Genomic DNA, 57,671 nt, shown 5'->3' on the forward strand with positions numbered 1-57,671 from the left:
TGGTATTGTAAACACTAAAGGCATCCTTTGTGCAAAAAACATAGAAAGCAATACTAATACAGGAGCAACAAACATCGCAATTTGTAATGTAGAACCTACTGCAATTTCAACTGCAATATTTACTTTATTTTTATAAGCCATAATAATTGCAGATGCATGTTCCGCTGCATTTCCAACAATTGCAACGATAATAACCCCTATAAATAACTCTGACCAGCCAAACGACTTCGCAACCGTCTCAAATGTATGCACGAGAGCCTCTGACACGTAAGCTACTGCAATCGTTGCTATCGCTAAAATAAGGAGTGCTTTACCTTTCGACCACTCTGGCTCTTCTTCATGCGCTACTTCGTCACTTTTATGTTGATATACACCACGATGCGTAACTAACTTAAATAGCAATGCAGCAAGGTACATAATAATCATAATAATAGATACACCAATACTTAATTGATACGTCTTTCCCGCATCCATCTTCATTGAAAAAATTTCTGGAATAACAAAGGCTACGACAACAGCAAAAATTAATAAAGCTGAATTATGTCTTGCGTCGTAAACATTAAAGCTTTGTCTTTTATATTTTAATCCACCTATAAAAAAGGACAGCCCTCCTACTAATAGTAAATTTCCAAGTACAGAACCCGTTAACGAAGCTAACACAACTTCAATTAATCCTGCCTGAAGTGCGAAAATTGAAATGATAAGTTCAACGGCATTACCGAAAGTTGCATTTAATAATCCACCTATTCGAGGTCCAGAGACAATTGCCAAACTTTCTGTTGCTCTCCCCATAAACCCCGCTAATGCGATAATTGTAATGCAATATACAGCAAACATAATCGTTTGAGGCCAATGCATTGTTTTTCCGAGTACAGAAAGTGGTACACCTATAAGCGCTACTATAAGAAATATTTTATTAAACATGCTTTCCATCCTTCCATCGTATGTATTTCTCCTCATCATTAATATTATTCTTCTCCTAACTTGTCCGATTTCATCACAATTACGTTTAAAAAATCAGATTGAAGAAAACAGTATGAAAGATATTTAATTTATCTTGTTTAAACGGAGAAAATTATAAATTATGAAAAGAGGTTAAAAGTATGCACTTAAAAGAAAAAATTGCAACGATTATTCAAGGTCAAAGAACAGGTGTGTTATCTACTGTACGTAATGAGAAGCCACACAGCGCTTTTATGATGTTTTTCCATGAAGATTTTGTACTATACGTTGCAACAGATCGAAAATCAAAAAAGATAACAGATATCGAAAACAATCCAAATGTACATGTACTGCTCGGACGAGAAGGAAAAAAATTAGATGAAGATTATATAGAAGTTGAAGGCATAGCTTCAATCGAGGAAGACTCAACATTAAAAAACAAGTTTTGGAATAATAGCTTAAAACGCTGGTTACTGGGTCCTGAAGACCCTAATTACGTATTGATAAAAATCAATCCCGACACAATTTATTACATCGATGGTGCAGGTACGACGGAGCCCGAGTTTTTACGACTATAAAATAAAACAAGCCCCCCTTAGGTGGGCTTGTTTTGTCGAAAAGTTCTTCTAAAAAAAACAATAAAATAGGTGGAACTTTCTAAAGATTCTGTTATATAATAGCAGTAACTTAAATAAACTGTATTAAAACAGATTGAGAGGAGAAATAAAATTGATGAAAAGAGAAGAACGTAAAAACATGATTGAGTTTATTGAAAAGAAAAAAGGAATTGAGCGTGACGAATTATTGTTTATGACAGACGATGAAGTAGAACATATTTATAATGTAACGTACTTTTTATATGAGGAAATTGCAGAGTAGTATAATAATCCCCACCTTATTAAAAATATAAGGTGGGGATTATTTCGTTATTAATACATGAGAATGATTTTCATGTATAATAATGTAAGATTGGAGGAATTTTACTATGAGCTCATGGCTATTATTCGCACTATTATCAGCAATTGCTGCTGCCCTTGTATCTATTTTTGGAAAGATTGGTTTAGATGGAATCGATGCCAATGTTGCTACGACCGTTCGTTCTATTATTATGGCATTATTTATGATAGGCGTTATTATTATACAAGGTAAATTTCAAAATATCGGCGACGTACTGCTAAATAAAAAAGCACTGCTATTTATCACATTAAGTGGGGTTGCAGGTGCTTCGTCATGGCTATTTTATTTTCTTGCCTTAAAAACAGGAAAGGTCTCTCAAGTAGCCCCTATCGATAAATTAAGTGTAGTGTTTTCTATTATTCTTGCGATGATTATACTCGGTGAAAAGTTAAACTTTATGACTGGTATCGGTGTAGTCTTTATTACAGCTGGTGTACTATTTATTGCTTTCAGCTAAAAAAACCGCTATTAGCGGTTTTTCTTTTTCTTTATGTAAAACCATACAATGCATGTAACAACTGCTGAAATGATTAAAATCCATATTCCATAATGATGTAAACTATACTCGACAAATCGCCACTTCTCTCCTAACTTCCAGCCAAGTCCGATAAAAACACTTATCCAAATAAGCGCACCACCGTAAGCGTACAAGCAAAAACGCCAAAATGTTAAATTCGAAACCCCAGCAAAATATGCTGTTAAATGACGTACTCCTGGTATAAAGTAACCAATCATTAAAAGAAATGGACCGTATTTTTCAAATAAAATATGTGTTTTTTCAATGTGATGTTCTTTAATTCTAACTTTCGGCCCATATTTTTTTAAAACAGGAAGACCGAGTTTTAAACCTAATATGTAGCTTAATGTAATACCTAACATCGCACCCGCCATCCCACTTGAAAAAGCAGCAGTTCCTGACATAACGCCTTTTGAAACATTATAACCAACAAAGGTCAATAAAAACTCGTCTGGTATCGGTAATCCGACAATCCCACCAGCCAATGCTATAATAATTCCAAAATACCCATAATGCGCGATTAACTCGCCAATATGTTGTTCCATTCGGAAGACACATCCTATGCACGATCGTTATTCCACATTTTGCCCGTTCTCTCTTTAAGACAAACATGGTATACATATTCACTATACATTGTTTTTATAATGAACTCTACTTCTATCCATTCCTTTAACAGCGATAAAGTGAAACTTTAATCAGTGGGTATTTTGTCTATCTCCACTGATTATTAGCTCACACCAATCAGGATTAAAAAATAAAAATTCATATGCTTGTTTTTTTGTTACAATAAAGGAAAGCTACTTTTCGCAACGGTTTAACTCTCAAGAAAAATGATACATCTAGCAAAAACATAGTTTGGTCTATATAATACAACTTCTATCTATTAAAAAACATGTACCCTTTTACATACAACATCATTTTTCTAAATTATACAGGGGGGAACGAACATGACCATTGAAAATCAATTTATCCAAAAAGTTTACTATAAAACATTTTTAACAGAAGAAATTTCTACTCCAGTATCAGAAGTACTCGGTGAAGCATACATAAATGAATCTAAAAATGAATTCTCCAACATTTCTAATATTCGCTTTGCTCAAGGTGAATTTTATTATCAAAATAAAGATTTTGAAGCAGCCATATTTAAGTGGGAGAAAGTAAATAACGACCTTGAACTTTGGGCAACCAAAAATATTGCTGATGCCTATTTTGAACTCGGATTCTTACCAAAAGCAGAAGAAATTTATCAATCTATTCAAACTGAAGGTACAACTCTTACGATGGAAGTTTCCTTGCAACTTCTTTCTCTTTATATCGAGCAAGATCGTTTAGGATTAGCTTTTAAGACGATTAGTGAAGCTGTGGCATTTCAACCAGACTATCCGAATATTACTGCAATCGCACGTTCTTTCTATGAAAAACAAGAAGATTGGAACAACGCTATCGAACTTGCAGTTCAAGAGGGAATTCGAACAAAGTCATTACATTGGTTCGATACTTTAATCCATTACGTAAACCAAGGATTTACTAAACAAATCAAACCAGAATATTTCTATGATTCTTTAAAAGCTTTATATGCAATTGACCAAGTCCAATTTAAAGAGTTTGTTAGTGCCCTTTGGAACAGCTATCAAAATGAACCATTATACCTTTCTTGGATTCAAAGCATGAATCATTTATTTTTACATATTGAAACAGATAACAATGACAATTGGAATGAAATTTCTATCCGCTACCAAGAAACATACTTTGCATTAATTACTGGCGATCATTTTATGCATGAATTAAACGGTCTTGTTCCTGATTTATTAACAAATTGGTTTAGTTTAACAAAAGCAAAGGATTCCTTACTTGTTTCTGCCGCAGTATTAGCATGGAATGAAGTTGCACCTACAACTTTAGAATCATTACTCGTAAAAAGTGCTGGAGCCTTACTTTCTAATTCATCAGCTGAAACAAATGTAGATATGGAAACCGTTTCTCATCTATTCGAAACAATTGCTGAATGGGCCGAGAAAAATGATGTAGATTTAAGTCATCAATTTACGCTACTCGTCCATGAACTATGTGATTTACATGTTAATAAACTACTAATAGCTGGAACAAGTGACCATGATAAAGCGTCATTCGTTAATTCAATATTAGGAGAGAACATCTTAACTGAGACTTTAACAGCTCCTATTCTATTTAAAGACGATAGTCAAACTGCAATAACGGAATTCAATGATCTAGATGTAAAAAACATCTCGAACTTTGATGAAGTCCATCAAATAATGGATACATCTTCCCAGTCAGAACTTGAGAAAAAATGTATAGAAATTAAGTTACCAAGTAGATTTTTAAGAAAAAATAAGTTTGCATTTCTTGTTACACCATCTGTTCAAGGACAATTGGATAAAAACAGCTCATACTTTGAATACTTACAGGCAGCAGAGAGCCTTATTTACATATTAAATTCTGCCTCACCATTACATGGCGAAGAACTTGATACATTACTTTATTTACGTGAACAAGTGCCAAACTTACAAATTCATTTCGTATTACACACAAATAATACGACTACCAATGAAAATCTAATTAGTAAACTTACAGTCCATTTCCCAAATGCAAAATTCTTCCCGTACTCTCCTTCCCAAGAGAGTAGCCAGCAACTTGGGGATGTAACAGAGTCCATTCTCTCTAATCTTGCAGAACGTGACATAGAGAAAGAACGTATAGAAAAGCTAATATGGTTTACTCAAAAGACAATCGCTTACCTTGTAAATGAACGTGTAGAATTAGAACATACATTAGTGAAATCAGTACGCTGGAATAAACATATATCTGTAAAACTTAATGGATTTATTAACAATCTTACTGCTCTTGAAAAAGACAAAATCCGTTCTATTACAGAATCTTATCTTTTAACGAAAGAAGAAATTACACAAGATATACATTCTCAAATTCCTGAATTATTACAGAGCTGTTCTGACCTTGTTCAAGAAGATAGTGATTTCAAATTAGTTCATGAAGAATTAAATGCTGCGATGAACGAACGAATTGACAAACATGTACAACAAGTGCTTCTTCCTAAATTTACTGGGTCTATTCAAGAATGGATTGAAACAGCACATAATGAATTTATTCAAGCTCAAGCTTATTTAGATGAAATGAGTGAAACGTTCAATAAATTATATAAAGAAGAACGTATGAAACTTCCTTGCGATTTCAAATTACTAGATGATTGGCATCGAGATGTCGTACGAATGACAAATAGAATTACAGTAACGAACATCAACATTTTATTACGCTTCACACCGACACAATTTTTCTTAAAGAGTGCCGGAAAATTATTTGGTAATATGCAAAAAAACCAATCTATGCTCGCAAACAAATATAAACAATATATTGAAACGGAAGACTATACAGAAATTGCCCAAACAATTTCAAAACAATTCTTCCTTCAATTTGAAGTATTTGAAGGTGCACTAGAGCGTGATATCATGATGTTCTTTAAAGATCCACTTAGCGTATTGAAACAAAATGTAGAAGCCGCTCAACTTGAAATACAAGAAGACGAACAAACATTAGCAACGCTAAGAAGCAACCCAGAAACTTATCATGATCCTTTAGCACTATTTAAACTACAACTATTGCAACACAAATTTGTTATAAGTACTAACCAAAACAATGAAGACGTCTTTGTATCTAACGAGTCTCCTACTGTTTAACATAAAAAACCAAGCAAACTGAAATTTGCTTGGTTTTTTACTTTAATTTATTATTTTCACATGTTCAAATGGATAATAAATTGCTGCTAACTTTCCTAATACATCTGCTCTATCAATAAGTCCTAAACCATTTCTACTATCCCTACTTATTAAGCGATTATCTCCCATAACAAAAATCTTATTTTTAGGAATTGTAATAGGTCCAAAATCCTCTGTTAAATTCATCAGTTTTTTTTCAGCTTGTTCTTTATTACTATGCAAATACTCCTCATTTTTCACCTCATGATTCACATATAATTGGTCATTTCTCATCTCAATTACATCACCCGGTAACCCAATCACTCTTTTCACATAAAAATTATCCGTCTTCACAACAATAATGTCTTCTCTACCATAACTTTCAAATTGCTTTGCCAACTTATTAACAATTATCTTATCCCCATCTTGTAACGTTGGCTTCATAGATGCTCCTTTTACAGTTGTAGGGAAAAACAAAAAGATTTTTGCCAAAAACGCTAATAAACATGCACTTGCAATTATTCCAAAGAACTCACGCAAACGTTTTTTCTTTTGCATCATTCCACCATCTCATTGTCTTTTTATTTATATTATAAATACTTCAGATAGTTGTTTTCCATAAAATTCTAAATTATATAATTATAATATTAAAAATTTTAAAACACTATTCCTTACAAGTTTATTATTTTGATATATCATATTTTATATTTATTAAGCAGAAATTTTCCTATGAATTTTACACTTAACAAATACTAAAACTAATTAAACAAATATATTAGAATATCAAAGAAAAAGATACTCTCAAAATAGTCTATCTACTATTTTTGAGAGCATCTTTTTATAGTCCTACATATACAATACACATCTGAGCAGCGACATATGTAAACCAAATCCAAAGTGGTTCATACTTCAGCTTGCGGCCACCAATATCTGTCACACCAATAATAAAATCAGAAATCACAAACAGCAAACCACCAAGCGCTGGTATCCACCATATTCCTGTATTCTCATAGTATAAGGCGAATGCAAAGCAAGCCATTCCCCCAACCCACAAGCCGTAAATTAGGGCTCCTATCGTAAACAGTTTGTCCTGTTTTTCATTTCGGATAAAAAAGAACCACCCTATAATTAGAAAGAGTCCGTATATGAGTAAACCAATCCAAAAACCATTCCATGAAATACCTGTTTGCAAAAATGCTTTTACATAAAAACAATGGGCAAGAGCAAAAGTAACCATCCCTCCAATTAATCGATGGCCAAAGGGAATCAGACCTGCCATAAATAAATCTCCTAAAGTCGATAAAGTCATTCCTAGTGCAACCCAGCTGCTATACTCTATCGATGGATCTTGTAGCCATATCCAAATCGCACTACCTGTTAAAGAAAAACTAAGAATAAGACGAACTGCTAAAGGTAACGGCATATTTTCTCTTGTTCTTTTTGTCTGTCCTATTGCATAAATTGCTCCTGTTAAAAAAATAATTATTTGTCCAATTAACACAATGTAAAGTACATTCATAATATGTTCTCCTCAATAAATGCTTTAATGTATCTTTTTTCGTTATATATAGTCTGTTCTCCTTTTTCTACATAAAAAAAGAAGAACAATACTGTTCTTCCATTTTAATCGCTTTTTTGTTCTCTACGCTACTTGTTTTTTTTGCTCCATTTTCTGCTTAGCCGGGGTACGATTTACGACAATGATTCCCGCTGCTACACATGCTAGACCGAATAATACAAATGAATGAATTGCTTCTCCTAAAATCATGCTCGATAATAACACACCAAAGACAGGTATGAAGAACATATACATCGAGACTTTTCCTACTTTGTTATACTTCATAATTGTATTCCATATACAAAATCCCGCTGCCGATAAGAACGATAAATATATGAGCATAAATATCGTATATAGGTTAAAAGTAAATGGCATCGCTCCAACTTGTAATGCACCTATACATAGTAACCCAACTGATCCAAAAATCATTTGGTATGCTGTCATATACCCAACATCTAACGTTTTACTACCCTCTTTTGCTAGTATATTTCCATACGAATACATCATCGCTGCCCCAAGAAGTAATAAGCTACCTATTCCAAAATGGAATGATAAACTTCCATCACTCGGTACATTCACTAAAATGACACCACAAAATCCGATTGATACGCCCATTATTTTTCTCATATTGAGAGCATCATCTTTATATAAAAAGTGTGCGAGTAAAATTTGAAAGAATGATGATGTTCCTGAAATAATCGCTCCTTCAATTCCTGAGCTATAACTCATTCCAATATAAAAACATATATATTGAAGAAAAGTTTGGAACAAACCAATTTGAACTAACTGCTTCCCTGTTCCTTTTTTGAACTGCATATCTTTTCCTAGCGCTTTAAAAAATAATAAGAGCATTACACCAGATAAGAAAAAGCGATAACCAGCAAATAATATTTGTTCTCCGACTTCTTGTGGCCGAATCCCAAGTTCAGCATAGCTTAATTTAATAAAGGGAAATGCGCTTCCCCATAAAAAGGTTGCTACTATCGCAGCAATAAATACACCAATCGGATGAGTAAAAAATTTCTCTGTCTTCACTTGTTGTCTTCCTTTCCGATCTTTTTATGAACAATATTCATATATACCAAAGGAACTGTAAAAACACAAGTTTTCGGTTTATACTTGAAACAAAAACATATCATCTCTCAAAAACATATGCTATACTATAGAATAATTACAACATAATAACTATTAAAATCAGATTTAACAGAAATGCTGCTATCCGTTACGGATGGCAGCTTTCGTCGTTTTATAGGGGTTTCGATTTTGATTCTTTTTCTCAATAAGAATTTGAAAGGGGCGAGTAATAATGAACTCGGAAGTAAAAACATTACCATCAAAACAGAATGTACCTAATCCATCTTGGATTCAAACACTAAAAAAGCACTATGAACTTATATTTGCAATCTTATCTGGTATTTTCATTTTAGCTGGCTGGTTATTCACAAAAAATGAGGCGATAAGTGTAGGCATTACTTTCTATATCCTCGCTTATGTAATTGGAGGATTTGCAAAAGCGAAAGAAGGCATTACAGACACAATTGAAGAGAAAGAGCTAAATGTTGAAATGCTCATGCTCTTTGCTGCTATCGGTGCTGCCATGATTGGCTATTGGGCAGAGGGTGCTATTTTAATCTTCATCTTTGCGCTAAGTGGTGCAATGGAATCTTATACGTTAAGTAAAAGTCAAAAAGAAATTTCAGCACTTCTTGATTTACAGCCTGAAGAAGCATTACGTATTTCAAATGGAACCGAGGAACGTGTTCCTGTTGGAGAATTACAAATTAACGACATTATTTTAATTAAACCCGGTGAACGTGTTCCTGCTGATGGCACAATTCATAATGGTGAAACAAATATTGATGAAGCTGCTATTACAGGAGAACCTATTCCGAATGAGAAAAAATTCGGCGATGAAGTGTTTGCTGGAACTGTGAATTTACGTGGTGCTATTGAAATTACAATTACAAAGCCGAGCGATCAAACATTATTCCAAAAGATTATTCGTCTCGTTCAAAGTGCACAAAGTGAAAAATCACCATCACAACTATTCATCGAAAAATTTGAAGGAACATACGTAAAAGGTGTACTACTCGTTGTTGCGCTTATGATGTTCGTTCCTCACTTCTTACTGGATTGGAGTTGGAATGAAACATTTTATCGCGCTATGATTTTACTTGTAGTCGCTTCTCCTTGTGCACTAGTTGCAGCTATTACACCCGCAACTTTATCTGCAATTTCTAACGGAGCGAGAAACGGTATTCTCTTTAAAGGCGGCATTCATTTAGAACGTCTAGCTTCAGTAAAGGCGATTGCCTTTGATAAAACAGGAACATTAACACAAGGAAGACCTACTGTAACAGATGTATATGTTCGAGAAGGTATAGCAGAAAGTGAAGTACTTTCTATTACAGCATCAATTGAAAGTCACTCTACACATCCTTTAGCTGAATCCATTGTTAAATATGCAAAACATGCTTATGATATTTCGATAAAAAAACCCGAAAACGTTGAAGATGTAACTGGTTTTGGATTAAAAGGAACATTAGAAAATAAAGCTTATAAAATTGGTAAAGCTGATTTTATCGGGGAAGAAACAAAGACATTTCATAATGGTATTTCTACCTCCCTTGAAAAAGAAGGGAAAACTGTCGTTTATATAAGTGATGAAGATGGTATTCTTGGACTTATCGCTTTAAAAGATACACTCCGCCAAGAAACCATTGCTGCTATTTGCGATTTACAAAGCATTGGTGTGGAAGCAATCATGATTACTGGCGATAATGAAGAAACCGCAAAAGCCATTGCTGCTGAAAGCAATATAAAAGAATATTATGCATCCTGTTTACCAGAAACAAAAGTTGAAACGATTAAAAAGTTAAAAGAAAAATACGGTACAGTAGCAATGGTCGGAGATGGTATAAATGATGCACCCGCGCTCGCTACTGCTAGCATTGGTGTTGCAATGGGTGAAGGAACAGACGTAGCTTTAGAAACTGCAGACGTTGTACTTATGAAGAACGAATTGTCTCGACTTTCCCAAGCCATCCGTTTATCAAAACGAATGAACCGTATTGTAAAGCAAAATGTAGTATTTTCTCTAGCTGTAATTGCACTGCTAATCTGTTCAAACTTCTTGCAATTTTTAGCTCTTCCATTTGGTGTTATTGGGCATGAGGGAAGTACAATTCTTGTCATTTTAAACGGGTTACGATTATTAAAAGGAAACAAATAAAAACGGGTCCCTCATAGAGGACCCGCTTTTTTTAATGGTAGCTATTATGCCCGTTCGCACTACTACTTGTTTTATGCTTCGGATGCGAACTGCTCTTTTGTTTATTGTTGTTTTTATTATTGTGATTCTTTTTATTATTACTCATGAAATATCCCCCCTGTTCCTTTTTATTATGGAACAAGAGCTCATTATTCATTACGGGAATTATTGTCACCCGTTCTATAGTGATGGAGTAGACCATTAATTTCACCGCCAAGTAAAATTACCCATCCAGTTAAGTAAAACCATAACATTAAAATAATAATTCCACCGAGACCACCATATGTATTGGCGTAATTCGCAAACTTATCTACATAATAAGCAAATGAGTACGATACCACAATCCACCCTACAGTAGCAAATATTGCTCCTGAAATGACTTCTCTTCTTTTTAACTTTCGATCTGGTGCAAATGTATATAAAAAACTAAACAAGGCAAATAGTACGAAGAAACTCGCTACTAATCGTGTAATACTCCATACGTAAGAAAAACTATCCGATAAACCAATTGCTTTAAATACCGCTGCCCCAATCACTTGTCCGAACACTGGGACAATTAGAGCAAACACAATCATAAAAATGATGGCTAATGTAAACACAATTGATAAAGCTCTTGTTTTAATAAAGGAACGTGTTTCGGTTACATCATACGCACGGTTAAAAGCATTCATAACCGCATTCACTCCATTTGAAGCAAACCATAGCATCGACAGTAAACCAAATGATAATAAACCACCATTTTGCTCATTTACAACTTTATCTACGTTTACTTCAATTAAGTACATTGCATCTTCAGGTACGTACGGTTCTAATAAATTGAGCACACTTTCTGTTTGAAGGTCAATAAATCCAAGAAGCGTAATTAAGAAAACAAGCCCAGGAAAAATAGCAAGTAAGAAGAAATAAGCGAGCTGTGCTGCCAAGCCCGCTACATCATCACGCATCGTCCGATCGTATAAATCTTTACCGAACGAATAAGTGCGATTTCTTCTTACCTTTTCTAAAATTTTTCTCATATATGTTTAAACGCTTTTCTTCTCTTCTTTATCTTGCTTTAACTCAATGTACGCTTCAGTTTTTTTTTCCTCTGCATGTGAGTCTTTCATAAATAATTCACGTGCTTCTTTCATACCACCATCTTCAGCAACTACTGGCTCTTCTTCTGCTTTAAGCTCATCTACCTTTGGAGATACAGCTTGAATTTCAATCGTTTCTGGCTTTTCTTCTCGCTCAATTTTTTTCTTACTAAAAATTTCTTTCGTTTCTTTTAACGTCTCTACAACTGACGGCGTCAATTTTTTAATTTCTGCTACTTTCGCTTTCACTACATTGAAATCAGCAAGTTCGCGTCCTTTATCTGTAACAGTTTGCACTTTTTCTTTAATCTTTGCATTTTCACCAATTTCAATCATCTTTGTTTTTGCTTTTTCAGCAGTGTTTTTTACCTTTTCACGGTTTTCTTTCTTTAACATGGATACAGCTACACCTGCCGCTACACCAAGCGCAATGTTTCGAGCAATATTATTTTTCTTTGCCATATTCCTTCACCCTTTCATTTCTTATGTTAGAAAGTATTTCTTTCTAAGCTTCCTCATATTCCTTGTTCATTTCGAATGAAAGCTAATAGCTTTACACACCCTTCTGTTACAAGGTCATACACTTCTTGAAAGTTCCCTGTATAGTAAGGGTCAGGAACGTCTGTCCAGCCACCGTCTGGAACAAAGTCGGACAGCCTACCAATATAGCCTCCAGTTTTACCTAAACTTTTTAAATCTGCTATATTCTTGTTGTCCATGGCAATAATATAATCAAACTTTGTTAAGTCTTCTTTTTCTACTTGCCTTGCTTTAATTCCTTCAAAAACGACTTCATTTTCTTTTAAAATTTTTTGTGTTCCTTTATGTGGCGGATGACCAATGTGCCAATCTCCAGTTCCTGCAGAATCAATGACAATTTTCTCTTCAAGTCCCTCTTTTACGACAAGATCTCGAAAAATCGCTTCTGCCATTGGAGAACGGCAAATGTTCCCAAGACAAACAAATAATACTTGAACCATATTTTTGTTTCTTCCTTTCTTGGTGCATTTCTTAATATATACTTATAGTATAAACAACCAATTATTAAATATAAAGGAAATCCCTACTAATTTAATAGGATTGAAAAGATTCATTAACGAAAATGATAAAAAAATGTTAAGATAGCCTTATGTTATTTTAAAGGGGGACACTTCGGTGGATTTATCCGTAAAGTCAGAAGAAAACGTTGAATATATGGTCGAAGCTATTAAAGAAAAATTACGTATGGTTAATGCTGGAGCGATGAGAGCTGCTAGCTTTAACGAAGAAATGTACGAGGACTTACGTGACATCTATGAGCATGTTATGAAACGTGAAACATTCAGCATTAGTGAAATGCAAGCTATTACAGAAGAATTAGGTACATTAATTAAAAAGTAAAAAAGCCTCTCTTATATGAGGCTCTTTTTTATTTCCAACAAATTCATGACAACTCTTCTCTTTCCCTCAACCAACTGTAAAATATTGTACAATAGAAGTAGAAGCTCATCTTAGATTTTTTCTCCGTACATACTACTCACAAATAATAGCAACACTACCATTGCTAACTGTTTTTACTGGAGGTGCTTACTTATGAGCAAATGGTACAGTAAGACGAAAGATCAAATATTAACGGATCTTAAAACAAATGAACAAAGTGGTTTAACCGCTGACGGTGTAAATGAACGCTTAAAACAATTTGGTTCAAATGAATTAATAGTAAAACAAAAACGTACTTTATGGCAGCGGATTTTTTCCCAAATTAATGACGTCCTCGTATATGTTCTTCTTATAGCTGCCCTTATTTCTGCCTTTGTAGGTGAATGGGCAGATGCAAGCATTATCGCGCTCGTTGTCATATTAAATGCAGTTATTGGTGTCATCCAAGAGTCAAAGGCTGAGCAAGCTTTGGAAGCACTAAAAAAAATGGCAACACCTAAAGCTATCGTAAAACGAGACGGCGAACTAAAAGAAATTCCATCTGAACAAGTCGTTCCAGGTGATATCGTCATGCTCGATGCTGGACGTTATATACCATGTGATTTACGACTTATCGAAACAGCAAATTTAAAAGTTGAAGAATCTGCTCTAACTGGTGAGTCCGTCCCTGTTGATAAGGATGCACTTTATCATCCTTCTATGCAAACTGATGAACAAGTGCCACTGGGCGATCAAAAAAACATGGCCTTTATGTCGACGCTAGTAACATACGGACGTGGCGTTGGTGTTGCTGTTGAAACTGGTATGAACTCACAAATTGGTAAGATTGCTACCCTTTTACATGAATCAGATGATGATATGACACCACTTCAAAAAAGCTTAGCACAAGTAGGAAAATATTTAGGCTTTGTCGCTGTAACCATTTGCGCTATTATGTTTCTCATCGGTTTTTTACAAGGACGCGATACGTTAGAAATGTTTATGACTGCAATTAGTTTAGCTGTAGCGGCTATTCCTGAAGGACTACCAGCTATCGTTTCCATCGTTCTTGCAATTGGCGTGCAGCGTATGATTAAACAAAACGTTATCATTCGTAAACTACCAGCTGTTGAAGCTCTCGGGTCTGTCACAATTATTTGTTCAGATAAAACAGGTACATTAACGCAAAATAAAATGACCGTTACTCACTTTTATAGTGATAACACATACGCTCAGTTAGAAAATTTGAATGTAAATAATGATGTACACCGTCTATTGTTAGAAAATATGGTGTTATGTAATGATGCGTCTTATAGTAGTGAATCCCAAACTGGGGACCCTACTGAAATTGCCCTTCTCGTTGCTGGAAGCACTTTTAACATGCAAAAAGATCATTTAGAAAATAAACATGAACGTGTTAACGAGCTACCTTTTGATTCTGATCGTAAAATGATGTCAACAGTGCATACATACGATGGAAGCTACTATAGTATGACGAAAGGTGCTATTGATAAACTTTTACCTCACTGCACCCATATCTTTATAAATGACAAAGTTGAGGTCTTCACAAATTCTGATAAAAATCAAATATTAGAAGCTGCCGGGGCAATGTCTCAAGAAGCTTTAAGAGTACTTTCATTCGCATTTAAACAATATAATCCGAACGATGTGGATATAAATCATCTCGAAGAAAATCTCATCTTTATCGGTCTTGTCGGTATGATTGATCCACCACGCACAGAAGTAAAAGATTCCATTACAGAGTGTAAAAAAGCTGGTATTCGTACAGTTATGATTACTGGTGATCATAAGGATACCGCCTTTGCAATTGCTAAAGAACTTGGTATTGCTGAAGAAAAATCTGAAATTATGATTGGAACTGAACTAGATAACATTTCAGATACAGAACTAGCAAACAAAATTAATCACTTACATGTATTCGCTAGGGTCTCTCCAGAACATAAAGTGAAGATTGTAAAAGCATTACGTGCGAAAGGAAATATCGTTTCTATGACTGGTGATGGCGTCAATGATGCTCCATCTTTAAAACAAGCAGATGTTGGCGTAGCAATGGGCATTACAGGGACAGATGTTGCAAAAGGCGCAGCAGATGTCGTTTTAACAGACGATAACTTCTCATCTATCGTTAAAGCCGTTGAAGAAGGCAGAAATATTTACCGTAACATAAAAAAATCGATTCTCTTCCTACTCTCTTGTAACTTCGGAGAAATTATCGCTTTATTTTTAGCTATTTTACTTGGCTGGGCGACACCATTACGCCCAATCCACATTTTGTGGGTTAATTTAATTACCGACACACTTCCTGCATTGTCACTCGGTGTTGATCCTGAAGATTCAGATGTGATGAAAGAAAAACCACGACGTGCGAAAGAAAGTCTATTTAGCGGGAGCGTCCCTTTTCTTATTTTCAATGGTGTTGTAATTGGATTTTTAACGTTAGCAGCCTTTATCGTTGGGGCGAAACTCTATGCTGGAGATACAAACTTATTTCCACTTTTCCCAGAGCAAATTGATGAAGATGCTCTATTACATGCTCAAACGATGGCATTTGTCGTTCTTAGTTTTTCTCAGCTCGTTCATTCATTTAACTTGCGTTCAAGAACGAAATCGATTTTCTCAATTGGGATATTTACAAATAAATACTTAGTCTTCTCACTTCTTATTGGTGTTCTTATGCAAGTATGTATCATCTCCATCCCTCCTCTAGCGAATATATTCGGTGTACATGCATTAACATTACGCGATTGGGGATTTGTTCTCTTGTTAAGTATCATTCCGCTCGTTGTGAATGAAATCATTAAATTAGTTAAGAGAAACTAAAAGGCAATGAGGACTGTTCCTCATTGCCTTTTCTTTATCCCACTATTTTCCGGGTAGTAAAACTCCCACCTCAAAATTCAGCTTGAGGTGGGAGATCAACTGCCCATAAACGCCCAATTGGTGAAGGTTAATAATCAGTGAGGATGAACAAAAACCCACTGATTAAAGTTTCACTTTATCCTTGTAATTCTTTTTTGATGTTTTCTGTTAGTGTAGCCATGCGCTTACGACTTTCTTCACGCTCACGTTTATTTTGCTCTTCAATTTGTTGTGTTTCTTGCATACCTCTTGAAATAATGTTCCAAGTTTCTTCAAGTGTTTCCATCTTAATACTAGAAGAACCTGATAATCTCGCTACTTCCACACTTTGCGTTGCGATATTTTGTGCATTTTTCTTCAGTAACTCATTTGTACGACGATCAAGTTCAGCCATAGAATCTGCAACAAGCTTTTGACGTTTCGCATTTACCGCTTGAATAATACCATTTTTAAAGATAGGAATCGTTGTAATAAATGCTGTATTAATCTTACCGATTAATTTATTGTTACCACGTTGAATCATACGAATTTGTGGTGCTGTAAGTAGAGCAACCATACGTGCCTTTTCTAAATCATCAATACGTTGCTCTAAAATTTCAACAGAGTTTTTAAGTGATTCTAATTCAATACCTGCTAGTTGATCATTATTACGTACGCGCTCTTCATACATCGGAACTAACTCTGTATTTAAACGCTCTAATAACATTTCTCCTGCCACTACGTACTTTTCTAAATCTAAATAATACTTTAAGTTTTGCTCATACAAGCCATCTAACGTACCAATTGATTTTTTCATTTCATCTTGATACTTCGTAATTTCTACGTATACTTTATCCATTTCGCGACCCATTGTCTGATACTTACTAAAGATTTGTTCAATCATTTTATCTGCTTTTTTGAACATGCGTGAGAAGAAACCACTTTTCTCTTCCGCAAAATCTTTACTATCAAACCTGTCCATAATTTTACCAAGCTGTTTTAATAATTCACCAGAGTCTTCTATTTTTGATAAAGACATTGTATGTAAAATTTGATCAGCGAAACGTGAAATTTCCATAGACGGTTCTTTTCCAAGCTCGATTAATTCTAACTGATCTTTAATATCTACCGCATTATAAATACGTTGTACTTCCGCATCTTGTCTAAGTTGTAAACGGACATCTTGTGCGGTTTGCTCATTTAATTCTGTTTTTGAATCTAGTACGACTGGGTTATTCATATTGTATTCTCCCTTTCCTTATAAAAATGGACGAAATAGTCCTTTTATTGTTTGTGATAAATTTTTATAGGCTGATGAACCATGAAACTCAAGATCAAAATTAACTTCCTCAAGCCAATGTGAATCAAATGCGCCTGCTTCAATATACGGTTCAATATCGTTTCTCCCCGTTGGATTGAAATGGAATACATCTACTCCAATTTGATTTAAAAATAGTAGTAAAACAGCATCGGAACGAGTTAATTCTCCACTCTTCTCATTATTAAATATAACGATTTTCGGTACATCTTGTGAATAATCAAATTTCTCAAGCTGTTCTAAAATATTCGGTGGTATTTGAGAGAGCTGCGCGAAAACATATAGTGCTACCTCTTGTTTCGTCTCTTTCCCAACTGGTTTACACATTTCACTTTCACACGTATGGATGATTGCCTCTGCAATACCATGCTGTAAACCTTCCGGTAAACGCTTATGCGGCCACCAATGGCTATTCATAATTAAATCCGGGTGTAACTTTCCTCCGCGGTCCAATGCATCTCGGTAATGATATTGGAAATTCGCTTTTTGTTCTTTCGTAAACGGGAATGCATTAATTAATAAACTGTTATCGAATGATGTAACTGCCTTTAATCGTTGAAAATATTCTTTATCATTCTTTGAAACGCCTGATATTTTTGCAAATAAAGAAGGGATATAAATGTGTTTATTTTCAACAAAGAATGTTGGGCGTACAAACGACTTTTCTTTCGTAATTAAAAAGAGTTCATCATATGTCGTTTTTAATGTACGTGCTACAGGTGTATACGAACGGAATTGCCACGGCTTATACAGTAGTGAATTATCATGGTGAAGTACTTGCTCAATTTCCTTTGAAGCTTGGTACGCTACTGTTGCGACGCGTTCGCGACGACGATCGGGAAATGGTTCAAGAGAAATACGGCTTGAATGAGACACAACAAAAGTTCTTCCCGCTTCATCGATATTCTCAAAGCCATCTTTTCCTTCCGGGTGATAATAAAGTACATCACAGCCGAGCATAATAAGAAAGTATAAGAAATATATACGACTTTCCTGTGCATCACCATACCAAATGATACGCGGCATTTGTTTCTTATAATTAATCGTAGAAAACCACTTCGTTACATAATTCTCACTTAACTTAATCATATCGATTAAGAAACGACGGAATCCTTCTGTCTTTAAAGATTGATTATGTTGTTTCTCATACAATTTCAATACAGAAATAAACGTCGTATGTATATAATGTTGCAAATCAGGATTGTCTACTTGCGGTAATAGTTGCTTTCCAGACAAATGGGCTACAAGCCTATTTACTGTAAGTCCATTTGGTGCTTCTTGATGTAACGCAAAAACTTCTTGAATATGACGCAGTTTTTCGGAATCAATCACCTTATTTAAATTTTGTTCATGCAAAACCTCAATCCCTTTTGCTTCACTATAATCAAATAAATCATTGAAATATTCATCTACATCATTAGGAACACCAAGAATACGCGTTGCTATATAACTAAATTTCATTTCATTCTCTGTCAGTTCATATTGTGGGCGTTTTTCTAAAAGCGCTTCAAATTGTTTTAAATCTGATTCTTCTTTTAATGCACATGGTTGAAGTGTAAAACGTGAAAACACAACAGTTCACCTCCAAAAACATTTACGTTTTTATAAAGTCTCTCTTCTATTATAAACTATTTTTAGTTATAAAAAATGGGCGCTCGCATAACGAGCAAACCCATTTCAACTATTTATGATTATTTTTAGTAGCTGCAACTTCTTCTTTAGCCTGTCCAGAATTCTTCATGTAGTGAATTATAAATGTTGCTCCAAATGCTACAAGTAAAATAATAAAGAACAGTGTATGACTAATGTGAATATCAATTAGAGACAATAACATTTTCGCTGCAATAATTAGAATTAAAATATACGCTGTTGTTTCTAATTCTGGAATACGCTCTAACAATTTTAAAAATACGCCAGCAATACCACGCATCATTAAAATACCGAGCATTCCGCCTAATAGTAAAATCCAAACTTCATTTGATACACCAAATGCAGCAAGTACGCTATCTACAGAGAACGCGATATCCATTAATTCAACCATCGCAACCGTTCCCCAGAAGACACCGAACATTCTAAAGAGAATACTATTTTGATTCATACCATGAGCTTCCTCTTCTTCACTTGCACCTTTACGCTTATCAATAAAGTATTTCACTGATAACCAAGCAAGGTAAAGCGCACCAAGAAGTTTTACCCACCATAATTTAATTAAGAACATTCCAATTCCAATCGCAATAAAGCGGAACACATAAGCTCCAATAAGTCCGTAGAATAATGCTTTTTTACGTTTCTCTTCCGGAAGATGTTTTACCATTACCGCTAACACAAGTGCGTTATCAGCAGATAGTAACCCTTCAAGTACAACAAGTGTACCAATTAATCCCCAAGATACTGGATCTTGCAACACTTTAATCCACATATCTAAGTCGAAAAACTGAGCATACGTATTAATGATTTCTTGCAAAATGCTCATCTTACCTTTATCCCCTATTCTTTGCTAGATTTATAGAAAGGTCAAAAAAAGGAAACGAATGTCGTTTCCCTTCTTATGCATCCAAGCCATACGCTCTTACAAGCGCACCTAATCCACCTTGGAAACCGCTTCCTACTGCATTAAACTTCCACTGTCCATTATGACGGTATAATTCACAAAAGACAACTGCTGTTTCAATGGAGAAATCTTCCCCTAAATCAAAACGAAGAACTTCTTCGTTTGTTTCCTCATTCGCTAAACGAACGAATGCGTTTCCGACTTGTCCAAAGTTTTGATTACGGCCTTCACCATCATAAATTGTAACTGTGATTGCAATTTTATGTACATCTGCTGGAACTTTCTTCAAATCGACAACAAGTTGCTCATCATCGCCTTCACCTTCACCTGTACGGTTATCTCCTGTATGCAGAACAGATTCACAAGGAGACTGTAAATTGTTATAGAAAATAAAATCAGTTTCCTTCGTACATTTTCCGTTCGCATCTAATAGAAATGCCGATGCATCTAAATCGAAATCAGATCCACCATCATAAGATTTAATATCCCACCCAAGACCAATTACCGCTTTTGTTAAACCAGGGCTTGTCTTACCTAAATCGATCTTCTGTCCTTTTTGTAACTGAATAACCATTTATATTCACCTCTATATTTTAATCTTTAAAAATATATCCATCAGTAAACATGCGTTTCACCGATGGATATATAAATCTATTACTCTACATCTAAACCAAAGTTATTACATAGAGAACCTAATCCACCTTGGAATCCACTTCCAATTGCATTAAACTTCCATTCACCTGCATGACGGTATAATTCACCCACTACTACCGCTGTTTCAATAGAGAAGTCTTCTCCTAAATCGTAACGAATTAATTCTGCATTTTTCTCTTCATCTAGAATACGTACGAAAGCGTTAGAAACTTGTCCAAAGTTTTGGCTACGGCCTTCTCCATCATAAATTGTAATTGTGAAACAAATACGTTCGATGTGAGCAGGAACATTTTTCAAATCTACTTTAATTGATTCGTCATCGCCTTCACCTTCGCCTGTGCGGTTATCTCCTAAATGCTCTACAGCACCATTCGCACCTTTTGGATTATTGTAGAAGACGAAATCCTCTGCGCCTGAAACTTTACCATTCGCACCTACTAAGAAAATACTAACATCTAAATCGAAATCGTTTTGTCCGTCATAACGATTCGTATCCCAACCAAGTCCTACAAGAACTTTTGAAAGACCTGGATTCGTTTTTGTTAAATCTACCTTTTGTCCCTTTTTCAATGAAATTGATGCCATATACAATTCCTCCTCGGTTTATTTTATTGATAACGTGATACAATTTCACTTAAATTTTTATCTTGTGTTCCTTCTCCAACCGCTGAAAACTTCCACTCACTTCCGTGTCGGTACATTTCTCCTGCAATTAGAGTCGTTTTGCCAGCATAGTTATCTGACAAGTTATAACGTGCTAATTCTTCACCTGTTTGCGGGTTTTGAATACGAATATATGCATTACGAATCATCCCAAAATCTTGACGACGATTTACACAGTCATAAATATTTACAACGAATACTAAACGATTAATACGGCTCGGAACTTTATGTAATTCTACGAAAATTGTTTCGTCGTCACCAGCGCCTTCACCTGTTAAATTATCTCCTGAATGAATAATACTACCACAAGTAGAAAGTTTGTTTCCAAAGTAAACTAAATCATTTTTATTTAAAAAACGCTCTCCTTCTAACATAACAACTGATGCATCACAATCTACATTTGGTTTACTTCCAAATAATGAAGACAGAAACCCACCTGATTGCCCAATTGGATCCCAGCCTAAGCCAACCTGTAGTTTTGCTACTCTCGGTTGTCCTTTCGTTAAATCGATCTTTTGTCCTTTTTCTAAAATAATAGGCATGAAGTTTCTTCCTTTCTACAAAGCATTTCCCTAATCGGAAAATATTGTATTCTTCTCTTATATTGTAGCATTATTTATCTATTGAGAAAAAGAATAAATTCTCAATTATATGAAAACACCTATATCATTTATTTATATTGATGTAAGAAGTGGTAAATCGAACCAATCATTCCTGCGTGATTACGATTTTGTGCGATTTTAATCTCGCAATTACTATAAATCTCAGGATTTAAATATTTTCGTACCTCTTCCTTTACTTCTTCTAAAAATCGATTACCTCTATTAGTAATCCCTCCACCAATAATAATTACTTTTGGATTGAAGATATAAGCAAGATTACTAATTCCAATGGCTAAATGTTTAAAGAATATTTGAACGGCATGTATAACTTCTTTATCCTTCTGATCATATAATTCAAAAATTTTTTCACCGTTCCAATTCCCGCTACCTTTATACTTCCGCACAAGAGAAATTAACCCTGAAATCGAGGCAACCTCTTCAAATTGTTTCCCTTCGATCAACATATTGCCCCATTCACCAGCACTAAATGAATGACCTCTGTACAGTTTTTTATTAATAACAATAGCTCCCCCTATTCCCGTTCCAAGGGTAAGCATAATGCAATTATTTTCATTTCTTCCAACACCTTGCCACATCTCTCCAAACAAAGCACAATTGACATCATTTTCAATGGATATAGGAACTTTTAATACAGCTTGTAATCTATCAATAATAGGAATACCAGCATAGCGTGGAATATGATCCACGCCGCCAGTTATGATTCCTCTATGAATATCTATAATTCCGGCTGTACTAATACCGATTCCAGAAACAACATGTTCATTCATTAATTGCTCCGCCAAGCTAATAATCTTTTGAACGATTTGTTCCCCACCTAAATGGGCCTCTGTTAATGTAGTTTCGTGATTTAGTAATATCCCAGATTTTGAAATAATCCCATATTTAATCTGTGTACCACCAATATCAAATGCGATATATTTTTTCACACTGTCACTTCCTCTAACATTATGAACTTCACTTTTCTGCATTGAAATGATGATGTTTTCCTTTAATAAGAGTTCACAAGATTTACAGATCCAGCTTTTACGTAGACACTGTTGTATTCTTTATTATCTGAAACAATTTCATAATACGATCCTTGTGGTGTATTAACTGTTTTCTTAATGGCTACCATAATGTTGCGAGATGTCATTCCAGTCTGAGCTTCAGCCATACTTTTGAATATCGGAGAACCTGCCGTTAACGTTCCAAGTCGATATTTATTTAAATCTTTACTTCCATTCATTGCATCAATTCTATACATAAGCGAGGCAATTTGCTGTCCCCAATTTTCATCACTTGCATACATGACGTTCATTCCTTGTGCCTTATCTCCTAAGTTTCCACCATTATATGTATTTCCACTTGGATTTAAGTAATGCTTATCTATATATGCCGCACAAAAATCAATACCCTCTTCCCATGTTTTGAATCCAGTTGCACCATTATATGGATCTGAATCTACCGCTCTAAAGCCAAATAAATTTTTCTTATCTTGCGCGATACGACTTGTTCCCCATCCTGATTCTAAAATTGCATGTGACACTAAGTAACCGGCATTCATCTTATATTTCTCTGCTGCACTTACAAAATATTTACCTAATCCAATAAGTGGACTCTTTGCATTCGATTTACGTAAGAAATTATCAATTTCATCTCCTGTATAAGTAGATGTTGCACGAAGTGGCATATACTCAAAGTATTGATAACTATCTTGTCCTCCAATTTGCTTCTTATCAAAAGCCTCGTAACGCTCTCCTTCTTTTAAATGTTTCGGAGCATTACCAATTTGATACGTTGCATGTTTACCATTTTCCGGATTGTATACATAATGATATAACTTGCCATTTTTAGTTGCATAATACGACGTTTTCTCACCAGTCATTGTCGGATGTAATGTAACATCATTTATATTCACATAACCTGTCATACCATCAATTTGGACATGAATACGATCATCAACAGCTTTTACAAATTTCAGGTCAGCTCCACCCTTTACATATGTGAGCTTTTTACCCGTCGTAATATCATAAATATTAATAACACCATTTGCACGAACGAAACCTTGCTTCATATTTACAACTTTACCGTCACTTTTAATATAAGCATCTTCTTTCATATTCTGCATAATTTGTGTTGCTTCCGCTTCATTTGGTTTTTGAACCTTTTGTGATGAGGTAACAATTTCATAAGAAGACGAACCTTGTTTAACTTTTAAGAACTGTAACGAAACATAACCCTCTCCGCCATTAAAACGGACTTTTGCCCAGCCATTTTCTTTTCCTATGATCGTAACAGTCTCTCCATTTTTCAAATGACCGACAGCTGCCGCACCTGTTGATGGACCTTTACGTACATTTAATAAAGACGCATTTACAACGGCTCGTTCTTCTGTTACCTGTCCAGGGTTTGTTGGGTTTGTTGGATCTATGGAATCTTTACCAATCGTTATAAACTCTAACGACACATAACCTTCTTTTCCTTGGTAATTGATTTTCGCCCAGCCATTTGCTTTTCCTAGTACTGTTACTTTTTCACCATTTTTTAGGGTTCCTAAAATGGTGCTGCTCGTATTTGCCGCACTTCTTACTCGTAAGCTTGTCGCATTAATCGTTCCTACTTCTTGCGTTCCATTCGTAATGTTTTCCGCTGGCTTCTCTTCTTGTTTTCCTGCTTCTAACTTCACAAACTCTAACGACACATACCCTTCTTTTCCTTGGTAATTGATTTTCGCCCAGCCGTTTGCTTTTCCTAGTACTGTTACTTTTTCACCATTTTTTAGGGTTCCTAAAATGGTGCTGCTCGTATTTGCCGCACTTCTTACTCGTAAGCTTGTCGCATTAATCGTTCCTACTTCTTGCGTTCCATTCGTAATGTTTTCCGCTGGCTTTTCTTCTTGTTTTCCTGCTTCTAACTTCACATACTCTAACGACACATACCCTTCTTTTCCTTGGTAATTGATTTTCGCCCAGCCATTTGCTTTTCCTAGTACTGTTACTTTTTCACCATTTTTTAAGTTTCCTAGAACTGAGCTACTTGTATTCGCCGCGCTTCTTACTCGGAGACTTGTCGCATTAATCGTTCCTACTTCTTGCGTTCCATTCGTAATGTTTTCCGCTGGCTTTTCTTCTTGTTTTCCTGCTTCTAACTTCACAAACTCTAACGACACATACCCTTCTTTTCCTTGATAGCTGATTTTCGCCCAGCCATTTGCTTTTCCTAGTACTGTTACTTTTTCACCATTTTTTAAGTTTCCTAGAACCGAGCTACTTGTATTCGCCGCGCTTCTTACTCGGAGACTTGTCGCATTGATCGTTCCTACTTCTTGCGTTCCATTCGTAATGTTTTCCGCTGGCTTTTCTTCTTGTTTTCCTGCTTCTAACTTCACAAACTCTAACGACACATACCCTTCTTTTCCTTGGTAATTGATTTTCGCCCAGCCATTTGCTTTTCCTAGTACTGTTACTTTTTCACCATTTTTTAGGGTTCCTAAAATGGTGCTGCTCGTATTTGCCGCACTTCTTACTCGTAAGCTTGTCGCATTAATCGTTCCTACTTCTTGCGTTCCATTCGTAATGTTTTCCGCTGGCTTTTCTTCTTGTTTTCCTGCTTCTAACTTCACAAACTCTAACGACACATACCCTTCTTTTCCTTGGTAATTGATTTTCGCCCAGCCGTTTGCTTTTCCTAGTACTGTTACTTTTTCACCATTTTTTAAGTTTCCTAGAACCGAGCAACTTGTATTCGCCGCACTTCTTACTCGGAGACTTGTCGCATTGATCGTTCCTACTTCTTGCGTTCCATTCGTAATGTTTTCCGCTGGCTTTTCTTCTTGTTTTCCTGCTTCTAACTTCACAAACTCTAACGACACATACCCTTCTTTTCCTTGGTAATTGATTTTCGCCCAGCCGTTTGCTTTTCCTAGTACTGTTACTTTTTCACCATTTTTTAAGTTTCCTAGAACTGAGCTACTTGTATTTGCTGCACTTCTTACTCGGAGACTTGTCGCATTGATCGTTCCTACTTCTTGCGTTCCATTTTTAATCGTTGCATCTGATGTTTTCGGTTGTTCCGGCTTTTTTATCTCTTCTGTGTTGCCATCAATTTTCACAAACTCTAACGATACATAACCTTCTTTTCCTTGATAGCTTATTTTTGCCCAACCATTCGCTTTTCCTAGTACTGTTACTTTTTCACCATTTTTTAGGTTCCCTAAAACCGAGCTACTTGTATTCGCTGCGCTTCTTACTCGTAAGCTTGTTGCATTGATTGTTCCTACTTCTTGTGCTCCATTTTTGATTGTTGGTTGCAGTTGCTTTTGGCCAGAAGTGTCAGGTGTTTGAATTGCATCTCCAAATTTTAAAAACTCTAAAGATACATATCCCTCTTTTCCTTTATATTCAATCTTTGCCCAGCCGTTCGCTTTTCCTAATACCGTTACTTTTTCATTTTTTTGAACATAGCCAATCATTGAACTACCTAGAGCTGGACTATTACGTACATTTAAACGAGTTGCCGTAACAATTCCCTCTTCTTTTTGTCCATTATTAATCGTTAATTGTTGTTTTTGTTCAACGTTTGGATTTCCATTCGAAAATCCTAAAAATTGTAATGTGACATACCCCTCTTTTCCATCATGAGAAATTTTAGCCCATTCTTTTTCCTTACTTAAAACTTGTACATTTGTTCCCTTTTTTACTGTTCCTATAACTTTCCCTTGAGTTGTAGGTTGTTCACGTATATTTAAATTTGTTGCATTTACTGTCGCTAAATTATCACTTTCTGCAAAGGCATGCGTCGAAATAAAAGATGTTGCTGTCGCTAGGAATGTACCTGTTATTATTTGTTTTGTTGTTTGTTTCATAATTTTTTATAAGAATATAAGAAATCCTATATTCTTCAGCCCTCCCTTTTTATTCTTCTTACTATTAATCTTAACATATCATTCCGAAATATTTATTTTGAATATCTAAATATAACCATAAAAATTTGTGAACATCTTATCTATATAGTTTTTTTGCATAAAACTATATCTCCTATGAAATATTACAAAGGGATGTATTTTAGATGGAATATTAATTTTTCAGGAGGAAAACAATGACGAAAATCTTCATTTTAGCATCAACACTTTCTTTATCTTTTTTTAGCGGCTTGAATATCGGTAATGCAGCCACGGAAAACTTCTCTCCAACAAACGCTATTGTACAAAACAGTGATCATCTAGCAGAAGGAAACTCAAAAGATAATAATAAACCTCCAGGAAGCAACGGTTCTGATGGCAACGGTTCTGGTGGCAACGGTTCTGATGGCAATGGTTCCGGTGGTAACGGTTCTGGTGGCAACGGTTCTGATGGCAATGGTTCCGGTGGTAACGGTTCTGATGGCAGTGGTTCTGGTGGCAACGGTTCTGGTGGCAACGGTTCTGATGGCAATGGTTCCGGTGGTAACGGTTCTGATGGCAGTGGTTCTGGTGGCAACGGTTCTGGTGGTAACGGTTCCGGTGGTAACGGTTCTGGTGGTAACGGTTCTGGTGGCAGCGGCTCTGATGGCAGCGGTTCTGGTGGTAACGGTTCTGGTGGCAGTGGCTCTGGCGGTAGCGGTTCTGATGGCAATGGTTCCGGTGGTAACGGTTCTGGTGGCAGCGGCTCTGATGGCAGCGGCTCTGGTAGCAACGGTTCTGGTGGCAGCGGCTCTGATGGCAGCGGTTCTGGTGGTAACGATTCTGGTGGCAGCGGCTCTGGTAGCAACGGTTCTGGTGGCAGCGGCTCTGATAGCAACGGTTCTGGCGGTAGCGGTTCTGGTGGCAGCGGCTCTGGTAGCAACGGTTCTGGTGGCAGCGGTTCTGGTGGCAACGGTTCTGGCGGTAGCGGTTCTGGTGGCAGCGGCTCTGGTGGCAACGGTTCTGGCGGTAGCGGTTCTGGTGACAGCGGTTCTGGTGGCAATCGAGTTAAGGGCGATAGTAGTTTGCAAGATGGAAAAGGCTCCCAAGATGGCAATCGAGTTAAAGGGGATAGCAGTTCACAAGGTGGTAACGTAAAAGATAATGCGACAAAACAAGGTGATAAGTTACCTAATACTGCAGCACATTATCCTGCATCTATTTTAATAGGACTTTCAACATTCCTAATTGGTATGTTATTGTTTATTCGCCGTAAAAATGCAAAATAAAGACCAACATCCTTCCATCTAAAAAATACATGAAACCAATATAAAACTAAAAAGGGCTTTGGATTGCAGTTTATTATGCAACCCAAAGTCCTTTTGGCATCTATCAGAAAGCGTATTAATATGCTTTTCCCCAATAGACCATGTGCTTTGCTTCTTTACTACAGCAAATACATTCGTCAGCTAAATGTTCTTGCTCAAAAGGCATACAACGTGAAGATACTCCAACTTCTTCTTTTAATTTCTCTTCACAAGCTAGTTCTCCACACCACATCGCCTTAATAAACCCTTGCTTTTCATCAGCTGCTTTTTTCATCTCTTCGAAATTCGTCACACTATACGTATTCTCATCGCGAAATACTTTTGCTTTATTAAATAAAGAATGATGAATTTCCTCCAGTAATGATGGAATGCGTTCTTCTAATTGATCCATTGATATACATTCTTTTTCTTTCGTATCTCTTCTTACAAGTACAACTTGATTCTTTTCAATATCCTTTGGACCCACTTCTAATCGAATTGGAATTCCCTTCATTTCATACTCATTAAATTTCCAGCCCGGTGTTTTATTGCTAGCATCTATTTTTACACGCGCAACCTTCTGAATCCGTCCTTGTAACTCTGTTGCTTTTTCTAACACGCCTTCTTTATGCTGAGCAATAGGTACAATAACAACTTGTAATGGAGCGACTTTTGGCGGCATTACAAGTCCGTTATTATCACTATGGACCATAATAAGTCCACCTATCATTCTCGTTGATACACCCCACGAAGTTTGGTGTACATATTGCCACTTACCGTTACGATCTAAAAACTTAATATCAAATACTTCAGAGAAATTCGTTCCAAAGTTATGAGATGTTCCTGTTTGAAGTGCTTTTCCATCATGCATTAAACTTTCAATTGTATAAGTTGCCTTCGCTCCCGCAAACTTTTCTTTTTCTGTTTTTTGTCCTTTAATGACTGGTATCGCTAAGTATTCCTCACAGAAAGAGGCATACAGATTTAAAATATTTAACGTTTCAGCTTGCGATTCTTCTGCCGTTTCATGAATCGTATGGCCTTCTTGCCATAAAAATTCAGTTGTACGAAGGAATGGTCTCGTTGTCTTTTCCCAACGAACTACTGAACACCACTGATTATATAACTTTGGTAAATCATTATATGATTGAACAATCTTTGAGAAATGCTCACAGAATAAAGTTTCAGATGTAGGACGTACACAAAGTCTTTCCGCTAACTTTTCATCCCCGCCATGCGTAACCCATGCTACTTCAGGAGCAAATCCTTCAACATGATCCTTCTCTTTTTGCAATAAACTCTCTGGAATAAACATTGGCATATACACATTCTCATGACCAGTTTCTTTTAACTTTTCATCCATCACTTTCTGCATATTCTCCCATAAGGCATAACCGTACGGACGCAGAATCATACACCCTTTTACACTTGAATAGTCAACAAGTTCAGCTTTTTTTACAATATCGGTATACCACTGTGCAAAGTCCTCTTCCATCTTCGTAATGGCTTGCACTTGTTCTTTTGCCATAGTCAGTCTTCCTCCTTTTAGAAAATACAAAAAAGCCCGCGCCCCTAAATAGGGACCGAGCTTTGCCGGCGTTACCACCCTGATTCATACACAAAAATTGTATATGCTCTCTTTTTGATAACGGGAATTTCCCGCTGCATATGCAGAACTCAAAGGTAGGTTCCATATCGCCCTTTAAGAATCTTTCAGCCAAACGGATTCTCTCTCTGCAAAAAAGGTTGGACATGTACTAGTCCTTTTTCAGCGTTATAACGAAATAAATTTGTTGATTATCATAATACAAATTCTTTTTTAAAACAATAGCTAATTTTCTTATTTTTATATATTCTTTTCATTTTTTGTAGTTTTATACGTAGCTCTTTCGAACGATTTTCACAAGTTGATGTGCAACCATACCGATAAGTGTACCAAGTAGAACGAAGAAACAAATAAATCCATATCCCATTCCTTCCCACCCACCAATAGCTATCATTGTTACAGGAAAGAAAGCTAAACAAAGAAGTACTAAACTAAGTGAAAATATAATATCAAACTGTTTGTCTGGAAAACGTTTCTTTAGTAAATATGAAATAGCAAATACTAGGAGAATCGTGATTCCACCAATGATGTAAAAAATACCAAATCCATCTAGCCAGTCCATAGTATTCCCTCCTTTCATTCAATCCCTTATACTTATTATATGTTTAATTTTTCTGAAAATAAATAATAAATTTTATTCAGAAACATATTTTTATTACTAGGTATTAATAGTAATATATAAGAATAGGTTTTATATAATTAGGAGGATTACTTTATGGATAAAGCATTAACTAATCGTGTCATTATTTTATCATTCGACTGTTTATCAGCTTTAGATTTTCCTATACTACAAAAATTACCTAACTTCCAATCTCTAATAAAAAAGGGCGCGGTTGTAGAAAAAGTAGAACCAATTTATCCTTCTGTAACATATCCAAGCCACTCAACAATCGTTACTGGAAACTACCCTAATAAACATGGTGTTGTTAGCAATACTTTACTTCAACCAGGACGTGAATCACCAGATTGGCATTGGTACCGAAAATCGATAAAAGGAACAACATTATATGATGAAGCACGCAAAGCAAATTTAACGACAGCAGCCCTTCTTTGGCCTGTTACTGGAAGAGCAAACATTGATTACAATTTACCGGAAATCTTTCCAAATAGACCGTGGCAAAATCAAATTTTAGTTTCATTATTTAGCGGTAGCCCGCTATACCAATTAGATTTAAATCGACGGTTCGGTCATATACGAAATGGATTATCACAACCTGAACTCGATGATTTCGTTCTTGCTTCTGCTGTACATACAATCCTTACAAAAAGGCCTAATGTCATGTTTGTGCATTTCACTGATTTAGACACACAAAGACACTATCATGGCTTTGAATCTAACGAAACAATAGCAGCTATCCATAGGCACGACGAACGTCTAGGAAAAATTATTCATGCATTAAAAGAAAGTGGAATATACGAAGAAAGTACAATTATTGCCCTTGGTGATCATAGCGCTTTAAGTGAAAACAAATCAATTCAATTAAATGTGCTATTCCATCAAAAAGAGCTTATATCTCTAAATAAAGAAGGTAAATTAGTAGACTGGAAGGCCTACTGTCAAAGTTGCGACGGTTCTGCCTATGTATATGTGAAAGACAAAAACGATACGGATACCATTCGGGAAGTACAACTACTTCTTGAAGAACTGCTTCAAAATAAACAAAATGGCATTGAATTTATACTTCATGATGAAGCGGTGAAAGAATCCGGTGCAGATGGTAATTGTTTATTTATGTTGGAAGCACAAGAGGGGTATTATTTCACTGAAAATTATACCGGTGATTTTATAAAAGAAATTACTAAAAAAGATGTTACTTCTAGTAAAAAATATACATTTGGAACTCATGGTTACTCCCCAACAAAGCCTAACTATGAAACAATTTTTATCGCTGCTGGAAAAGGTATTCAAAGTGGCGTTACAATCCCGTATATGAGACTTATTGATGAAGGTCCGACTATCGCAAGATTACTCGGTTTGCACTTAGGCGAAACAGACGGATCCATTATAGAGGATTTACTACAATTGTAAAGAACTGTGTATATATGTAAAAGTTATGTAAAAATCATCACTGTTTCTCTTTTTATAATTTTTATTTTTGTACACTGTTAGTAGAACAATTTAAGGGGGAACATTATATGAAAAAAATGTCCAGACAAGAAAAAAGCTGGATATTATATGATTGGGCGAATTCGGTATATTCGCTCGTCATTACAACTGCACTATTCCCAATTTACTTTAAAGCAGCTGCAAAAGAAGCTGGACTATCTGGTGCAACTTCAACAGCATATTGGGGATATGCAAACTCATTCGCTACACTTTTAATTTCTATACTTGCTCCTATTCTCGGCACAGTTGCTGATTATAAAGGGTTTAAAAAACGATTTTTCACATTCTTCTTTGGACTCGGCATCGTATTTACAAGTATGCTAGCAGTCGTCCCAACATCCCAGTGGTACTTATTACTAGGTTGCTATATGCTAGCACTAGTTGGTTTTGCTGGAGCAAACATTTTTTATGATGCATTTTTAGTAGATGTCACCTCTGAAGATAGAATGGACAAAATTTCTACGAGAGGTTTCGCTTTAGGCTATATTGGGAGTACAATTCCTTTTATCGGTTGTATCGCTCTTATTATTCTTGCTCAAAAAGGAACTATCCCTTTATCAGTCGGCATTGCTAGTCAAATTTCCTTTGCGACAACAGCTCTTTGGTGGGGGTTATTTACAATTCCAATGCTAAAAAACGTAGAGCAAACACACTATATTGAACGTCATCCAAGGCCAATTGCAATGAGCTTCAAGCGCCTTGCTAGTACTTTTAAAAATATTAAAGAATATAAAACAGTATTTATGTTCCTAATCGCTTACTTTTTCTATATTGATGGGGTCGATACAATTATTACTATGTCTACCGCTTACGGAACAGATCTCGGTATCAGTGCAACTAATCTATTAATCATCTTATTTGTCACACAAATTGTAGCTTGTCCATTCGCTTTATTGTATGGAAAACTATCCGAAACATTTACCGGTAAAAAAATGCTATATGTAGGTATCATTATTTATATCATTATTTGCACATATGCCTATTTCTTAAAAACGACACTTGATTTTTGGATTTTAGCAATGTTAGTTGCCACTTCTCAAGGTGGTATTCAAGCACTTAGTCGTTCCTATTTTGCAAAACTAGTACCTAAAGAATCGGCAAATGAATTCTTCGGATTTTATAATATATTTGGCAAGTTTGCCGCGATCATGGGTCCAGTATTAGTCGGTGTTACAACGCAATTAACGGGAAAAACAAACGCTGGTGTCCTTAGTATTATCGTATTGTTTATTATCGGTGGATTCTTATTAACTAGAGTTCCTGAAAATGATACACCCGTTACACCACCTAATCCGAAAACTAAAACGCTATAAAAAAAGATCCCCTTCACACAAGAAGAGGATCTTTCTTTATTATTAACGATAACGCTTTACAAGTAAAAACTCTACAGCTGGCTTTACAACTCTAGCGGCACATAACGTAAGTAAAAGCGGTACATCATGAAAATCTATCCATTTATTAAAACCTACCGATGCGAAAAAAAACCAAAAAATAAATACAATGCGTACATAATATGTAACATTTGCACTTGTTTTTCATGCATGTTTTTCTAAATCTTTCTTCTCCTCATTTGCCCCTTCAACATTATGCGATGCTACAAATAAATAGTGCATACCAGTTTACTTGAAGTTCAATTAACCAATAGTAAAGTGCAAATGCTAGCATACTTATAACTACTAATGCCGTAACTAAAAGACTTATTTTCTCTTTCCCCTACAGCTTATACAAAAATAGTTTATCAACAGTTGTTCCCAATACTTCCGCTAAACGAAAAGCTAACGCTAAGCTTGGATCATATTTATTATTCTCAATTGCATTTATCGTCTGTCTTGATACGCTACACTTATCAGCTAATGCACCTTGTGAAATATTATTTTCAGTGCGCAATTCATAGATTTGATTTTTCACATCGTTTCTCCTAACCTGTAAAATTATTTTTACAACATCAGTATATAGTTGGTACATTTCATTGTCAAAAGATTCCCATAGGAAAAGGGAGCAGTTCTGCTCCCTTACAATAGCTATTTCGAAGCGAATGAATTCGTTAGTCCCTCTTTATTAGCAACATCTTCTTTATCTAGTTGCATACGTAAAACCGGCCCTATCGCTAATAAAATAAGTGACATCGCTATACAAAATACAATAACTAATGAAGTCATTTCCTTCAATCCTCCAGCTAGTGATGTTCCAATTAACATTGCCCCCATAAACATTGGTAAAATGGTTCCATTCACTCTTCCAATCATATTTTCTGGTACAAGTTGAATCATAAGCGTACCGACAACGATATTAACACAAGCTAAACAAATACCTGTTCCAAATCGCATCAAACTAGTAATCCAAAATGATGTGGACAACCCTTCGACTAAAAATGAGATTGCTAATATACTCATACCAAATACAAACATCTTTTTCGGATTTACTTTTGAAGCGAAAACCGCAGCAACAATACCACCGATTAGCATACCTATTCCATCCGCTGCTGCTAAATATTGAACTGCTTCCTTTTCCATTCCAAGACGTTCTATTACAAGAAACACCTCTAATGGATTCGTTAATCCAACAGCTAAGCCCATAATTGTGAAAGTGATCGTAATCATACGTAAATTTTTCGTATGAAGAACGTATTTCCATCCTTCTTTTATATCATTTTTTAATGATTCCTTCACTGCTTGCTCTTGTTCAATCCATTTCGGTAAAAATGAAAGGGCGATAGCAGATAATAAAAATAAAATGATTAAACTATATAGTGACGTAAATAAACCAAGTTGTGTATACACAAGCGATCCTACAACTGGTCCGAAAATCATAAACAATGACTGTAATGTTTGGTTAAATGCAATCGCATTTGCTACCTGTTCTTCCTTTACATAGCGCTTAAATATGCGTGAAGATGAAGGCTGAGAAAACTGACCTACAATTGCGGAAACGAGTGTCGCAAAAAATATTGCCTGCCAGTAATCAATCTTTAACAATAAAACAATCCCTATAATAGACAGTACACTTAACACATCCCCAGCAACCATTGTTCTTTTCGGGTTCCAGCGATCTGCTAACGCGCCACCAATGAAAGAAAAAATAAAAATAGGTGCATATTCCATGACCGATAATAGTGACACTGAAACTGGATCATTATTCGTCCGCTCCATTATGAAATACAATAGGGCCATATTTCTGATCCAAATCGCAAATTGTTGTAAAATATCGGATGCCATAACGAGCATAAATGCTCGATTTTTAAATAAAGCTTTCATTTCCGCTCCTCCTTTTATAAACCGACCATTCGGTCTAATTCGTTTTAAAAGAAAAGCCGCTGACTTATTATTCAGCTGCCATCCCTTTTAACAATACATCTATTGCCTTTTTATAAACTCGCTTTAACTCGTTATAATCTAGCTCATAGTAAAGCACTCCAAGCCCTGATAATAAGCCATGTACAATATACATCAAATCGCGCGCATTTTCTTCACGAAACTCTCCAGACTGTATACCTGTTTCGATTAATCTCTCAAACATAACATATGATTCTCTAGTTAAAGCTAATAATTCATCTAGAACCTCTTTGCTCACAACTTGGCTCATAGAAAATTCCTCTATTGCACTCGAAATAGGTTGTTGTATATCCTCTACATAATATTCTGCGAGACCATATAATTTTTCAATACTAGTACTATACAACTTCTCTTTTTCATTCCATTTTTCAAGCCAATCATACGTATGCTGTTTTACTACAAATAAAAATAATTCTTCTTTACTTTTAAAATGGTAATAAATACTCCCTTTACTTCGCTCTGTAATTTCACAAATATCTTCCATAGATGTGGCTGCATAGCCTTTTTGTGAAAACAGATTTTCTGCTTTGTATGCAATTTCCTTCTTTATCTCTTCTGCGCTTTTTCTCATACTCACACCTCTTTAAACCGACCGTTCAGTCTAATGATAACAAATGAAAAACCTCTTTCGCAAGAGGCTATATTCCTTATTTACGAAAACGTACTTTCAAACCAAGTTCGGATCATATGTATTGTTCCAAATTTAAATCCAAGTTTAACAAGAAATACACCTCCAGCAACTAATAAAAACAATGCTACTTTCCCTTTATTTTTCACTTTCGGTTCCCTTCCCATTTCCATTCTCCTTATCATGTTAAAAATATTAAACAAACGTTTATTTAACTGTTAGTTTGCGTATGTAAGCCAACTAATCAAACGTTTGTTTAAAAAAGAAATACGCCTATATAAGGCGTATTCTTATCAATCACCGCCACCACCGCAACTACCTCCACTATCTCCTCCAAAAGACCCTCCACAGTCATGTGAACTGCTATCATGTGAGCTGTCATTATTATCAGATCCAGCAAAGAAAAAAAGCGGTGATGAGTTATTAGACGAATTATGTATGTTATTTTGTTTCGTAAGGTTTACTTTCTTTTTGTTTGATCGAACAGCTATTACAATTATTCCAATGACAACAAATAATAGTATGACAATAATAAATTCCATATAAAAACCTCCCTAATTCTCGAATAATTGAATGGTTCTCTCTAAATTTTCAAGTGAAATAAAGCGCGATTCACGAAGGATCTCTTTTCCATTATGAAATAACAAAATTGTCGGCCCTGTAAATACTGCATATCGCCCCGCAACTTCTTGCATGTCTTGTAGTAATATCTCTATTTTCTCTACGTAATCATAATTCTCTAATACGTAATTTACTTTCCTTAACATGACATCACAAACACCACAATTTTCTGTTTTAATAAATAGAAGTACTAATTGCTGTTCTACAATATATGTTGCTAATTCTTCTATCGTTTCAAATGTATTCATCTTATCCCTCTTAACTTAATTTAAGAAATGCTGAACTATCTTTCTCTTTTCCATTACCTGCTGAAAACACAACGTTTTTGCTGTTAACCCTTCTTGTAATTTTTTCCTCTCTACTTCATCATAACAGCAAGCAATTAAATCTTCTATTTTTAATATATCTTTTGTAATTCCATTTTTGCTGGAATCATTCCCGCATTTTTTCAATTTTATAGCTCATCCTTAACTCTAGAGGTACCATTAAAAGATCTTCTAATTGTAGTGGTTTTCCTTTTCTCGAAATATAATCCAGATCACCATTCCAGATTGCTTGTCGAACCTTTTCTTCAGCAATGTTCAAAAACACATCCACACTATCCTCTCACTTACATATTTTTACTATTATTTTATATGAAATTTCACCATCTTACCACACCATTACAAGTTGACTTCATACAATTTTTTCTCAAATTTATTTATAATAAGCTATTTTCTTCCTCACCGGTCTTTCATTTTCATATGCAGTTTGTATTAAAGCCTTTTTGTATTGAGAAAGTCTTTCTTCATACAATAAAGCGTTTACACTAAATCTTACATTTGTTACGATTTAATCACCCCAGCTCCCTTGTATAGACTTCGTGATGTCTGATCATTTTTATCTAGACGTTTCATACGTCTAGATTCACTTTGATTTATCGGCAAATGCCTTTAAATATATCTTTTACCTTGAAAGGGGAAATGACTATGAGGTCAAAAAAACTCACATTACTATTGCTATCTCTACTACTCTTCTTACCTCTTTTTCTCGCAAATTTTATTACTCCAAATCTCGCATCAGCAAATTCACCAACTCAAAACCAAAAAATTATTGGGTACTTTCCTTCGTGGGGCATCTACGGACGTAATTATCAAGTTGCAGACATCGATGCATCAAAGCTCACTCATTTAAACTATGCGTTTGCTGATATTTGCTGGAATGGAAAACATGGAAATCCTTCTACACATCCCGATAATCCAAATAAACAAACATGGAACTGTAAAGAATCTGGTGTACCGTTGCAAAATAAAGAAGTTCCTAATGGTACTCTCGTATTAGGTGAGCCCTGGGCTGATGTCACAAAATCTTATCCAGGATCAGGTACCACTTGGGAAGATTGTGATAAATATGCCCGTTGTGGCAACTTCGGAGAATTAAAACGACTAAAAGCTAAATACCCTCATTTAAAAACCATTATTTCCGTCGGAGGCTGGACTTGGTCTAATCGATTTTCTGATATGGCAGCTGATGAAAAAACTAGAAAAGTATTCGCAGAATCAACAGTCGATTTCCTACGTGTATACGGATTTGACGGTGTCGATTTAGACTGGGAATATCCAGGTGTTGAAACGATTCCTGGTGGTAGTTACCGTCCTGAAGATAAACAGAATTTCACGCTCCTTCTTCAAGATGTCCGAAATGCTTTAAATAAAGCCGGTACTGAAGATGGAAAACAATATTTATTAACAATTGCTTCAGGGGCAAGTCAACGTTATGCCGATCATACAGAGTTAAAGAAAATCTCTCAAATACTCGATTGGATTAATATTATGACATATGATTTCCACGGCGGTTGGGAAGCAACTTCTAACCATAATGCCGCATTATATAAAGATCCGAATGATCCAGCAGCTGATACGAAATTTTACGTAGATGGAGCTATTGACGTTTATAAAAATGAAGGTGTACCAGCTGATAAACTCGTATTAGGCGTACCATTTTACGGACGTGGTTGGAAAAGTTGTGGAAAAGATAATAATGGGCAATATCAACCATGTAAACCAGGTAGTGATGGCAAACTAGCATCTAAAGGTACTTGGGATGATTATTCTACTGGTGATACGGGTGTTTATGATTACGGTGATTTAGCAGCGAATTACGTAAACAAAAATGGTTTTGTACGCTATTGGAATGATACAGCTAAAGTACCTTATTTATACAATGCTACTACAGGCACATTTATTAGCTACGATGACAATGAATCTATGAAATATAAAACAGATTATATAAAAACGAAAGGTTTAAGTGGGGCAATGTTTTGGGAACTTAGTGGTGACTGTCGCACAAGTCCAAAATATAGCTGTAGTGGTCCAAAATTGCTTGATACGTTAGTAACCGAATTACTTGGTGGACCTATCAGTCAAAAAGATACTGAATCACCAACGAACGTAAAAAACATTGTGGTTACTAATAAAACCTCAAGCTTGGTCCAATTAAGCTGGACTGCATCTACTGATAATGTAGGAGTTACTGAGTATGAAGTTACTGCTGGGGAAGAAAAATGGAGTACAACATCAAATAGCATTACAATTAAAAGTTTGAAACCTAATACGGAATACACTTTTTCAATACTAGCAAAGGACGCTGCCGGGAATAAATCACAACCTAATTCTATTATTGTAAAAACTGATGATGCTAACACAACACCTCCTGATGGTAATGGTAAGGCTACATTTTCAGTTACTTCAAATTGGGGAAGTGGCTATAACTTCTCAATTGTAATTAAAAATAACGGCACAAGCCCTATTAAAAACTGGAAGTTAGAATTTGATTATAACGGCAATTTAACACAAGTTTGGGATTCTAAAATTAGCAGTAAAACAAATAATCATTATATAATTACAAATGCCGGATGGAACGGTGAAATTCCTCCTGGTGGATCCATTACAATAGGAGGTGCAGGAACAGGTAACCCTGCCGAACTTTTAAATGCCGTTATTAGCGAAAACTAGACGTAACATTCTTTAATTGTTTCACTCAAGTTTGAATTTAGGTTTGAATAATCTTTCCTAAATTCAAACTTTTAATTTTTCGAAAAATCACAAATTAAAATTACTATAACCGATTATAATTATATTTAGTTTTCAATATGAAGTTTGCGTGAAGTTCATCTGAATTTTACATGAATTTCCTTTAATTTCTATTGTCTTCCCATACTAATCACCTTATTCTTTATATATAGAAATAATTTTCATTCCATTTCAAACTATCTATATATACAAAAAAAGATAGTTGCCTATTAGGGAAAGGCGTCTAATATTATTATAAATATAAACATAATCGCAGAAAAAGCACGCTTATAAGCGCACCATAAGAGTGCTTCTTCATACAATTCTCATGTAAGAGTTCTCGAAAATCATGTTAATCACAAAGAAAAGGCCGTAGCTTATATAAGCTACGGCCTTTTCTTTGTGATTATTTTTAAACGTTCCATTCTTCGATATTCCATACTTTCGTTATCCACGTTTCATAGAAAGAAGCTCATGTGAAACGTTTAAAACTGTTAAAAGACTTTTTCTATTTTTTCATATAAGGAGCTAATACACTTAAAATTTCTTCCTTATCCTTCTTTAACTCCAATGATGTTAACATATCCATCGTTCGAGGACGAGGTAATTTCACTTGCACTTCACCAACTATTGATGCTGGTCTTTGAGATAAAATAAATACGCGATCAGAAAGTAAAATTGCTTCATCTAAGTCGTGTGTAACCATAACAATTGTTTGCTTTTCTTGATGCCAAGAATTTAAAAGCCAACTGTGTACTTCCATTTTTGTAAATGCATCTAATTTTCCAAAAGGCTCATCAAGTAGCATAATTGGCTTCTCACATAAGTATGTACGAAGAAAGCTAATTCTTTGGCGCATACCACCAGATAATGCATCAGGATAATGATCCGCATATTCATCTAACTCAAACTGCTTTAATGCTTCCATTCCTTCTGTTAACCTTTGTTTTTTAGATTTCCCCTCAATTTCTAATGGAAGAACAATATTTTGTAAAGCCGATCGCCACGGTAATAATAAATCTTGTTGTGGCATATAGCTTACAACATCTTGTTTTCTCACATGTTCCTCATTATAAAATACCTCTCCACTCGTTGGCTCTTCAACACTCGCAATCATATTTAACAATGTGCTTTTCCCACAACCACTTGGACCGACAAAAGAGACAAACTCTCCCTCCTGTATAGAGGCACTAATATTTGCTAATACATTCTTTCCATCGAAAGATTTCACAATATCTTTTATTTGTAATCCGCTCATTTTTCACTTGGAAGGAATTCATTTGTAAAAGCATTTTTTACATCAATTTTCTTTTTAATAACTTTGTTGTCGTATAAGAAATTCATGTAATTCGTCCAAACTTCTTCCTTCTGTACTCCCCACGCTTTTGCATCATCTTGATACTTCGTACTTAACCACTTTTGACTTTCTTGTACTAATTCCTTATTCACATCTGGAACAGCTTTAATTAAAATATCAGCAGCTTCTTTCGGCTCTTTAATTGCAAAATTATAACCTTCTGTCGTTGCAGTCATAAACTTTTTCACGAAGTCTTTATCTTGCTTCGTATGTTTTTCACTCGTAATAATAACAGGACTATAGAAATCAAGCGCTGGATCTAAGTCTTTCACCATAATCGTATTTAACTCTTTTCCTTGACGCTTCGCTTCAATGCCATCCCATCCATAATAAATCCATTCAAAGTCCGCATCACGACCGATTGATTTGAAGAAGTCTGTTTGTCCTAAGATGATTTTTTCGACTTTATTAAAATCAGCTTGATGTTTCTCCATAATTGTTTTTAACGTCGCTTCTTCTGCTGGTCCTCCCCAGCCACCATAACGTTTACCTTCAAAGTCTTTCGGTGACGTCATATTATCTTTTTTTAGTGATGCAAAAGCAGAGGTATTATGCTGAATAATTGCACCAACAGAAACAACTGGGATTCCTTCAACACGAGCTAATGTTACATTTTCCTGTGCGCTTATCGCAAAATCTGCTTTCCCAGAAGCAATCATCTGCTCTGCTGTGACATTATCACCAGGCTGGATAATTTCTACATCAAGCCCTTGTTTTTTGTAATAGTCTTTCGTTTTCGCTACATATAAGCCAGTATGATTCGTATTTGGAAACCAATCTAAAACAACTTTTACTTTTTTATCTTTACTTGCACTTTCTTCTTTCTTCGCCGGATTACACCCAGCCACACTTACTGCTAATAAAGCAGCTAACATAATTTTTAAACCTTTTTTCATTTTCTGCCGTCCTTTCTATATATCCATGGTGCTGTTATTCTTGCCATAAACTCCACGATAAAATACAGGCATAATGTCACCATGACGATAATTGCTGCAACACCAAATACTCGAGCAGTTAAAAAGGATTTTGTAGCTCTCGTAAGCATAACCCCTAACCCTTCACTTGCACCGAGCCATTCTCCGATAATTGCCCCCATCACGCTATATGTAACTGCAATTTTTAAACCCGAGAAAAAGTATGGGAGCACTGCCGGAAACTTTACTTTCTGGTAAACTTGCCATTTCGTTGCTTTCATTGTTTGCAACAATTTCAACATATTTTTATCTACAGTTTGAAAACCTTCTAAAATACTAAGCGCAATTGGGAAGAAACAAACGAGTATGACGACCATTACTTTCGGCAACATCCCATATCCAAACCAAATAATAAATAACGGTGCAAGTACAACGATTGGAATCGTTTGCGAAATAACGAGCAACGGATTTATTAAAATACGAAATAAAGGTATCACGTCCATAATAATTGCAATACTCGTCCCAAGTAAAATCGCAAAAAATAGTCCGATTATAACTTCCTGCAGTGTTTGCATCGTATTTGGTAATAGTAAATCCTTCATTCCAATTAATTCTTGAACAATGGCAGAAGGCTTTGGTAAAATCCACGGTTCGATTTTAAATAATGAAACAGATCCTTCCCATATCGCAATGAGAAGGATAAGCCAAATTGTTGTAATAAGTTTAGATTGCTTCTGGTTTTGCATATTCATCACGGTACTTCCAAACCTTTTCATCTATCGTTACACCAGTGCTTGGACGATAATGGATTTTAATAGAAGTAATCACTTCTTCAGCTCCAGCATCGACGCAAGCTTGCTGCGCACGTTTCACGACATCAAGAAGTACATCTAATTCTCCTTCCAACGTTGTTTCCATTGCTCCTACTTCATAACGAACTCCCGATTGTTGTACAACTTCAATTGCTTTATCAACAACAGAATATACATCTTTTGTTTTTGCTTGCGGTACTACTGAAAATGACATTGTAACTTGTTGTGACATAATAAAATCCCCCTTATAAAATATGTTTCCAAAAAAAGAAAAGGCTTTCCTACCATGTAGGAAAGCCTTGTATACAAGTTATTCTATAATAACTTATGCTACATCACTTTAAAGTAACTCCCTACGCTGGCATTATCCAGATCAGGTTGAGGGTCGATGTATACTTACATCCTCTCAGCCAATTGGCTCCCCGGTTCTTAATTCGTTCTCATTGTAGCATGATTTATTTTATTGAACAAACAAAAGCGTACATAATCATTTCATTACTTTTGGAAAATATCCAAATTTTTCACCATGAGCTAATAACAACTGAATAAATTCTTTATTAATCGCTGGCACTATCAGCTCTTTTTTCTTAATCCATTCATTTGTTCTACGAGTACCCATGACAATTTCAGATTGCTGTGCTCCATCTCCTGCAACTTGAGAAGCAATTAACTCTGATATTTCTTCATTTCCTTTTGCTAATTCAAGCCCGATATTTACATATTCCGAAAGTGGAACCATTTCAAGATTGTATCCACATCCCTCAATTAGCTTTATAAAATGTTCAAATTCAACTTGATGTGGATGACAAATATGTAACGTCTCTCCTACAATTTTTGGATCTTGTAAATACGATACAATCGACTTACTGGCAAAGTCAATTGGTGTAAAATCAACTTTCCACTTCACATTTGGTGCCTTTCCAATTAGAAGCATCGTTTTAATAAGACGATAAAATGCATTTCCTTCAATGTTTTGTTGGAACGAACCCGTTTCTGAATGACATGCTAGGTTACCTGCACGATAAATATTCCCTCGTATGCCGCTCTTCAAAGCTTCACGAACAAGATTTTCCGCCTGTAGTTTACTATCGGAATACACATTCTCTAACTCTACATTATAATTGAAATCACCTGTTTCCATATATGTATCCCATTGCTCTACCGCTAATTCTATCGGAATACCAATTGTAGAGATAAAGTGGAATGTAGCACCATTCCCGGCTAACGCTAGCATACGGCTCGTGCCTTGGACGTTCACATTTTTAAATTGTTTTACATCTCCAAAATGTCTTACATCTGCACCGCAATGAATTACCGTATCGACCTTAGAACTAATTAAAATAAATTCCTCTTCGCTCATCCCAAGATACTCTTCTCCCAAATCACCAGGTACAGCCTGTATACGCTGTAACCACTCTTCACATATATCATTAAAGTAGCTTGTTAATGTATCGATAATTCTTTGTTGCACATCTTTCGTCGGTCTTACTAAACAATAAATGGTAGCAGATGTATCTCTCAATAATTCATATAATATGTGCGACCCCAAATAACCAGTAGCTCCAGTTAAAAAGACATTTGAGATGTTAGTGTCTTCTAAAACATTCGAATAAGTAATAGTATTCGGTTCGTGAATCACCTTATATTCACGAAATACTTCTTCTGTCTCTACTTTTACTTCTCTCTCAATTCTAGCTAATCCATATATCGTTCTTTCTTTAAAGAAATCTTGAATTGTTAAATGTGAAAAATCTTCTTTTAACAATGTTAAGACTCTCAATACTTTCAACGAATGTCCACCAATTGTAAAGAAATCATCATGCACTCCAATTTTTGAAATTCCTAATACCTCTGCCCAAGCTTTCGCTATCTGTTTCTCCGCTTTAATAGAAGGCGCGACATATTCCTGTAGACGAACCGGCTCGTACTTTTCTTCTAATTGAGCTAACTTTTTAACATCAACCTTTTTATTTGGTGTAAGTGGTAGTTCATTAATATAAATTAATTTAGATGGTACCATATAATCCGGTAACTGCTCTTGTAACTGATAAACTAATTCTGGTATTTCCTTTTTGTTCAAAGTTGTATAGAATGCGATTAAATATTGGCTACCTTCCTTGCTCTTCTTAGCAAAAACAGCATTTTCTTTTATATTATGATTTTGAGAAATTTTACTTTGGATTTCTCCTAGTTCAATACGATGTCCTCTAATTTTTACTTGATCATCTTTCCGATGTAAAAACTCTATATTTCCATCCTCTAGCAACTTAACGATATCACCCGTTTTATATATATTAACTATAGGATTAAAGGGGTTCGGAATAAAAGCTTCAATTGTTTTATTAGGCTTATTAAAATACCCTTTTGCTAATCCTACTGAATCTATATATAATTCACCAGGTACACCAATTGGACAAAGATTCATATTCTCATCCAAAATCATAACTTGATAATTAGCACATGGTTTACCAATGGGAATACTCGCAACATCCTCATTTAACTGATTAGGTATTTTATAGGTTGTCGTCACTACAGTACATTCTGTCGGTCCGTATACATTATGAATTTCAACATTTGTACTTATTCTTTCTCTCCACAATCTAATAACCTCTACAGGCAACATTTCACCGCCAATCGCAATTCTTTTCAGGGAAGCTAGCTTATATATATTTTCTTCTGCTAAATAAGTTGCTACTTGTCGAACAAAAATTGTCGCTAATGCCAAGATCGAAGTTGCTTTCACTTTATAGATTGCATTTGCAAATGCTTCTACAGACAATCGCTCTTCCTCTAATAATACATACAAGTTTCCTCCGCAGAATAAAGAAGCAAATGACTCCCATACAGAAGCATCGAAACTAAAGGAAGGAAATTGGGCAAATACATCCTCTTCTGTCAATTCATATTGCTTTTGCATCCAAGTGTACAGATTAACAACGCCTCTATGTGCTAACATCGTTCCCTTTGGATTCCCTGTTGAACCAGATGTATAAATCATATAAGCTACATCATCACAATGAATAGACAACTTTACATCTATATCTTCATAAGTTTCACTATCATACATTGAAACTGTTTGAACCCCATCACATGTTATAGGCGTCTCTTTCATCAATATAACTTTCGCTTGGCTATCTTGAATAATGTACTGTATTCTACTTTCCGGATAATCTGGATCAATCGGAACATACGCTGCACCAGCTTTTAATATAGCTACCATACTTACTACTGTGTCTATGCTACGTTTCATAAATATTCCAACATAGTCTCCTAATTGGACGCCGTTTTTCATTAACATATGAGCTATTTGATTACTTTTTTTATTTAGCTCCTCATAAGTTAAAGTACCTTCCCTTGAAGATAAAGCTATACGATTTGGAAATTGAGTAACAGTATTATAGAACATATCGACGATACTTTTCTCAGGATATACTGCTGTCGTATCATTCACTTGACTATAAAGTGCCATCTCGGCCTCTGTAACAACATTAAAATGTTTTATACATTTATTAGCATTTTGTGATGTATAAATTAAAACACCTTGTATTTGTTGTGCATAACGAGTAATCGTTGTCTCTTTCCAATTAACACTATTAAATATCATTTCTACACTTTGCATATTTTTATTGAATACAAATTGTAACGTATTCTTGTCTTGTAGCTCATAATACGTTTCACCAATAATAATAGGTGACATTTCAGATGAATCATTACTATTTTGAAACGCTACTATTTCTCCCTCGTTCATTTTTTGGATCTGTTCCACTTGCTCTACAATCTGAAAGTTCAAACTTTCATAGGAAAGATAATTAGAAACTTGAATAGTAATAGGAAATAAACTTCCTCTTGTATGGTAAAGCACGATAATGTGCTGTTCTTTAGAAATATGATACAACCACGTTGCAGTTGCTCCTATTAAATCTACAATATGAGTCAATTTTGGAAATGGTATAGTTTTTCTTTTTATTCCAAACTCTATCTTTTGCGCATCTTTAGGTATTTGAATACTCCCTTCTACTTTCCCTAAAAATTCTTTTACCATCTCATTATAAGAAATCGCTAATTTCATATTTATGTAAATTCCTCTCCTAAATATAATAAAGGTGTGAAAATTCACACCTTTATTATCCCGTATTAACGGGCAGATTTGTTCAACTCAAAATCAAAGGGGGCTGCCCCCCTGATTAAAGTTTCACTTTTCCTTATTCGCTTTTAAACTCACCAATTAGCTCTTGTAATTCCTGAGAAAGCCAACTTAAAGAAGTCGCTAATTCTGCAATATCTTGTACTGATATTTCTTGCTCCTTCATGCTTTCTTCAACATTACTACTACTATTCGCATAAGTATTTGCAATATGTGATAATTCATTTACGACTTGAACGATATTCTGGCTATTTTGTAAAATATCACTCGAATTGCCAGAAACAGCTTTCACTTGATTTTTAACAGATTGTGCTGATTTCGAGATTTTTTCAAAGAAAGCACCACTACTTTGAACAAGTGAAATTCCAGATTCTACTTCTTTTGAACCTTTTTGCATTGAAACTACAGCCTCTTCTGTTTCAGCTTGTGTTTCACTAATTAATTTTGCTATATCTTTCGCTGACGTTTCAGTTTGTTCTGCTAATTTACGTACTTCATCAGCAACAACTGCAAATCCTCTTCCAGCTGCTCCAGCACGAGAAGCTTCAATAGAAGCATTTAAAGCTAATAAATTTGTTTGATTTGAAATACCTGTAATTACAGTTACAATATCACTAATTTCTTTTGATCTTGTTTCTAATGAATAAATAATAGAAGATAAATCTTTCACTGCATTTTGGATTAAACTCATTTGATTAATAATTTGTCCAATCACTTCATTACCTTCAATTGAATGTTGCTCCATACCTTCTGAGGCAACCGCAACTTGTTTCGCAGCTCCAGTTATCTCTTCTACCTTATCTTCCATTCCATGCACAATTCCTAAGCATTGTTGGACTGAAGTTTCTTGAGACTGTGCCCCCACTCTTAAACCTTCAATAGAACTTGCAATCTCTTGAACTGCCATGCTATTTTCCTCGGTGCTTGCCGACAATTCATGTGAAGAAGAAGAAACTTGCTCAGCGGTCTGCCTAACTTTATCTATAATCCCTTTAAATTTCTCAATCGTATCATTGAAATAAACATTAATAATTCCAATATCATCTGGTCTTTCTTTTAATTTAATACTTAAGTCACCTTCACCAATCTTACGTAATCCCTCTCGTAAATCTTTTAATGGAGCTAACGAGTTACGTACGATAAAGAATTGAGCAATAGTCGCGATTGCTAATGAAATAATAATAAAGAGTAAACCCTGTATCAAAAAATTCTTCTTTGTACTAGGAACGATAGAAGCATCTAAATCAGCCGCAACAATTGCAACAATATTGTTTTCTCCATCTTTAATTGGTTCTAATATTGTCACCCACGAACCTAATTCATCTTCATATACTTCTGTCATTTGGGCCTTTTTCGTATCCATCACTTTATCATATGCATTCATCCAATGAGTCGGTTGTTCATAATAATCTCCCGACTTTACAGGCACCGCATTTGCTAACTCTGTAGTCAAACCAACGATTTGTAATTCTCGTTTTTCATTCGGCTTTGCTCCTGTAACATACGTTTGTCCCACACTTTTTAAACCTTTTGTCACTTCATCTAATTGCTCTGTTAACTTTTCTTTTTTTACTCTTTCGGTTGTAGGATCTTTCGCCATATCTTTAACTAATTCTGTATCCAAGTCATGTACTACTATCTCTCCTGTTTCAATAGACTGCCTTTCAAATAAAGACATCATACTATTTTGAAACAAATTGAAACTTAACGCGCCCATACTTCCAACAAGCGTCAAAATAACTAATACAGTTAATAAGACGTTCTTTTGAAGAAACGATAACTTATGCCAATACTTTTTCATCAATATTCACCTTCCTTAATTATTTAAAACAAAAAAACAAAATATATGAATATTTTGTTTGAAATGATTCTCAATATGTTCGAGAATAAAAAAAGACCAATGTAAAAAGCATTGGTCAAGACCAACCCTATCCGTCCGGTAACTGGCTAGCATAGCCTCTCGACCTTAGCCCCTATAGTTTTGCGCCCTCATGTTTCCATCAGTTTGCCTTTCTCGCTGAACGAGTTGAACGATATGGGAGTTCTATGAGAATTAAATTATTCTCTTTCCAAGGTTACAACATTTAAATTAAAATGTCTACTTATTTAGAGATATAAATATAAAATTCTAATGTATTATTTTTTCGAAATAATTTAACAAAATACGTGAATGTTACTTTTTTTATGTTATATAATAAAAAACGTATATAAATCAAAGATCCCTTCGGATATTTCACTAATTTTCATTTAAATTAAATTATTCGAATATATCTTAACTTATGAATTTCGGAGGTAATTTATCATGTTTTGGCTACAATTTCTTACCTTATTACTCTGCATTTTTATTGGTGCACGCCTAGGCGGAGTTGGCTTAGGAGTAATGGGCGGAGTTGGTATGGCAATACTCGTTTTTGTCTTCCACTTGCAACCAACCGCTCCTCCTATCGATGTAATGCTTATGATTTTAGCAGTAATTACTGCTGCTGGTGCTTTACAAGCCGCTGGAGGAATGGACTATCTTGTGCATCTAGCTGAGAAAGCTTTACGAAAAAATCCAAAGCGCATTACATTTTTCGCTCCAATTGTTACTTATTTATTCACACTATGTGCTGGCACTGGTCACGTTGCCTATTCTGTACTTCCTGTTATCGCAGAAGTCTCTCGTGAATCAGGAATTAGACCAGAACGACCAATGTCAATTGCCGTAATTGCTTCTCAACAAGCAATTACAGCTAGTCCCATTTCAGCTGCTACAGTTGCCCTTTTAGCAATGTTAGCTGACTATAAAATTACTTTATTAGATATTTTAAAAGTAAGTATCCCTTCTACTTTCATCGCTTGTATGGTAGCTGCATTCGTTGCTAGTAAAATGGGGAAAGAACTAAATGAAGACCCTGAATACTTAAAACGATTAAAAGAAGGTATGATTCCTAAGCTTGAAGAGAAAAAAGAATTTGTAGGTGTAAAAGGCGCTAAATTATCAGTTATTCTTTTCCTAGTAGGAACTTTCCTTGTCGTACTTCTTGGTTCATTTGAAGCACTTCGTCCAGGATGGATGGTTGACGGGAAGCTAGTTCGTCTTTCCATGCCAAACACAATTGAAATGGTTATGTTAACCATCGCAGCTCTTATTATTATTTTCTGTAAACCAAATGTAGAAAGCATTGTGTCTGGTAACGTCTTTAAAGCTGGAGCAACAGCGGTTGTTGCTATTTTCGGTATCGCTTGGATGGGAGATACTTTCTTTAACGGAAACTTAAATATGATTCAAGGATCAATTCAGCACTTAGTTACAAGTGCACCATGGCTATTTGCTATTGCATTATTCATTCTATCTATTTTACTGTACAGCCAAGCAGCAACAGTTCGTGCCTTAATGCCACTTGGACTGTCTCTTGGTATTCCGCCAGCATTACTGATTGCTATGTTCCCTGCAGTAAACGGATACTTCTTCATTCCAAACTATGGAACAATCGTTGCTGCCATTAACTTCGACCGCACTGGTACAACAGGTATCGGTAAATACGTTTTAAATCATAGCTTCATGATTCCCGGCTTAATCGCAACCTTTACTTCTATCGGAATTGGAATGCTCTTAATTTCAATTATGTTTTAAATAAAAAGCACAAACCTATAATTTAAAAGGGTTTGTGCTTTTTTAATTAAACGTTTGTTTAATTTTTTCAATCAATAACTTCTACAACATACCCTTTCTTTTTTAAACCACTCAATATTTCTTCAATATGATTTCTATCTTTCGTTTCTAATGACAAGTGCAATTGCGCATATCCTGGAAATACCTTTGTACCAATCCGTTCTAAATGTATATTTAATACATTCGCTTCAAAATTTGTTACAATCTGGAGCAAATGATGCAAATAGCCTGGCTTATCTTTAATCATTGTCGCGATGTGAATGAAGCGTCCTGCTTCAACCATTCCATGCTCAATAATACGCGAAATAAAGTTTACATCGACATTTCCACCACTTATTACGGATACGACCTTTTTTTCTTTTATTGGGATTTTGCGATAAAGCAAAGAAGCTAATGAGCTCGCACCAGACCCTTCAACCAACAATTTGTTCCGTTCAAGAAGCATTAACATCGTTCGGGCAATTTCCATTTCATCTACACAAAACACATCGTCCACATAACGTTGTACAAGTTCAAAAGTCAAATCACCTGGCCTTTTAACCGCGATTCCATCCGCCATAGTTGGCGTCGACTCTACTGTTATTACCTTCTTTTCCTCAAGTGACTGTTTCATTCCCGGACAAGCAAGTGTCTGCACCCCGTATATTTTTACTGATGGCTTTTGTTCTTTAATTGCCATCGCAACTCCTGCAATTAATCCTCCACCTCCAATAGGACAAATAACAGCCTCTACATCTTCCAGCTGTTGTAATATTTCCAGACCGACTGTACCTTGACCAGCAATTACTGCTTCATCATCAAATGGATGTACAAATTTCGCTCCTGTCTTCTCTTTTAAATCTAGTGCATAAGCTAACGCATCATCAAATACATCACCTTGTAATTCTACATGTGCACCGTACTTTTTTGTCGCAAGCACCTTACTTAACGGAGCACCTTTTGGCATCACAATCGTACAAGGAATACTAAGCATATTACTAGAATAAGCGACTCCTTGCGCATGATTTCCAGCAGATGCCGCAACAACACCATTTTCTAAATCACCTTTCTCAAGAGAAACCATTTTATTATAAGAACCACGTACTTTAAAAGAGCCTGTCTTTTGTAAATTCTCCAGCTTTAAATACACTTCATTCTGTGATAACTCACTAAATGTACTTGAATAATCTAATGGGGTCATATGTACAATGCCCTTCATTTTCTCATAAGCAGCTATAATATCCTGAAATACAATCATGCCTTCGCCTCCGAAACAATATATGTTTATACATACTAGTTTAGGCGGCATATCTTGTTTTATACGACAAAAGACCACGTAGTATTTTCATACTACGTGGTCTTTTATCTACAAACACTTATTTACTTCCCCAGCTAATCGCTTCGTACTTTCATACGCAGAATCCGCTAGACTAATTGCAGAAATAACTGAAACACCATCAGCACCCGCTTCTATAACGGCAGCAGTATTTTCAATTGTAATCCCACCGATACCAACAATCGGCACTGTAATTCCTTGTTCTCTAAAATGAGCTAAACCTTTCGTTCCTTGAACAGCTTTCGTATCTTTTTTCGTACTCGTTGGGAAAATAGGGCCAACTCCTAAATAATCAGCTCCGTTTTCAATCGCCCATTTTGCTTCTTCAATTGTATGTGTAGATACACCGATAATTTTATCTCCCATCTTTTCACGAACAGATGTAATCCCTTCATCATCTTGTCCTACATGAACACCATCTGCATCTAATTCAACGGCCAATTCTACATCATCATTTACAATGAAAGGAACACCATATTCCTTGCAAAGCGCCTGCAATTTCTTTGCAAAACGCACTCTATCCTCTCCAGTTAAAGTCCCTTCTCCCTTTTCACGAAATTGAAAAAGTGTCACTCCACCGTCTAACGCTTCTTTCAATATAGCTAACGGATCCTTCATGCAATTATTGCTTCCCATAATAAAATACACTTGTAATAGGTTAGACATTTTCTTGGTTTCAATACGCATCATGTGTTTCATCCCCCTTACTCTAACTCCTCAATTTCCCCATACTTCTCAATATCACTGGAAGTTGTATTCGCTAATTGATTTAAAAATTCAATTTGGAAACTACCAGGCCCTTTTTCTACCGTCTTAGCAGCTGCTAGTTCCGCAGCTACACCATAAAATGTTACTGCGGCTACTGCTGCCTTTACATAATCTTTTTCTACCGCAACAAATGCTCCTATTACAGAAGTTAGTAAACAACCCGTTCCAGTAACCTTTGTTAAAATAGAGTGACCGTTTCGAATAAGAATCGTTCGCTCTCCATCTGTAACGACATCTTCTTTTCCAGTAATGACCGCAACTGTATTCAATTCCTCTGCTGCCTGTTTTGCAATATTGACAACATTGCCATTTCCAGTACCAGCGTCTACCCCTTTAATTTCCCATCTCTCATTAATAACGTTAGCTACTTCAGCTGCATTCCCACGAATTATCGCTAGATCTATTTCAGCTGGAATATGTCTCGCAACTTCTGTTCGATACGATGTTGCTCCTGCGCCAACAGGATCAAACAATACTGGTACATCATTCGTATTAGCCGACTTACCAGCAAGTAACATCGCTTCTACTTCCTCGGGACGAAGTGTTCCCATATTTAATACTAACGCTCCCGCAATGCTAGCCATTTCTGCTACTTCTTCTTTTGCATACGCCATTACAGGTGATGCCCCTAGTGCTAACAAACCGTTCGCTGTAAAGTTTGTTACAACAACATTTGTAATATTATGAACGAGCGGATTAGATTCCCTCACTAAATCCACTACTTTACTAATTTCTTTCATATTCATCCTTTTCATCTCCTAACTATAATGATGGGAGATACACAAAAAGGCACTTTGCGCGTATGCAAAGTGCCTGAACATGTGCTTTTACACTCTCCCTACGCTGGCATTATCCAACAGGTTCAAATGGTCAATGACGGATTAGTCATACTCTCAGTTTGCATCCACAAACTCCCATGTGTTTCTTATTCATCTACTTCAAAGTCTACTCTTATTCTAGTAAAATAACAAGTTCTTTACTTTTCCGTATAAAGTGAAACTTTAATCAGTGGGAGTTTTGTTCATTCCACTAAAACAGCTCAAACCTCAAGCGAAACTGAATCTGAAGAAAATGTATGCTATATTTAACTTATGGAAATTTGAAAGGATGTTTTTAATATGTCAAAAAGCGTTGTAATCGCTGAAAAACCTTCCGTTGCGCGAGATATTGCTCGTGTACTGAAGTGTGATAAAAAAGGAAACGGCTATCTTGAAGGTAGTAAATATATTGTAACTTGGGCTTTAGGTCATCTCGTTACATTAGCAGATCCAGAAAGCTATGATGTGAAATATAAAAAGTGGAATTTAGAAGACTTACCGATGCTACCGGAGCGTTTGAAATTAACGGTTATTAAACAAACTGGTAAACAGTTTAATGCTGTGAAAAGCCAGCTACTTAGAAAAGATGTAAATGAAATTATTGTCGCTACAGACGCAGGTCGTGAAGGCGAATTAGTCGCACGCTGGATTATCGATAAAGTTAAGTTGAATAAACCAATTAAACGTTTATGGATTTCTTCTGTAACCGATAAAGCAATTAAAGATGGTTTTGCAAATTTAAAACCAGGTAAGGCATATGACAATTTATACGCTTCAGCAGTTGCACGTTCAGAAGCTGACTGGTATATCGGCCTTAACGCGACTCGAGCTTTAACAACTCGCTTTAACGCTCAACTAAATTGCGGTCGTGTACAAACGCCTACTGTCGCTATGATCGCTAGTCGTGAAGATGAAATAAAGAACTTCAAAGCTCAAACTTACTACGGTATCGAAGCGCAAACAACTGATAAGTTAAAACTAACTTGGCAAGATGCAAACGGTAATAGCCGTAGCTTTAATAAAGAAAAAATTGATGGTATTGTAAAAAATCTAGATAAACAAAATGCCACTGTTGTGGAAATTGATAAAAAACAGAAGAAGTCATTCTCCCCTGGCCTTTACGATTTAACTGAATTACAACGTGATGCAAATAAAAAGTTTGGTTACTCTGCTAAAGAAACATTAAACATTATGCAGAAATTATATGAACAACATAAAGTGTTAACGTATCCTCGTACAGATTCACGCTACATTTCATCTGATATCGTCGGAACACTTCCAGAACGTCTAAAAGCGTGCGGTGTCGGGGAATATCGTCCTTTAGCACATAAAGTACTACAAAAGCCAATTAAGCCTAATAAATCATTTGTTGATGATAGTAAAGTAAGCGATCATCACGCAATTATTCCAACAGAAGGATACGTTAACTTCTCATCCTTTACAGATAAAGAGCGTAAAATTTATGATTTAGTTGTGAAACGTTTCTTAGCTGTTTTATTCCCAGCATTCGAATACGAGCAACTAACGTTACGCACAAAAGTTGGTAATGAAACGTTCATTGCACGCGGAAAAACGGTTTTACACGCTGGTTGGAAAGAAGTATACGAAAATCGCTTTGAAGACGATGATGTAACTGATGACGTAAAAGAGCAGCTTCTACCTCACATTGAAAAAGGTGATACATTAGCTGTAAAGTTAATTATGCAAACATCAGGTCAAACAAAGCCACCTGCACGATTTAATGAAGCGACTTTACTTTCAGCAATGGAGAATCCTACAAAATATATGGATACGCAAAATAAACAACTTGCTGATACGTTAAAATCGACTGGTGGATTAGGCACTGTAGCGACACGTGCAGATATTATCGACAAACTCTTCAATTCATTTTTACTTGAAAAGCGTGGTAAAGATATTCACATTACATCAAAAGGCCGTCAGTTACTTGATTTAGTACCAGAAGAGTTAAAATCTCCTACACTAACTGGTGAATGGGAACAAAAACTTGAGGCTATCGCAAAAGGTAAACTGAAAAAAGAAGTCTTCATTTCTGAAATGAAGAACTATACGAAAGAAATTGTTTCTGAAATTAAATCGAGCGATAAAAAATATAAACATGACAACATTTCAACGAAGTCTTGTCCAGACTGTGGTAAACCGATGCTAGAAGTAAACGGCAAAAAAGGAAAAATGCTCGTATGCCAAGACCGTGAATGTGGTCATCGTAAAAATGTATCTCGCACAACAAACGCTCGTTGTCCACAATGTAAGAAGAAACTAGAACTACGTGGTGAAGGTGAAGGTCAAATCTTTGCATGTAAATGTGGCTATCGCGAAAAATTATCGACATTCCAGGAGCGACGTAAAAAAGAATCTGGAAACAAAGCTGATAAGCGTGACGTTCAAAAATATTTGAAACAACAGAACAAAGAAGAAGAACCATTAAATAACCCGTTCGCAGAAGCATTAAAGAAATTAAAATTTGATTAAACAAAAAAGGTTCCTACCTCTATCGGTAGGAACCTTTTATTTTAGTGAATGATTTTACTTCCTTTTGCATTCTCAACGAATTTTTCACTTGATTTATTAATTGGTGTTTTCAGTAATAACGCAGCAACAATCATAACTACTACGAAAACACTTAATACAAGTAAATCTCTTGTTACGATATCCCAAAGCATTCCACCCACTGTTTCACGAATTGCACTAATTGCGTATGTGAATGGTAAGAACGGATAAAGTGCTTGGAAGAACGCCGGTGTCATTTGAATTGGGAATGTTCCGCCCGATCCTGCTACTTGCAGTACAAGTAAAATAATCGCCATCGATTTCCCAACGTTTCCGAAAATAGAAACGAGTGAGTATACGATACAAACGAAGACTCCACCAATAAATAAACTAAATAACACAAACCAGAATTTATCGACTACGTACGTACCGAGTAAGAATATATCTCCCATTGATACGATAAACGCTTGTGAAAGACCTATCGTTAAGAATGTTAATAAACGTCCGAAGTAAACTTCATGGCTCTTATAATTTGCGCCCTCTTCATGTACTTCTACTGTTAATAATGAAACCATTAATAATGCGCCTACCCATAATGCAAGCACTGTATAGAATGGTGACATCGCCGAACCGTAGTTCGGCATCGCAAATAATTTATTCTCTTTTAAATTTACTGGATTCGCAAAGTAATCACTTTGCTTTTCAACATCATTTTTCAATAGGCGTATGATGTCTTTTAAATCTTCTTCAGATTCAAAATCACGAATTTTATCTGCTAATTCTTTAATCTTTTTCTCAGTCTCCGGCATTTCAGCTTTAATGTCTGCTAATTTCTTTCTACCGTCTACTAAGCCTTTTGATGAATCTTCTAGTAATTTTTTAACATCTGGAAGCTTTTTGTCTGCTTCGCTTAAAATTTGAGTTGTGTTTTTAGACATACGTTTCGTACGCTCAATTGCTGTGTTAAAGTTTGGAACGATTTCTGAATCATATGTTGCTAAGAAATCTCCTAATTGAGCTGAAGCATTTTTAGTTGCTTCATTAATACTTTCTACAACCTCTTTTGTAGGCTTCTGTCCATTGTTAATTAATGTAGTTGCCTTATTTGTTGCATCTATACCTTTTTGAACAGCATTTTGTGCCTTATTCAATTTTGCAATTCCATTATTAAGGTTTTTGTCACTATTTACATCTGCTAATACCTTATTTGTGCTTTCTAGAACCGGAATCGCATCACCAATTAGATTCTTAGTAGCTTGTAATTGACCATTTAAATCGTTTAAAGATACTTTTGCCCACTCTAAATCAGTAACACCTTTATTTGATATGTTTGCTTTAGCATCTTCAACACCATTTTTGAACTTATCATATTCATTTTTCACACTATCATACGCTTCATTTGCATCAGCTTTAGCTTGATCAACTGTGCTAACTGCTTTTTTATAATCTGCTACAAACGTTTCATTATAATCTTTTTCTGCTTGATCAATTAATCCGTTTGCTACATCTAATTTTTGATTCGCTACATCTGTTACATCTTTCTTTACTTCTTGACCTGTGCCAATAACATTTACAATATCTTTAATACCGTTGTTTGCATTTTCCATACCGCTTTTCAGCTTAGTTAAGCGATCCACTCGCCCTTGGAAAAAGCTTTGACCAAAATCAGTCGTCGCCGATTTTTGTAGTTCAGTAAATACATTAATAAGATATGTGATACTATCTGTACGGCCTTGAAGATTTTCAGAAACCGCAT

The 57,671-nt window shown here is 35.5% G+C and carries 47 protein-coding genes, 2 pseudogenes, 3 riboswitches and 1 other annotated feature (2 of these 53 cut by a window edge); of the genes and pseudogenes, 13 read left to right on the top strand and 36 right to left on the bottom strand.

Annotated elements, in window-relative coordinates; genetic code table 11:
* A protein-coding gene (gene cax / locus ACS2MN_RS23080) for a calcium/proton exchanger (protein WP_033661220.1) crosses the window boundary here: on the bottom strand, nt 1-924 show its 5' portion. 132 nt of this gene lie to the left of the window's left edge; only the first 924 of its 1,056 coding nucleotides appear in the window; it begins with the start codon at nt 922-924; the stop codon falls past the left edge of the window.
* Nucleotides 925-1,103: 179 nt separating this feature from the next.
* Here cax and ACS2MN_RS23085 point away from each other — a divergent pair, with 179 nt between their 5' ends.
* The 3 genes from ACS2MN_RS23085 (at nt 1,104) to ACS2MN_RS23095 (ending at nt 2,356) form a co-directional block, all read left to right on the top strand.
* Nucleotides 1,104-1,520: a pyridoxamine 5'-phosphate oxidase family protein gene (locus tag ACS2MN_RS23085; RefSeq protein ID WP_000550212.1), complete on the top strand. Its 417-nt coding sequence runs from the start codon at nt 1,104-1,106 to the stop codon at nt 1,518-1,520.
* A 154-nt stretch (nt 1,521-1,674) separates the two neighbouring features.
* A complete protein-coding gene (locus tag ACS2MN_RS23090; RefSeq protein ID WP_000817786.1) occupies nt 1,675-1,821 on the top strand; it encodes a BH0509 family protein in 147 nt (48 codons plus the stop codon).
* Between the two features lie 106 nt (nt 1,822-1,927).
* Entirely contained in the window at nt 1,928-2,356 is a 429-nt protein-coding gene (locus ACS2MN_RS23095; RefSeq protein ID WP_000100302.1) for an EamA family transporter, read from the top strand.
* An 11-nt stretch (nt 2,357-2,367) separates the two neighbouring features.
* Here the strand turns inward: ACS2MN_RS23095 and ACS2MN_RS23100 are convergent, their stop codons facing one another.
* Nucleotides 2,368-2,961: a DedA family protein gene (locus ACS2MN_RS23100; protein WP_000434867.1), complete on the bottom strand. Its 594-nt coding sequence runs from the start codon at nt 2,959-2,961 to the stop codon at nt 2,368-2,370.
* Nucleotides 2,962-3,363: 402 nt separating this feature from the next.
* On the opposite strand from ACS2MN_RS23100, the gene ACS2MN_RS23105 reads away from it, so the two are divergent.
* Entirely contained in the window at nt 3,364-6,126 is a 2,763-nt protein-coding gene (locus ACS2MN_RS23105) for a tetratricopeptide repeat protein (RefSeq protein ID WP_000151403.1), read from the top strand.
* A 42-nt stretch (nt 6,127-6,168) separates the two neighbouring features.
* Here ACS2MN_RS23105 and lepB read toward each other — a convergent pair whose 3' ends face one another.
* From lepB to ACS2MN_RS23120, 3 genes are all read right to left on the bottom strand, one after another.
* Nucleotides 6,169-6,705 (bottom strand): signal peptidase I, encoded by a 537-nt coding sequence (gene lepB, locus ACS2MN_RS23110; RefSeq protein ID WP_088055817.1) that lies wholly within the window; start codon nt 6,703-6,705, stop codon nt 6,169-6,171.
* Between the two features lie 277 nt (nt 6,706-6,982).
* Nucleotides 6,983-7,663 (bottom strand): lysoplasmalogenase, encoded by a 681-nt coding sequence (locus ACS2MN_RS23115; RefSeq protein ID WP_001102000.1) that lies wholly within the window; start codon nt 7,661-7,663, stop codon nt 6,983-6,985.
* 123 nt (nt 7,664-7,786) lie between these two features.
* The gene (locus tag ACS2MN_RS23120; protein ID WP_087948840.1) at nt 7,787-8,737 is read right to left on the bottom strand and encodes a DMT family transporter; all 951 of its coding nucleotides are present in this window, start codon (nt 8,735-8,737) and stop codon (nt 7,787-7,789) included.
* A gap of 271 nt (nt 8,738-9,008) precedes the next feature.
* On the opposite strand from ACS2MN_RS23120, the gene ACS2MN_RS23125 reads away from it, so the two are divergent.
* On the top strand, nt 9,009-10,934 hold the full coding sequence (locus ACS2MN_RS23125; protein WP_001083764.1) for a heavy metal translocating P-type ATPase: 1,926 nt from the start codon (nt 9,009-9,011) through the stop codon (nt 10,932-10,934).
* A gap of 188 nt (nt 10,935-11,122) precedes the next feature.
* On the opposite strand, the gene ACS2MN_RS23130 is transcribed toward ACS2MN_RS23125, so the two are convergent.
* The 3 genes from ACS2MN_RS23130 to ACS2MN_RS23140 are packed head-to-tail and all read right to left on the bottom strand — an operon-like array spanning nt 11,123 to nt 13,029.
* Complete coding sequence (locus ACS2MN_RS23130) at nt 11,123-11,989, bottom strand: YihY/virulence factor BrkB family protein (RefSeq protein WP_001226534.1); 867 nt, start codon at nt 11,987-11,989, stop codon at nt 11,123-11,125.
* A gap of 6 nt (nt 11,990-11,995) precedes the next feature.
* Nucleotides 11,996-12,511, bottom strand: coding sequence for a DUF4075 domain-containing protein (locus ACS2MN_RS23135; RefSeq protein ID WP_001085404.1), 516 nt, complete (start codon nt 12,509-12,511; stop codon nt 11,996-11,998).
* Between the two features lie 53 nt (nt 12,512-12,564).
* Nucleotides 12,565-13,029, bottom strand: coding sequence for a low molecular weight protein-tyrosine-phosphatase (locus ACS2MN_RS23140; RefSeq protein ID WP_000250905.1), 465 nt, complete (start codon nt 13,027-13,029; stop codon nt 12,565-12,567).
* Between the two features lie 175 nt (nt 13,030-13,204).
* Between ACS2MN_RS23140 and ACS2MN_RS23145 the strand changes: the two genes are divergently transcribed.
* Both ACS2MN_RS23145 and ACS2MN_RS23150 read left to right on the top strand, forming a co-directional pair.
* On the top strand, nt 13,205-13,429 hold the full coding sequence (locus ACS2MN_RS23145; RefSeq protein ID WP_000366197.1) for a DUF1128 domain-containing protein: 225 nt from the start codon (nt 13,205-13,207) through the stop codon (nt 13,427-13,429).
* Nucleotides 13,430-13,621: 192 nt separating this feature from the next.
* Nucleotides 13,622-16,288 carry a cation-translocating P-type ATPase gene (locus tag ACS2MN_RS23150; protein WP_000049584.1) on the top strand — a complete coding sequence of 889 codons (2,667 nt, stop codon included), beginning with the start codon at nt 13,622-13,624 and terminating at the stop codon, nt 16,286-16,288.
* Nucleotides 16,289-16,463: 175 nt separating this feature from the next.
* On the opposite strand, the gene ACS2MN_RS23155 is transcribed toward ACS2MN_RS23150, so the two are convergent.
* From ACS2MN_RS23155 to ACS2MN_RS23190, 8 genes are all read right to left on the bottom strand, one after another.
* Complete coding sequence (locus ACS2MN_RS23155) at nt 16,464-17,546, bottom strand: toxic anion resistance protein (RefSeq protein ID WP_001064417.1); 1,083 nt, start codon at nt 17,544-17,546, stop codon at nt 16,464-16,466.
* Between the two features lie 18 nt (nt 17,547-17,564).
* The gene (locus tag ACS2MN_RS23160) at nt 17,565-19,196 is read right to left on the bottom strand and encodes a YceG family protein (RefSeq protein WP_346994995.1); all 1,632 of its coding nucleotides are present in this window, start codon (nt 19,194-19,196) and stop codon (nt 17,565-17,567) included.
* Nucleotides 19,197-19,305: 109 nt separating this feature from the next.
* On the bottom strand, nt 19,306-20,097 hold the full coding sequence (locus ACS2MN_RS23165; protein WP_000025680.1) for a TerC family protein: 792 nt from the start codon (nt 20,095-20,097) through the stop codon (nt 19,306-19,308).
* Between the two features lie 73 nt (nt 20,098-20,170).
* A complete protein-coding gene (locus ACS2MN_RS23170) occupies nt 20,171-20,749 on the bottom strand; it encodes a TerD family protein (RefSeq protein WP_000236645.1) in 579 nt (192 codons plus the stop codon).
* An 80-nt stretch (nt 20,750-20,829) separates the two neighbouring features.
* A complete protein-coding gene (locus ACS2MN_RS23175; protein WP_000146728.1) occupies nt 20,830-21,414 on the bottom strand; it encodes a TerD family protein in 585 nt (194 codons plus the stop codon).
* Between the two features lie 23 nt (nt 21,415-21,437).
* On the bottom strand, nt 21,438-22,034 hold the full coding sequence (locus ACS2MN_RS23180; protein ID WP_001121599.1) for a TerD family protein: 597 nt from the start codon (nt 22,032-22,034) through the stop codon (nt 21,438-21,440).
* Nucleotides 22,035-22,162: 128 nt separating this feature from the next.
* Nucleotides 22,163-23,041, bottom strand: a complete 879-nt coding sequence (locus ACS2MN_RS23185; protein WP_346994994.1) for an ROK family protein — start codon at nt 23,039-23,041, stop codon at nt 22,163-22,165.
* A 62-nt stretch (nt 23,042-23,103) separates the two neighbouring features.
* Nucleotides 23,104-26,958, bottom strand: a complete 3,855-nt coding sequence (locus tag ACS2MN_RS23190) for an SH3 domain-containing protein (RefSeq protein ID WP_438894776.1) — start codon at nt 26,956-26,958, stop codon at nt 23,104-23,106.
* 233 nt (nt 26,959-27,191) lie between these two features.
* Here ACS2MN_RS23190 and ACS2MN_RS23195 point away from each other — a divergent pair, with 233 nt between their 5' ends.
* A complete protein-coding gene (locus ACS2MN_RS23195) occupies nt 27,192-28,262 on the top strand; it encodes an LPXTG cell wall anchor domain-containing protein (protein ID WP_438894777.1) in 1,071 nt (356 codons plus the stop codon).
* 115 nt (nt 28,263-28,377) lie between these two features.
* On the opposite strand, the gene proS is transcribed toward ACS2MN_RS23195, so the two are convergent.
* The gene (proS, locus tag ACS2MN_RS23200; RefSeq protein ID WP_346994887.1) at nt 28,378-29,808 is read right to left on the bottom strand and encodes a proline--tRNA ligase; all 1,431 of its coding nucleotides are present in this window, start codon (nt 29,806-29,808) and stop codon (nt 28,378-28,380) included.
* Between the two features lie 47 nt (nt 29,809-29,855).
* Nucleotides 29,856-30,061 (bottom strand) — a binding site (T-box leader).
* Between the two features lie 93 nt (nt 30,062-30,154).
* The gene (locus ACS2MN_RS23205; RefSeq protein ID WP_000383863.1) at nt 30,155-30,448 is read right to left on the bottom strand and encodes a YesK-like family protein; all 294 of its coding nucleotides are present in this window, start codon (nt 30,446-30,448) and stop codon (nt 30,155-30,157) included.
* Between the two features lie 153 nt (nt 30,449-30,601).
* Between ACS2MN_RS23205 and ACS2MN_RS23210 the strand changes: the two genes are divergently transcribed.
* Nucleotides 30,602-31,915 (top strand): alkaline phosphatase family protein, encoded by a 1,314-nt coding sequence (locus ACS2MN_RS23210; protein WP_000356453.1) that lies wholly within the window; start codon nt 30,602-30,604, stop codon nt 31,913-31,915.
* 107 nt (nt 31,916-32,022) lie between these two features.
* Nucleotides 32,023-33,306 carry an MFS transporter gene (locus ACS2MN_RS23215; RefSeq protein ID WP_098805934.1) on the top strand — a complete coding sequence of 428 codons (1,284 nt, stop codon included), beginning with the start codon at nt 32,023-32,025 and terminating at the stop codon, nt 33,304-33,306.
* 42 nt (nt 33,307-33,348) lie between these two features.
* Here ACS2MN_RS23215 and ACS2MN_RS23220 read toward each other — a convergent pair.
* The 8 genes and pseudogenes from ACS2MN_RS23220 to ACS2MN_RS23255 all read right to left on the bottom strand — a co-directional run bounded on the left by ACS2MN_RS23220 (nt 33,349) and on the right by ACS2MN_RS23255 (nt 37,171).
* Nucleotides 33,349-33,658 (bottom strand): annotated as a pseudogene (locus ACS2MN_RS23220) (hypothetical protein).
* 48 nt (nt 33,659-33,706) lie between these two features.
* Complete coding sequence (locus ACS2MN_RS23225) at nt 33,707-33,958, bottom strand: helix-turn-helix transcriptional regulator (RefSeq protein ID WP_073990719.1); 252 nt, start codon at nt 33,956-33,958, stop codon at nt 33,707-33,709.
* 56 nt (nt 33,959-34,014) lie between these two features.
* Nucleotides 34,015-35,247 carry an MFS transporter gene (locus ACS2MN_RS23230; protein ID WP_224993524.1) on the bottom strand — a complete coding sequence of 411 codons (1,233 nt, stop codon included), beginning with the start codon at nt 35,245-35,247 and terminating at the stop codon, nt 34,015-34,017.
* Nucleotides 35,248-35,314: 67 nt separating this feature from the next.
* A complete protein-coding gene (locus tag ACS2MN_RS23235) occupies nt 35,315-35,896 on the bottom strand; it encodes a TetR/AcrR family transcriptional regulator (protein WP_001231936.1) in 582 nt (193 codons plus the stop codon).
* An 80-nt stretch (nt 35,897-35,976) separates the two neighbouring features.
* Complete coding sequence (locus ACS2MN_RS23240) at nt 35,977-36,120, bottom strand: hypothetical protein (RefSeq protein ID WP_000532280.1); 144 nt, start codon at nt 36,118-36,120, stop codon at nt 35,977-35,979.
* Nucleotides 36,121-36,246: 126 nt separating this feature from the next.
* Nucleotides 36,247-36,495 carry a hypothetical protein gene (locus tag ACS2MN_RS23245; protein WP_000394360.1) on the bottom strand — a complete coding sequence of 83 codons (249 nt, stop codon included), beginning with the start codon at nt 36,493-36,495 and terminating at the stop codon, nt 36,247-36,249.
* 12 nt (nt 36,496-36,507) lie between these two features.
* The gene (locus ACS2MN_RS23250; RefSeq protein WP_001091218.1) at nt 36,508-36,822 is read right to left on the bottom strand and encodes a thioredoxin family protein; all 315 of its coding nucleotides are present in this window, start codon (nt 36,820-36,822) and stop codon (nt 36,508-36,510) included.
* 15 nt (nt 36,823-36,837) lie between these two features.
* Nucleotides 36,838-37,171: pseudogene (locus ACS2MN_RS23255) on the bottom strand (DUF1992 domain-containing protein).
* Nucleotides 37,172-37,542: 371 nt separating this feature from the next.
* On the opposite strand from ACS2MN_RS23255, the gene ACS2MN_RS23260 reads away from it, so the two are divergent.
* Nucleotides 37,543-39,567 (top strand): glycosyl hydrolase family 18 protein, encoded by a 2,025-nt coding sequence (locus ACS2MN_RS23260; RefSeq protein ID WP_001256730.1) that lies wholly within the window; start codon nt 37,543-37,545, stop codon nt 39,565-39,567.
* Nucleotides 39,568-40,132: 565 nt separating this feature from the next.
* On the opposite strand, the gene ACS2MN_RS23265 is transcribed toward ACS2MN_RS23260, so the two are convergent.
* From ACS2MN_RS23265 to ACS2MN_RS23290, 6 genes are all read right to left on the bottom strand, one after another.
* Nucleotides 40,133-40,882: an ABC transporter ATP-binding protein gene (locus ACS2MN_RS23265; RefSeq protein WP_000016055.1), complete on the bottom strand. Its 750-nt coding sequence runs from the start codon at nt 40,880-40,882 to the stop codon at nt 40,133-40,135.
* Entirely contained in the window at nt 40,879-41,877 is a 999-nt protein-coding gene (locus tag ACS2MN_RS23270) for an ABC transporter substrate-binding protein (RefSeq protein ID WP_346994888.1), read from the bottom strand. Before ACS2MN_RS23270 ends, ACS2MN_RS23265 begins: the two co-directional genes overlap by 4 nt.
* Entirely contained in the window at nt 41,874-42,647 is a 774-nt protein-coding gene (locus ACS2MN_RS23275) for an ABC transporter permease (RefSeq protein WP_001057166.1), read from the bottom strand. Before ACS2MN_RS23275 ends, ACS2MN_RS23270 begins: the two co-directional genes overlap by 4 nt.
* Entirely contained in the window at nt 42,619-42,939 is a 321-nt protein-coding gene (locus ACS2MN_RS23280) for an MTH1187 family thiamine-binding protein (protein ID WP_000082906.1), read from the bottom strand. The genes ACS2MN_RS23275 and ACS2MN_RS23280 overlap by 29 nt, the downstream gene beginning before the upstream one ends.
* Nucleotides 42,940-43,040: 101 nt before the next feature.
* Nucleotides 43,041-43,142, bottom strand: a riboswitch (TPP riboswitch).
* A gap of 52 nt (nt 43,143-43,194) precedes the next feature.
* On the bottom strand, nt 43,195-46,776 hold the full coding sequence (locus tag ACS2MN_RS23285) for a non-ribosomal peptide synthetase family protein (RefSeq protein WP_346994889.1): 3,582 nt from the start codon (nt 46,774-46,776) through the stop codon (nt 43,195-43,197).
* 133 nt (nt 46,777-46,909) lie between these two features.
* Nucleotides 46,910-48,652: a methyl-accepting chemotaxis protein gene (locus tag ACS2MN_RS23290; RefSeq protein WP_088055827.1), complete on the bottom strand. Its 1,743-nt coding sequence runs from the start codon at nt 48,650-48,652 to the stop codon at nt 46,910-46,912.
* Between the two features lie 134 nt (nt 48,653-48,786).
* Nucleotides 48,787-48,871: riboswitch (cyclic di-GMP riboswitch) on the bottom strand.
* 282 nt (nt 48,872-49,153) lie between these two features.
* On the opposite strand from ACS2MN_RS23290, the gene ACS2MN_RS23295 reads away from it, so the two are divergent.
* Nucleotides 49,154-50,467 carry an anaerobic C4-dicarboxylate transporter family protein gene (locus ACS2MN_RS23295; protein ID WP_000498718.1) on the top strand — a complete coding sequence of 438 codons (1,314 nt, stop codon included), beginning with the start codon at nt 49,154-49,156 and terminating at the stop codon, nt 50,465-50,467.
* A gap of 67 nt (nt 50,468-50,534) precedes the next feature.
* Here ACS2MN_RS23295 and ilvA read toward each other — a convergent pair whose 3' ends face one another.
* The 3 genes from ilvA to thiM form a co-directional block, all read right to left on the bottom strand.
* Nucleotides 50,535-51,743 (bottom strand): threonine ammonia-lyase, encoded by a 1,209-nt coding sequence (ilvA, locus tag ACS2MN_RS23300; RefSeq protein WP_098954541.1) that lies wholly within the window; start codon nt 51,741-51,743, stop codon nt 50,535-50,537.
* A gap of 108 nt (nt 51,744-51,851) precedes the next feature.
* Nucleotides 51,852-52,511, bottom strand: a complete 660-nt coding sequence (gene thiE / locus ACS2MN_RS23305) for a thiamine phosphate synthase (protein WP_000984529.1) — start codon at nt 52,509-52,511, stop codon at nt 51,852-51,854.
* Nucleotides 52,512-52,525: 14 nt separating this feature from the next.
* Nucleotides 52,526-53,335, bottom strand: a complete 810-nt coding sequence (gene thiM / locus ACS2MN_RS23310; protein WP_087951254.1) for a hydroxyethylthiazole kinase — start codon at nt 53,333-53,335, stop codon at nt 52,526-52,528.
* A 72-nt stretch (nt 53,336-53,407) separates the two neighbouring features.
* Nucleotides 53,408-53,517, bottom strand: a riboswitch (TPP riboswitch).
* Between the two features lie 190 nt (nt 53,518-53,707).
* Between thiM and topB the strand changes: the two genes are divergently transcribed.
* Nucleotides 53,708-55,897 carry a DNA topoisomerase III gene (gene topB, locus ACS2MN_RS23315; RefSeq protein WP_000047306.1) on the top strand — a complete coding sequence of 730 codons (2,190 nt, stop codon included), beginning with the start codon at nt 53,708-53,710 and terminating at the stop codon, nt 55,895-55,897.
* A 41-nt stretch (nt 55,898-55,938) separates the two neighbouring features.
* Here the strand turns inward: topB and ACS2MN_RS23320 are convergent, their stop codons facing one another.
* Nucleotides 55,939-57,671, bottom strand: partial view of a YhgE/Pip domain-containing protein gene (locus ACS2MN_RS23320; RefSeq protein WP_224993528.1) — the 3' portion only. It continues 1,093 nt past the right edge of the window; the window shows 1,733 of its 2,826 coding nt (coding positions 1,094-2,826); its start codon lies beyond the right edge, outside the window; its stop codon occupies nt 55,939-55,941.

The sequence above is a fragment of the Bacillus cereus group sp. BceL062 genome (genome assembly GCF_051780025.1).
Taxonomy (GTDB): Bacteria; Bacillota; Bacilli; order Bacillales; family Bacillaceae_G; genus Bacillus_A; species Bacillus_A toyonensis.

Excerpts from the sequence above, each read along its gene's own strand:
- ACS2MN_RS23085 (WP_000550212.1), top strand. The coding sequence starts at position 1,104 with ATGCACTTAAAAGAAAAAATTGCAACGATTATTCAAGGTCAAAGAACA.
- ACS2MN_RS23090 (WP_000817786.1), top strand. The coding sequence starts at position 1,675 with ATGAAAAGAGAAGAACGTAAAAACATGATTGAGTTTATTGAAAAGAAA.
- ACS2MN_RS23095 (WP_000100302.1), top strand. The coding sequence starts at position 1,928 with ATGAGCTCATGGCTATTATTCGCACTATTATCAGCAATTGCTGCTGCC.
- ACS2MN_RS23100 (WP_000434867.1), bottom strand. The coding sequence starts at position 2,961 with ATGGAACAACATATTGGCGAGTTAATCGCGCATTATGGGTATTTTGGA.
- ACS2MN_RS23105 (WP_000151403.1), top strand. The coding sequence starts at position 3,364 with ATGACCATTGAAAATCAATTTATCCAAAAAGTTTACTATAAAACATTT.
- lepB (WP_088055817.1), bottom strand. The coding sequence starts at position 6,705 with ATGATGCAAAAGAAAAAACGTTTGCGTGAGTTCTTTGGAATAATTGCA.
- ACS2MN_RS23115 (WP_001102000.1), bottom strand. The coding sequence starts at position 7,663 with ATGAATGTACTTTACATTGTGTTAATTGGACAAATAATTATTTTTTTA.
- ACS2MN_RS23125 (WP_001083764.1), top strand. The coding sequence starts at position 9,009 with ATGAACTCGGAAGTAAAAACATTACCATCAAAACAGAATGTACCTAAT.
- ACS2MN_RS23130 (WP_001226534.1), bottom strand. The coding sequence starts at position 11,989 with ATGAGAAAAATTTTAGAAAAGGTAAGAAGAAATCGCACTTATTCGTTC.
- ACS2MN_RS23135 (WP_001085404.1), bottom strand. The coding sequence starts at position 12,511 with ATGGCAAAGAAAAATAATATTGCTCGAAACATTGCGCTTGGTGTAGCG.
- ACS2MN_RS23140 (WP_000250905.1), bottom strand. The coding sequence starts at position 13,029 with ATGGTTCAAGTATTATTTGTTTGTCTTGGGAACATTTGCCGTTCTCCA.
- ACS2MN_RS23150 (WP_000049584.1), top strand. The coding sequence starts at position 13,622 with ATGAGCAAATGGTACAGTAAGACGAAAGATCAAATATTAACGGATCTT.
- ACS2MN_RS23155 (WP_001064417.1), bottom strand. The coding sequence starts at position 17,546 with ATGAATAACCCAGTCGTACTAGATTCAAAAACAGAATTAAATGAGCAA.
- ACS2MN_RS23165 (WP_000025680.1), bottom strand. The coding sequence starts at position 20,097 with ATGAGCATTTTGCAAGAAATCATTAATACGTATGCTCAGTTTTTCGAC.
- ACS2MN_RS23170 (WP_000236645.1), bottom strand. The coding sequence starts at position 20,749 with ATGGTTATTCAGTTACAAAAAGGACAGAAGATCGATTTAGGTAAGACA.
- ACS2MN_RS23175 (WP_000146728.1), bottom strand. The coding sequence starts at position 21,414 with ATGGCATCAATTTCATTGAAAAAGGGACAAAAGGTAGATTTAACAAAA.
- ACS2MN_RS23180 (WP_001121599.1), bottom strand. The coding sequence starts at position 22,034 with ATGCCTATTATTTTAGAAAAAGGACAAAAGATCGATTTAACGAAAGGA.
- ACS2MN_RS23190 (WP_438894776.1), bottom strand. The coding sequence starts at position 26,958 with ATGAAACAAACAACAAAACAAATAATAACAGGTACATTCCTAGCGACA.
- ACS2MN_RS23195 (WP_438894777.1), top strand. The coding sequence starts at position 27,192 with ATGACGAAAATCTTCATTTTAGCATCAACACTTTCTTTATCTTTTTTT.
- proS (WP_346994887.1), bottom strand. The coding sequence starts at position 29,808 with ATGGCAAAAGAACAAGTGCAAGCCATTACGAAGATGGAAGAGGACTTT.
- ACS2MN_RS23205 (WP_000383863.1), bottom strand. The coding sequence starts at position 30,448 with ATGGACTGGCTAGATGGATTTGGTATTTTTTACATCATTGGTGGAATC.
- ACS2MN_RS23210 (WP_000356453.1), top strand. The coding sequence starts at position 30,602 with ATGGATAAAGCATTAACTAATCGTGTCATTATTTTATCATTCGACTGT.
- ACS2MN_RS23215 (WP_098805934.1), top strand. The coding sequence starts at position 32,023 with ATGAAAAAAATGTCCAGACAAGAAAAAAGCTGGATATTATATGATTGG.
- ACS2MN_RS23225 (WP_073990719.1), bottom strand. The coding sequence starts at position 33,958 with ATGTACCAACTATATACTGATGTTGTAAAAATAATTTTACAGGTTAGG.
- ACS2MN_RS23230 (WP_224993524.1), bottom strand. The coding sequence starts at position 35,247 with ATGAAAGCTTTATTTAAAAATCGAGCATTTATGCTCGTTATGGCATCC.
- ACS2MN_RS23235 (WP_001231936.1), bottom strand. The coding sequence starts at position 35,896 with ATGAGAAAAAGCGCAGAAGAGATAAAGAAGGAAATTGCATACAAAGCA.
- ACS2MN_RS23240 (WP_000532280.1), bottom strand. The coding sequence starts at position 36,120 with ATGGGAAGGGAACCGAAAGTGAAAAATAAAGGGAAAGTAGCATTGTTT.
- ACS2MN_RS23245 (WP_000394360.1), bottom strand. The coding sequence starts at position 36,495 with ATGGAATTTATTATTGTCATACTATTATTTGTTGTCATTGGAATAATT.
- ACS2MN_RS23250 (WP_001091218.1), bottom strand. The coding sequence starts at position 36,822 with ATGAATACATTTGAAACGATAGAAGAATTAGCAACATATATTGTAGAA.
- ACS2MN_RS23260 (WP_001256730.1), top strand. The coding sequence starts at position 37,543 with ATGAGGTCAAAAAAACTCACATTACTATTGCTATCTCTACTACTCTTC.
- ACS2MN_RS23265 (WP_000016055.1), bottom strand. The coding sequence starts at position 40,882 with ATGAGCGGATTACAAATAAAAGATATTGTGAAATCTTTCGATGGAAAG.
- ACS2MN_RS23270 (WP_346994888.1), bottom strand. The coding sequence starts at position 41,877 with ATGAAAAAAGGTTTAAAAATTATGTTAGCTGCTTTATTAGCAGTAAGT.
- ACS2MN_RS23275 (WP_001057166.1), bottom strand. The coding sequence starts at position 42,647 with ATGAATATGCAAAACCAGAAGCAATCTAAACTTATTACAACAATTTGG.
- ACS2MN_RS23280 (WP_000082906.1), bottom strand. The coding sequence starts at position 42,939 with ATGTCACAACAAGTTACAATGTCATTTTCAGTAGTACCGCAAGCAAAA.
- ACS2MN_RS23285 (WP_346994889.1), bottom strand. The coding sequence starts at position 46,776 with ATGAAATTAGCGATTTCTTATAATGAGATGGTAAAAGAATTTTTAGGG.
- ACS2MN_RS23290 (WP_088055827.1), bottom strand. The coding sequence starts at position 48,652 with ATGAAAAAGTATTGGCATAAGTTATCGTTTCTTCAAAAGAACGTCTTA.
- ACS2MN_RS23295 (WP_000498718.1), top strand. The coding sequence starts at position 49,154 with ATGTTTTGGCTACAATTTCTTACCTTATTACTCTGCATTTTTATTGGT.
- ilvA (WP_098954541.1), bottom strand. The coding sequence starts at position 51,743 with ATGATTGTATTTCAGGATATTATAGCTGCTTATGAGAAAATGAAGGGC.
- thiE (WP_000984529.1), bottom strand. The coding sequence starts at position 52,511 with ATGATGCGTATTGAAACCAAGAAAATGTCTAACCTATTACAAGTGTAT.
- thiM (WP_087951254.1), bottom strand. The coding sequence starts at position 53,335 with ATGAATATGAAAGAAATTAGTAAAGTAGTGGATTTAGTGAGGGAATCT.
- topB (WP_000047306.1), top strand. The coding sequence starts at position 53,708 with ATGTCAAAAAGCGTTGTAATCGCTGAAAAACCTTCCGTTGCGCGAGAT.